Origin of the sequence: Sphingomonas sp. MJ1 (PH-R8), from assembly GCF_048058635.1 — a bacterium.
Classification (GTDB): Bacteria; Pseudomonadota; Alphaproteobacteria; order Sphingomonadales; family Sphingomonadaceae; genus Sphingomonas.
Genome location: NZ_JBBEFX010000005.1, coordinates 1 through 55,010, shown reverse-complemented (window position 1 = coordinate 55,010; position 55,010 = coordinate 1). Strand labels below are relative to the sequence as shown.

Below are 55,010 nucleotides of genomic sequence, written 5' to 3'. Positions count from 1 at the left end.
CGCGTGGCACCAGCCTGGCGCTGCTGGGCGCATCGGGCTCGGGCAAGTCGTCGCTGATGGCGGTGCTTTCCGGACTGGAGCGGGCGACGGGGGGCAGCGTGCACGTGGCTGGCCTCGACTTCGGCGCGCTCGACGAGGATGCGCTGGCAAGGGCGCGGCGGGGACGGATCGGCATCGTGCTCCAGGCATTCCACCTGCTGCCCACCATGACCGCGCTCGAGAATGTCGCCGTGCCGATGGAACTGGCCGGCGACACGGATGCGTTCGCACGCGCCGAGGCGGAACTGCAGGCGGTCGGGCTTGGCCATCGCCTCAACCATTATCCCGCGCAGCTTTCGGGTGGCGAGCAGCAGCGCGTCGCCATCGCCCGCGCGCTCGCCGGACGTCCGGAGATCGTGTTCGCGGACGAGCCGACCGGCAACCTCGACGCCGCGACGGGCGCTGCGATCATGGACCTGTTGTTCGAGCGGCGCGCCGCCACCGGCGCCACGCTGGTCGTCATCACCCATGACCCGGCGCTTGCCGAGCGCTGCGACCGCATCGTCTCCCTGGCAGACGGCCGGATCGTGCGGGACGAGACCAAGTGAACGAGTGGCGGCTGGCCTGGCGGCTCGCACGGCGGGAACTGCACGGGCGGTTCCGCGGCTTGCGGCTGCTGCTGGTGTGCATGTTCCTGGGCGTTGGGGCACTGGCGGCGATCGGCAGCCTGTCGGCGGCGATCGACGGCGAGCTCAAGGCGCGCGGCGCGGCGATCCTGGGCGGCGACGTCGAGTTCGCCACCTCGCAACGTGCTGCGACCGAGGCGGAGCGCGCAGCCTTTGCCCGGCTCGGCAGGGTCTCCGAGACGACGGGCATGCAGGCGATGGCGGTGCGGGAAGGCGGTGCCGAGAGCCCCCAGACGGTGCCGGTCACGCTCAAGGCGGTGGATCGCAGCTACCCGCTCTACGGCAACCTGCGCCTTGCCGACGGCAGCATCGCTCATCCCGCCGATCCGACGCGCGTCTGGATCGCCCCCGGCCTTGCAGAGCGGTTGCGCGTCGGCGTGGGGCAGCAGCTTCGCCTGGGAAGCGCGCGCTTCACCATCACCGGCATCATCGCCGACGAGCCCGACCGGCTGGGGGAGGGGTTCACCCTCGGCCCCGTCGCGATCGTCTCGCTGGAGGGTGTCGCCCGCACCGGCCTGATCCAGCCGGGCAGCCTCTACGAGACCAAGTACCGGATCGCGCTCCCCGCCGATCGCGCGCCGGCCGCGGCGGCAGAGGCGGTCAAGGCAGCCTTCCCCGATGGCGGATGGGAGGCGAAGACCCGCGACCGCGCATCACCGGGCGCCGCGCGCTTCCTGGACCGCATGGGCCAGTTCCTGGTGCTGGTGGGACTTGCCGCGCTGGCCATCGCCGGGATCGGCGTCGGCAATGGCGTGGGCTCCTATCTGGCCACCCGCCGCGGCAGCATCGCCGCGTTGAAGGTGCTGGGCGCGACCTCGGGCGGCATCGCGCGCGTCTACCTGCTTCAGGTCGCGGTGGTCGCCGGCGTCGGCATCCTGCTGGGGCTGGTGGCGGGCATCGCCGCCGTGCCGCTGATCCTGTGGGTGGCGGGCGACGTGCTGCCGGTGGCACCGGAGTTTGCGATCCATCCGGCACCGCTGGCGCTCGCCGCCGGCTATGGCCTGCTGACCGCGCTCGCCTTCACCGCGCCGCCGCTGGTTCGGGCAGGCGCCGTGCCCGCCGCGGGCCTGCTGCGCGGCAGCCTCGATCTGCGGCGCGCGCCCTGGCGGCGGGTGCTGCCGTGGACGGGCGGGGCGGGGCTCCTGGTGGTCGCGATCGCGGTCGCCACTGCCGAGCAGCCGTGGTTCACCGCCAGCTTCCTCGCCACCATCGCCGGCACGCTGCTGCTGCTCGCGGCCTTCGGCTGGGGCGTGCGCTGGCTCGCGGCGCGCTTGCCGCGTCCTCGTGGCCCGCTGCTGCGACTGGCGCTCACCGGGCTCCACCGGCCAGGCGCGCGTACGGTTACGCTGGTGGTGGCGCTTGGGCTCGGCCTCACGCTGTTCGTGCTGCTGGCCGCGATCCGCACCAGCATCGACGCCAACATCCGCGAGACCATCCCGCAAAAGGCGCCGGCGCTGTTCGCGCTCGACGTGCCCCGCGACCAGGTCGATCTGTTCCGCCGCACGGTCACCGGCGTTGCGCCCCAGGCAGAGCTGCGGATGGTCCCGCTGATGCGCGGCACGATCACCGCTTATGCCGGGACGCGCGTCGCCGACCTCGAGACGCTGCCGGAAGGTGCCTGGGCGCTTCGGGGCGAGCGTGGCCTCACCTATTCGGAGACGCTTCCGGAGGGCAACGAACTGGTGGAGGGCAAATGGTGGCCGGCCGGCTATGCCGGCCCGCCGCTGGTGTCGCTCGACGTCGATCTCGCGCGGGCCCTGGACCTCAAGATCGGCGACCCGATCCGCTATTCGGTGCTCGGCGTCGAGCGGGAGGCGCGCGTCGCCTCCTTCCGCCGCATCCACTGGGACAGCCTCGGCTTCAACTTCGTGATGGTGTTCAGCCCCAACGCCATCTCCGACGTGCCGCACAACCTGGCCGCCACGATCGACCTGGCGAAGGGGCAGGAGGGCGCGGTCACTCGCGCACTGCTGCCGCGCTTCCCCTCCGTCTCCGTGGTGGAGGTGCGCGGCGTCGTGGAGCAGGTGCGCACGATCGTCAGCCAGATGGCGACCGCCATCGCCGCCGCTGCCTCCGTCGCGATTCTTGCGGGCATCGCCGTGCTGATCGGCGCGATCGCCGCGGCGCGGGAGGCGCGCACCTATGACGGCGTGATCCTGAAGACGCTGGGCGCCACGCGGGCGCAGGTGCTGGCGGTGCAGGCGCTCGAATATGCGTTGCTGAGTGCTGCCATCGCGGCCCTGGCGCTGGCGCTCGGGCTGATGGGCGCCTGGTACGTCGTGGTGGAGGTGTTCGCGTTCGGATGGCTGCCGGACTATCCGGCGGTATTGGGAACGCTTGCGGTCGGGGCGGGGGTGACGCTGGTCATCGGCATCCTGGGCGCGCTTCCGATCCTGGGCATTCGTCCGGCACGCGCCTTGCGTCAGCTCTAGCCGTGGGCGCTAAGTTGCTTATATGACGGGAATTATGAAAGCCGCGCTTTGCTGTTCCGGACGGGGTCGTCCCCGCGAATTCGATGTCGAGGAAGCCTTGGCCGCCGCGCTGCGGGTGTTCTGGAGCAAGGGCTATGAGGGCGCTTCGCTGTCCGACCTGACGGAGGCGATGGGGATCACGCGCCCGAGCCTCTATGCCGCCTTCGGCAACAAGGAGTCGCTGTTCCGCAAGGCGCTCGACCTCTACGAGCGCGAAAAGCTCAGCTATATCAGCGTCGCGCTGGAAGCGCCGACCGCCCGCGAAGTCGCCGAGCGGCTGTTGCGCGGCGCGGTGGAAAGCCATGCGAGCACCTCCGGGCCGCGCGGCTGCCTGGGCGTGATCAGCTCGGTCGCCTGCGGAGCGGACGCGGAGTCGATCCGCGAGGAGGTCCTGAAGCGACGCGCCTCTTCGCAGGCCGCGCTGGTCGCCCGTTTCGAGCGCGCCAAGGCAGAGGGGGACCTGCCCGCGCACGTCGATCCGCAGGGTCTCACCGCGTACCTAGTGGCCATTCTCCAGGGCATGACGGTGCAGGCGGGCGCGGGTGCCAGCAGCGAGGCGTTGAACGCGTTGGTGGATACCAGCCTGGCGATGTGGCCGAGCGCCTGAACGCTGGGTTTCGCTAAAAACTACCAATGAGTACAAATATCCCGTTGACGGCTCGAATTGTCTTCTGTACCGGTCAGTAGGTATTGAGGGCACGACGACGGCACCGCCGCTGACCTGCCCACCCAAACGGAGGGAAGGCCAATGGCGTATCTGACATTCAGCGAGTTGGGCGGCGCTGCCGCTGCGAAGGCGGCGGCGGCTCCCATCGTGCCGCAGGCCGATCCGGTGCCGGTCCAGGCCGGGCTGTCGCCGCTCGAATGGTCGGTCGTGGCGATCGCCCGCAACGAACGCCTGGGAAGCCTCCGTCAGCCCGGCCCGATCCTGACGGCACTGGGGTCGCTGTTCGGCGCCCGCCCGCGCCTGCCGCTCGCCGATCCCAAGCTGGAGGCGCTGCGCCGCCTGTCGGTGCTTGCCTGGCATCGCGGCGACAACCTGCCCAAGTCCGAGATCGCCCGCTTCTTCTCCGCAGGGTTCAGCACGCATCAGTTCGAGACGCTTTTGACCAGCATCGGCCGCGGCCGGCTGGCGAGCACGCGCACCCGCGCCGCCTGAGACGCGCACGACTTCCGTTCCCTCCCGACCAGTCCCCCTTGGGCGGTCCGTCTTCCGGCGAGCCGCCCGATTTTTATGCAGGCAGAGCGCTCCCACCCGGGGTGGCGGAAGATGAACGATGCGGTCGCGGTTGCGACAATCGGCGACACAAAAGCGGTATTGCTGACACGATCCAGCGACGGCGCGGCCCCAGATTGCTTCTCGACCGAACGAAGGTCGGACTTGAGGAGTGAAGCCATGAAGAAGATCGCACTGCTGATCGCGGGCCTGGGGATCGCCGCGACCGCGCTGCCCACCGCCGCGAGCGCGGCGCCGTGGCAGAACATCAACCAGCGCCAGGCAACCGTCGAGCAGCGCATCGACCAGGGTGTGCGCAGCGGCCGCCTCGATCGCCGCGAGGCTACCCGCCTCCGCGCCGAGTACCGCCAGATCGCGCAGCTCGAGAACCGCTATCGCCGCAGCGGCGGTGGCCTCTCGGTGGGCGAGCGGCGTGACCTCGACCAGCGGCTCGACCGGCTGATGGCACGCACCAAGTATCAGAAGCATGATCGCCAGGGGTATCACGGCCCCCGCCGCTGAGCCCGATGATCACGAACCAGGACGCCTCGCCGGCAACGGCGGGGCGTCGTTCGTTTCAGCGCAACGGCTTGCCCGAGTCCTTCCACCGGTCGAGCACTGTCGATTCCGGCAGCTTGTCGTCGGCCGCGGGTGGCGCCGGGGCGGGCGCGGGGCGCACTTCGGGCGCATCGGTACCCGGTTGCAGCGTCGGGGGCGGAGGTGCGCCCGCAGCGGTTTGCGGAAGCGGGAGCGGGTCGAGCGGCGAGGGCAGGTGCGGCCCCGGCGGGGGCTCGCGCCCGGAATAGCGATCGCTGAACGCATCGGCCGTGCCCCACCACCCCTTCCAGCGGTGAAAGAAATGCGCCCCGAACGCGCCCGTCATCACCAGCGAGCGGTTCCACGCCGGGGTGACCGCATAGGTGTGATAGTGGGTGGCGAGCCCCACCGGCGCGAACACCGCGCCGCTCAGCGCCTGTGCCGCGACGCGCCGCGCGCGTGCCCAGGCGGCGGGGACGCGCTGCCGGGCCATGGCGCCGTCGCAGGCGAAGCTGAACTGGCAGCCGCGCCGCTCCGAACCCTGGTAGACCACGCCGCATACGGTGGCGGGAAAGGCGGGATGGCGCACGCGATTGAGCACCACCTGCGCCACCGCGCGTTGCCCGTCGTCGGGCTCGTTCGCCGCCTCGTAATAGATCGCTGCCGTGAGGCATTCGAGCGCGCGCGCCTGGTCGAGCACGCTGCCGCGCGCGCGAAAGGGCCGGGCGGGCACGATCGACCCATCTCCCTCTAGCGCGGCGAGCGCGGGGATTGGGAGGTCCGGCAGCGGCGCGGTGCCGGTGGTCCCCGCCTGTGGCGCGGCGAGCGCGCCGGAGAAGGGCGGCGCCTCCGCCTGCGCCGTGCTGCGCGGGGGCAGGGCCATGCGGCGGGCGGCGGCGCGCTGCTGCTGGTCGAGCGCGATGCGCCCGGCATGCAGCGAGAAGGCCAGGGCGGCCGCGGCGACCGCGGTCACCGCGACCTGCCGCCTGCCAATCCGTCCCAGGCGCCGCACCGTCACTCCCTGGCCCGTGCCCCGATCAGCGCGTCAGCTTCGGCGTGTCGAGGTCGAGCGCGCTGGCCTGGATGACCTCGGCCTGCGGGTAGCGCGGGCGAAGCGTTTCCGCGAACTGCTTGGCATCACCGACCACGACGATGCTCGCGCCGGCCGGATCGAGCACCTGGGCCGCCACCTGCTGCACCGCCTGCGCATCGACGCCCTCGATCTCGGCGAGCGCCTGATCGATCGCGTTCACCGGCTGGCCCGCCAGTACATAGGCGCCGAGCTTGCCCGCCAGGCCGCCGCGCGTCTCGACATCGCGGCTGAAGCCGCCCGACAGCACCGCCTTGCGCGTCGCGAGTTCGGCGGCAGGCACCGGATCGCGGCCGATGCGGCGCAGCTCCGCGACGATCAGGTCCACCACCTCGGGCGCGGACTCGTTCTTGGTCTGCACGGTCGCGCTGAACGGACCCACGCCACGGTCGCCGGCAAGAGCGCTGCGTGCCCCGTAGGAAAGCCCACGCTTGATTCGGATTTCCTGGTTGAGCCGCGACGAGAAGCCGCCGCCCAGCACCGTGCTCGCAAGCCGCGCGGCCGGGAAGCGCGGATCGCCGCGCGACAGCGCCGCACGCGACACCACCACCGCCGCCTGCCCGCTGCCGGGCAGGTCGACCACGACGACGCGGGGCTTCGCTGGAAGCGCGGGCTCCGTCGGTGCCGCGGCGCTGGCGCCGCTTGCCTGCCAGTCGCCGAACAGCTGCTCGGCCATGGCCTGCGCCTTGGCGGGCGTGATGTCGCCGACCAGGATCAGCGTCGCGCGATCCGGGCGCCAGGCTTCGCCATGGGAGGCGACGATCTGCTCGCGGGTCACGCCGCGATAGCTGGTTTCGGTCCCCACCTTGCCATAGCGGCTGTCGCCGAACACCGCGCGCGCCGCGACCTTGCCGGCGAGCGAACCGGGATCCGACTGCTCGATCTGGAGCGCATCGATCCACTGGGTGCGGACCCGCTCGATCTCCTTGGGATCATACGCGGGATTACGGACCACATCGGCCAGAATGCCCATCGCCGGAGCGAGCCCGTTGGTGCCCACCAGCAGCGAGACGCTCGCGCCGTCGTCCTCTGCGTCCGTGTCGAGCGATGCGCCCAGCGCCTCCACCTCCGCCGCGATCTGCGTGGCGGAGCGGGTGCGGGTGCCTTCGGTCAGCAGCTCGGTCGCGAACCAGCTGGGCTCCGGCCGGCGCGTCGGCGCGGAGAGCTCGCGCGTGTCGACCACCATCGTTGCGGCGACCAGCGGCAGGCCGGGCTTGGGTACGGTCACGAGCCGCAGCCCGTTTGCGAGCCGCGTCTCCGTGCGTGCGGGAAGCGCCGCGGTCGCGACAGGACCGGGCTGGGGCAGCGGCTTGCGCTCGCCATCCGATGCGACCTGATGCACCGCCACGCCCGCGGGGATGGTCAGCGCACGGGTCTCGACGGTCGGGGCGATGCGGATCGAGTCGTCTGGGGCTGCACCCTCGGCCTGCAACAGATATTGCAGAACCGCCACCTGGTTCTCGCCCAGATAGCGGCGGGCGACGCGCTGGACCGCGGCGGCATCGACCTTGGCAATCGCGGCGAGCTGGCGGTCGGCGGCGCGGGGATCGCCGTTGACGATCACGCTGTTGGCGAGCGTGAAGGCGCGGCCTTCGGCGGTTTCGCGCCGGGCGAGTGCGGCGGCCAGGATCTCGTTCTTGGCCTCCGCTAGCTCGGCGGCGGTGATCGGCGCGTCGCGCAGCCGTGCCACTTCCCGCTTCAGCCCGGCTTCGACCGCGCCGATGTCCTTGCCCCCGGCGGCGATCGCATAGGCCGCGAGCACGCCGGTATCCTTCTTGCTGTCCAGATAGGTCTCGGCCGACTGGGCGAGCTGATCGCGATAGACCAGCGCCTGGTACAGCCGCGAGTTGCGCCCGGTCGAAAGCACCGCGTTCAGCACCGCGAGTGCGGCCTGGTCCGGGTGGTTGTCGGGCGGCACCTGGTAGCTCAGCACCACCGCCGGAAGGGGCGTGTTCTCGGCATGGACGACGTGCCGCGTGGCCGCGGTGCGCGGCGGCTCCTTCACCGCCACGCGCGGGATCGGCCGGTTCGGCTTGGCGACGGGCGCGAAATACTGGTCCACCCAGCGGGCGAGCTCGGCGGGGTCGAAGTTGCCCGCCACCACCAGCACCGCATTGTCCGGCCGGTAATAGGTCGCGTGGAACGCGCGGATGTCGTCGATCGTGGCCGCGTCCAGATCCTCGATGCTGCCGATCCCGGGTCGCGCATAGGGATGGCGGGTGTAGGAGATCATCGGCAGGTAAAAGCCGAACAGCTTGCCATAGGGCTGCGCGAACACGCGGCTGCGCAGCTCCTCCTTCACCACGCCGCGTTCGGAGGCGAAGCTGGTCGGCTCCACCACCAGCGTCGCCATGCGATCGGCCTCTGCGAACAGCAGCCGCTCCAGGTGATTGGCCGGAACGACCTCGAAGTAGTTGGTGTAGTCGTCGGCCGTCGAAGCGTTGTTGTAGCCGCCCACGTCCTCGGTCAGCCGGTCGAACGCCTCGGACGGCAGGTTGCGCGTCTGCTTGAACATCAGATGCTCGAACATGTGCGCAAAGCCCGATCGCCCGCGCGGATCGTCCTTCGAGCCGACGTCGTACCAGACCTGCACCGCGACATTGGCGGTGGAGGTGTCGCGGATCGCATAGACCTTCAGCCCGTTCGCCAGCGTCCGCTCGGTATAGGCGAGCGGCGCGACCGGGGCCGGCGCCGGTGGCTTGGCGGTCGATGCGGCGGGCGCGTGCTGCCGTGCGGCGGCGGTTGCGGGAACAAGTGCAGTGGCGAGCAGCAGCGCCGCGCGGAAAGGGTGCATCGATCAGCCTTGTGGTGCGCGGGTCAGCGCTTCGTACGGGAGCGGTTTGCGTAGAGCAGCGCAGCGGTGAGCGCAGCCGAGCCGATGCCGACGCCGATGCTGATCGGAACGGCGGGCCAGCGCTTGGGCCGCTCGATATCGGCGGTTTCGGCCGCGGCTTCGCGCACGCGCTTGGCGTCCTTGCAGGCGGCCTCGACTTCGTTGATCGGGTGCGTGTCGGTCATTGCTCTTCTCCGAGTACGATCATCCGCGACTGGAATAGCGCGTCCGGAAGTCGTTGGCGAACATGGATAAGCTGCCCGCCGCAATTGCCGCGCGCAGATCCGCCATCAGCCGCTGGTAGAACCACAAGTTATGTTCGGTCATCAGCATCGCCCCCAGGATCTCGCCCGCGCGGACCAGATGATGAATGTAGGCGCGGCTCCACCCGGTGCAGCTGGGGCAGGGGCATTCGGGATCGAGCGGCCCGGTGTCCTCGGCAAAGCGCGCGTTGCGGATGTTGATCGGGCCGGTGCGGGTGAACGCCTGGCCGGTGCGACCCGAACGGGTGGGCAGCACGCAGTCGAACATGTCGACCCCGCGCTCGACCGCGCCGACGATGTCGTCGGGCTTGCCGACGCCCATCAGGTAGCGGGGCTTGGCGGGATCGAGCTGTCCGGGGGCGTAGTCGAGCACGCCGAACATCGCCTCCTGGCCCTCGCCGACCGCGAGGCCGCCGATCGCATAGCCGTCGAAGCCGATGTCCTTCAGCGCATCGGCCGACTCGCGGCGCAACTCCTGATCGAGCGCGCCCTGTTGGATGCCGAACAGCGCCGCACCCTCGGCGTGGGCGCCGCCCGAATCGAAGCCGTCGCGGCTGCGCTTCGCCCAGCGCATCGAGCGCTCCATCGCGCGCGCCTGGACGTCGCGGGTGGCGGTGGTCGGCACCAGCTCATCGAACGCCATGACGATGTCGGACCCGAGCAGCCGCTGGATCTCCATCGAGCGTTCGGGGCTGAGCAGGTGGCGCGAGCCGTCGAGGTGGCTCTTGAATTCGACGCCGTCTTCGGAGCGCTTGGTGAGCTCGGACAGGCTCATCACCTGATAGCCGCCGCTGTCGGTCAGGATCGGCCGGTCCCAGCCCATGAAGCCGTGGAGGCCGCCCAGCCGGTGCACGCGCTCGGCGCCCGGGCGCAGCATCAGGTGATAGGTGTTGCCGAGCAGGATGTCGGCGCCCGAGGCGCGCACGTCGGCGGGTTTCACGGCCTTGACGGTGGCGGCGGTGCCGACCGGCATGAAGGCGGGGGTGCGGATGGTGCCGCGGCGCATCGCGATCTCGCCGGTGCGGGCGCGGCCGTCGGTCGCGTGGATGGTGAAGTCGAAACGAGGGGACATGCCCGCCTGATGCCGCCGCGCGCCGCCGCTGTCGAGCCGCGATCACGCTTGGTGCGCCGGGAGCGTCGGCCGTTCCGGTGCGTTTCGACGCGTGAGGAAGAGGAGCATGCCATGGCCGAACAACCCCTGTCGCCCGGTGATGACGCCGCACCCGGTACGCCCGGCACCGGCGAGAACCTCTGCCCGCGCTGCAGCGGCAGCGGGCGGATCGACGGCGCCGAATGCCCGGAGTGCGAGGGCACCGGCAAGGTGATCGAGGGGATCGGCGGCGGGTGAGGGGCCTTTCGGCAGCGCGAATGGATGCCGACCTTAGCTGGCATGAGGAAGAAGGGGCGGCGCGGCTGCGTTCATCACCAACGCCGCTCCCCACCCGTTCGCCTCGAGTAGCCGTCGAGCTTGTCGAGACGGCGTATCGGGAGGTCGGCCGTTGTGGCTCTCTCGATACGGGCTCTCGACAGGCTCGATCCCTACTCGAGACAAACGGGTAGCTGTATGTCGATCCGGTCTGGAGGGTAGCCTCACTCCAGCCCGATGATCGCGATCTGCCGTCCGTAATCGGGCTCGCCGCGATGGGTCGCGCGGCGGTAGCTGAAGAACCGTTCCGGATCGGCATAGGTGTCGAGCCCCAGCGCCTCGATCCGGCGCACGCCGGCGCTTGCGAGCCGGTGGACGACATAGGCCTCCAGGTCGAATTGGGCGTGGCCTTCTCGCGTGTCGGTGAAGAAGCGTTCGTTCTCCGGATCGGCTTCGGCGAAGCGGCGAACGAAGTCGGCATCCACCTCATAGCTGGCGCGCGCGATGCAGGGACCGACTGCAGCAGCGATCCGCTCCCGCCTGGCGCCCAGCTGTTCCATCGCAGCGAGCGTCGAGTCGGTGACACCGCCGATCGCGCCCTTCCAACCCGCATGCGCAGCCCCGACGACGCCCGCTTTACGGTCGGCGAGCAGCACCGGCGCGCAGTCGGCAGTGAGAATGCCGAGGGCGAGGCCCGGCCGGTCCGTCACCAGCGCGTCGGCGTGCGGGCGCAGGGCTTGCTCGAACGGCTGCGTCACCACGACCGCGTCGGCGGAATGGACCTGGAACAGCGTCACCAGCTGCGCTCCCGGCAGCACGGCCTCGGTTGCGCGGCGACGGTTCTCCGCCACCACTTCGGCGGTGTCTTCGGAGCCCAGCCCGACGTTCAGCCCGGCATGGATGCCGCTCGACACGCCACCGCGGCGGCCGAGGAAGCCGTGCGGCACGCCTGCCAGCGTGGCGGCGCGGATCACTTCGGGATTGCTCACAGGTCCAGGCTCCAGATGCGGTCGTCGTCGACCTGCTCGCCGACAACGAATTCATATCGCCCGACCTCGACGAAGCCGTAGCGCGCGTAGAAGCGCTGCGCGCGATGGTTGTCGACATAGACGCTCAGCACCAGCCGGTCGGCACCCTGGGCGCGGGCGGTGGCGAGCGCCCAGTCCATCAGCGCTGGCGCCACGCCTTCCCCCTGCCAGGGACCCAGGACGTAGAGCTGGTGCAGCTCTACGGTCCGCGCTCCCCAGTCGCCCGGGAACACCACCGGGCCGAGCTTGGCGAAGCCGGCGATCGCGCCGCCTTCCGCCTCGGCCAGCCGCACCTTGTAGGCCGGATCGGACAGGTGCGAGGGCAGGCCGTTCTCGCCGAAGGTGCTGTCGAGGAATGCCGCGAGGTCCGACGCGCGGTAGAGCGTGCCGAAGGTGTCGCAGTAGCAGCGCTTCGCCATCTCCGACAGCGCCGGCCCGTCCGCCGGCACGGCGTCGCGCAGGATCATGCGAACCCCGCCGGCGCCGGCCAGTCGGGCGCGGTGACGGCGATCGCCTTGAACAGCTCGCCCATCTTGTCGGGCGCGACCAGCCGCTGGCGATCGTCGGCGATCTGCTGCGCGCGCTCCGGGCTGGCGAGGGCGAGCGTCGCCACCCGCGCGTCGATGCCGAGCGCGGTCAGCCAGAAGCCCTGTTCGAGCGGGCCATAGCCCTTGGCGTCCTCGACCCGTGCGGCCTCCAGCAATGTCCCGAAGTCGACATGGGCGGTGAGGTCCACCTCGCCAGGCGTGTCGAACGGATTGGCGAATTGATGCTCGCGCACCGCCTGCAGCGAGTCGCCGATCGCGGGTCCCGTGTAGCCATAGTCGATCACCAGCGCGGTGCCGCCCTGCGCCACCAGCCGCTTGGCGAGCTGGCGCATCACCGCGACGGCGGCGGGCGCGGTTTCCAGGATCGAGCCCGGGGGTGCGTCGCGCAGCCCTTCCGGCACGATCGGGTCGAAGCCGGTGGTGCCGGCGATCGGCAGGAACAGCGTGTCCTGGCAGGCGACCAGCCGCTCGCGCCAGCCTTCCGCGGTCTTGATGAGTTGCCGGATGGGAAGGGCGTCGAAGAACTCGTTTGCCACCACCAGCAACGCGCCGTCGTCGGGAACCCCGACCAGGTCGACGTGCCATTCGGCGTCGGGCACGCGCTCCTTCTGCGCGGCGCGCAGCGTGGCGCTCGTCTCGATGAAGTGCACCTGCGGCTTGAGCCCTGCGCTCGCCATCGCCCGCAGCGCGTCGGCCGCGAGCGTTCCCCGGCCCGGCCCGAGCTCGACATAGCGGGCCGGCGGCCGCCCGGCGCGGTGCCAGGCGTCGGCAAGCGCCAGCCCCACCAGTTCGCCGAACATCTGGCTGACCTCGGGCGCGGTCGTGAAGTCGCCGCGCGCGCCCAGCGGGTCGCGGCTGTTGTAATAATGGGCGTTGGCCGCGCCCATGAACTGCGACAGCGGGATCGGCCCGCCGAGCGTAATCGCGCGGGCGAGCCGGTCGGGGAGCGACCCCTCGCTCAAGCCACGCTCTCCGACCCCGCGATCGGCTCGATCCGCTGGCGGCGGCGATTGGCCGTCACGATCAGGTAGATGCCGCCCGCGATCATCGGCAGCGTCAGCCACTGGCCCATGTGCAGCCCGGTCTGCCGCGCGAATTCCATCAGCTGCTCGTCGGCCTCGCGGAAGAACTCGACGAAGAAGCGGCTGAGGCCGTAGCCGAGCAGGAACCAGCCGACGAGCTTGCCGGGTTGGTAGCGGGCGTTGGTGCGCCAGAAGAGGAACCAGAGGAGGGCACCGAGGAGGATGCCCTCAAGGCCGGCCTCATAGAGCTGGCTGGGATGGCGCGCCGGATCGAGGCCGCCGGCGACGGTGTTCGGAAACACGATGCCCCAGGGCACGTCGGTCGCCTTGCCCCACAGTTCGCCGTTCACGAAATTGGCGAGCCGGCCGAAGAACAGGCCGAAGGGTGCACAGCACGCGACATAGTCGTGGATGCGCAGCCAGTTGAGCTTGTGCTTGCGCGCCATCAGCAGGATGCCGATCGACGTGCCCACCACGCCGCCGTGGAACGACATGCCGCCGTCCCACAGGCGCAGGATCCGCCAAGGATCGGACCACATGTCCTCGCCATAGAACAGCACATAGCCGATGCGCCCGCCCAGGATGATGCCCAGCGTCGCATAGAAGACCATGTCGTCGGCATGGCGGCGCGCCATCGGGGCGCCCGGCTGCGCGAGCAGCTTCAGCAGGTACCACCAGCCGACCAGGATGCCGGCCAGATAGGCGAGCGAATACCATTTCAACGTGAAGAAGCCGAGGTCGAGCGCCACGGGATCGAGCCCCAGCTGGTCGAACCGGATGTGGCCGCCGGCGGCGGCAAGCGTCGAAAGGATCAAGTCGAAGGCTCCGGAAGTCTTTGCGCTGCTGGTACGCCGCTCGCCCCGAAAACCCAAGCGCGGAAGCGCAGGCCGGCTGGCGCCGGCTGTCGCCGGGCGATAGAGCGGCGGCCATGGCTTTGGATGCAGTGCCGCGCGCGGCCCCTTCGGCAACGGGATTGAGCCGGCGCAGGCTGCTGGTCGGCGGCGCGGCGGGGGTGGGGCTGGTGGTCGGCTGGGCGCTTTGGCCACGCGACCACGCCGTCAACCTGACGGCGGCCGAGGGGGAGACGATCTTCGGCCCCTGGATCAAGATCGGTGCGGACGGCCAGGTGACCGTCGCGGTGCCGCAGGCGGAACTGGGGCAGGGGGTGTTCACCGCGCTGCCGCAGATCGTTGCCGACGAGCTGGGCGCGGACTGGCGCACCGTCGCGGTCGAGCCGGCACCGATCAACCCGCTTTATGCCAACCGGCTCGCGGCATCGGTGCTGTTCGAGGACGCGCTGGGCGACCTGCCCGAACGGGTGCGCAGCCGCCACGCCGAGGCGCAGACGCTGATGCTCACCGCCGCGTCCACGTCCGTCCGCGCGTTCGAGGGCGAATTGCGCAGGGCCGGCGCCGCTGCCCGCATCCTGCTGTGCAAGGCGGCGGCGCGGCGCTGGGACGTGGACTGGCACAGCTGCGCCACGCTCGACGGTTTCGTAATCGCCGGCGGGCAGCGTGGGCGGTTCGGCGCGCTTGCGGCGGATGCGGCCGACGAGCGGCTGCCGAGCGGCGACCTGCCGCTGCGCACCGGCGAGGAGAAGCGGCTGACCGGAGAGTCGCTGCCCCGCCTCGACGCGCCCGCCAAGGTCGACGGCAGCGCCAATTTCGCGGGCGACATTCGTCTGCCCGGCATGGTGTTCGCGGCCATCCGCCAGGGGCCGATCGGCGACAGCCGGCTGGTACGCGTGGACCGTGCGGCCGCCGATCGCGTGCGCGGCGTCTCCGCGGTGGTGGAGAACCCGAACTGGGTCGCCGCCGTCGGAGAGACCTGGTGGGCCGCCAATGCTGCGCTCGATGCGCTCGCCCCCCGATTCGAGACGCGCAGCCGGCTGGTGGACAGCGAGTCGATCGAGGCCGCCCTCGATGCGGCCCTCGATGGGGAGGGCACCCGCATGACCCGCGCCGGCGATCTCGCCGCGACCTTCAAGGACGCACAGGTCGTCACCGCCGACTATCGCGTGGGGGCGGCGCTGCATGCCGCGATCGAGCCGACCACCGCCACCGCGGCCTGGCGGGACGGGCGGCTGACGCTGTGGATGCCCACCCAGGCGCCGGCGCTCGCACGCGCCGCGGCGGCGCGGACGCTCGGCATCGGCGAGGAGCGCGTCGTGCTGCACCCGACGATCGCCGGCGGCAGCTTCGGCGCGAACCTCGAGCATCAGGTCGCCGAGCAGGCGGCGCTGCTGGCCCGGCGCCTGGAAAAGCCCGTGCAGCTGACCTGGTCGCGCAGCGAAACCTGCCTCCACGATCGCTACCGTCCGCCGGCAGCCGCCCGCATGACGGCGCGGCTGGCAAAGGGGGGCGGGGTGGCCGGCTGGCTGTGCAAGATCGCGGCCCCCGCGGTCGGTCACGCGCTTGCCCAGCGCCTGCTTGTCGACGACACCACCGCCCGCGCGGCCATGCTGTTGCCGCAGGGCGGCGACACGCTGGCCGTGGAGGGGGCCGTGCCGGCCTATGCGATCCCCGCGCTCGCCGTGGACCACCACCCGGCCGAGATCGGCGTGCCGGTCGGCTACTGGCGCTCGGGTGCACACAGCTACACCGCCTTCTTCAACGAGTGCTTCATCGACGAGCTCGCCCATGTGGCAGGTATCGAGGCGCATTCCTTCCGCATCGCCATGCTCGGCGGCAACCCGCGACTGGCGCGGTGCCTCTCCACCGTCGCGACGCTCGGCGGATGGCAGGGCGGGATCCCCGGCAGCGGCCAGGGGCTCGCCTGCCACCAGATGCGCGGCTCCTTCATCGCGGTGATGGCGGAGGCGCGGATGGGCGCAGACCAGCGGGTGAAGGTCGATCGGCTGGTCGCGGCGGTGGATTGCGGGCGGCAGATCAACCCGGACCTCGTGCTCCAGCAGATCGAGGGCGGGCTGATGTTCGGAATGGCCGCGGCGCTCGGCGCCGCCACCGGCTTCACCGACAACCTCGCCGATGTGCGCGGTTTCGGAGCGATGAACCTGCCGCGGCTCGTCGACACGCCCGAGGTGTCGGTGGAACTGATCCGCAGCGATGCGGATCCGGGCGGGGTGAGCGAGCTCGCGGTGCCGCCGGTCGCACCCGCCATCGCCAACGCCGTGATGGCCGCAACCGGCGTTCGCCTCCGCCGCCTTCCGCTGCTACCGGAGGAAGAATGACGCCGCCCGCCGATCATCCCGCCATTCCCCAGCCCCGGGTCGGCGTCCTGCTGATCAATCTCGGCACGCCCGACGCGCCCGAGCCGCGGGCGGTCAAACGCTACCTGGGCGAGTTCCTGTCGGACCGGCGGGTGGTGGAACTGCCGGCGATCGCGTGGCAGCCGATCCTGCGCGGCATCATCCTGAACACCCGGCCGAAGAAATCCGCGCACGCCTATAGCCAGGTGTGGACGGAGAAAGGCTCGCCGCTCGCCGCCGTCACCCGCGCGCAGGCGGAGGGACTGAAGGACGCGTTCGGCCCCGAGGTGCTGGTCGACTGGGGCATGCGCTACGGCAATCCGGCGATCGGCGAGCGGCTGCGCGCGATGAAGGCCGCGGGGTGCGAGCGCATCCTGCTCGCGCCCCTCTACCCGCAATATTGCGCAGCAACGACCGCGACGGCCAACGACAAGGCGTTTGCCGCGCTCGCAGGGATGCGCTGGCAGCCGGCGATCCGCACCCTGCCGCCCTATCACGATCATCCCGCCTATATCGACGCGCTCGCACAGACGGTGCGGGAGGATCTGGCGAAGCTTTCCTTCACCCCCGACGCGATCGTCGCCAGCTTCCACGGCATGCCGCAGCGGACGCTGGAACTGGGCGATCCCTATCACTGCCACTGCCAGAAGACCGGCCGGCTCCTCTCGGATGCGCTGGGGACTGAACTGGTGGTCGCGTTCCAGTCGCGCTTCGGCCGGGCCAAGTGGCTGGGGCCGGCGACCGACGACACGCTGGCGGCGCTCGCCCAGGCCGGCAAGCGGCGGGTGGCGATCGTCGCTCCCGGCTTCTCGGCCGATTGCGTGGAGACGCTGGAGGAACTGGCGATCCGCGGACGCGAGACGTTCGAAGAGGCGGGCGGCACCGATTTCGCCTACCTCCCGTGCCTCAACGCCGAGCCTGTCGGCTTGCGGATGCTGCGCAGCATCCTTGCAGCGGAGCTTGCAGGCTGGCTGCCCGCCGCCTAGCCTGACGGGGAAGCGGGCGGCCTCTTTTTGGCGCCCGCAACTCGGATGGAGAGCAAGGTCATGGCACGGGTAGCGATTGTAACCGGTGGCACGCGCGGCATCGGCGAGGCGATCAGCCTGGCGCTCAAGGAAGCGGGCATGACCGTCGCCGCCAACTATGCCGGCAATGAGGAAAAAGCGAAGGCGTTCACCGAGCGTACCGGCATCTCCGCGTTCCGCTGGGACGTGAGCGACTATGACGCCTGCCAGCAGGGCGTCGCCGAGGTCGAGGCGGCGCTGGGGCCGGTCGACGTCGTCATCAACAACGCCGGCATCACCCGCGACGGCACCATCCTGAAGATGACGGCCCAGATGTGGGACGAGGTGATCCGCACCAATTTGGGCGGCTGCTTCAACATGGCGAAGGCGGTGTTCCCCGGCATGCGGGAGCGCAAATGGGGCCGCATCGTCAACATCGGCTCGATCAACGGCCAGGCCGGCCAGTACGGCCAGGTCAACTATGCGGCGGCGAAGTCGGGCATCCACGGCTTCACCAAGGCGCTGGCGCAGGAAGGGGCGCGCTTCGGCGTGACCGTAAACGCGATCGCGCCGGGCTATATCGATACCGAGATGGTGGCGGCGGTTCCGGCGGACGTGCTGGAAAAGATCGTCGCCAAGATCCCGGTCGGGCGCCTCGGCCAGGCGCATGAGATCGCGCGCGCGGTCGCCTTCCTCTGCGCCGAGGACGGCGGCTTCATCACCGGCTCGACGCTGTCGATCAACGGCGGCCAGCACATGTACTGATCCGGGGGCGGGCTTCCTCCCGCCCTTTTACGGCCAGAACGAAAAAGGGCCGGTCCATCGCTGGACCGGCCCCGGCTCCCGATGCGCTACAGGGGAGCGAAATCCGTTAGCGGCAGCGACGCGGGCTGTCCGAACGGTCGATCGCACGACCGGCAACCGCGCCGACTGCACCACCCAGCACCGTGCCGAGCAGGCGGTCTCCGCGACCCGCAACCTGGTTACCCAGCAGGCCGCCTGCGACCGCGCCGATCACCGTGCCGCCGTCGCCATTGTCGCAGCGACGATAGTTGCGGTTGTTGTAGTAGCGGCGGTCATTGCCGCGATAGCTGCGGCGATCGTACCCGCGGTCATAGCGGCGGTCGTAGCCACGGTCATAGCCGCGATCATAATGGCGGTCACCGTAATAGTGGCGGCTCTGCGCGACCGCCGGAGCGGTGGGAACCAGCGCGGTGAAGCCCATGGCGAGGGCGGCGCCTGCGAGAGAAAGCTTCTTGAACATCGGTCGTCTCCCAACTCGAACTTTTCCGTCAGCGGCGGGATTGCCCGTCGTCGATGAAGCCCTTTTGGCCGAGTCGCCTTGAGCCGAGCCTGAATGCGCTCGTTATCGGAGGTTCATGCGCGAAACGGCTGTCGCGATGCCGAATCGCCGCTTAAGGCCGACGCATGCGTATCGCTTCCGTGGTGCTCCTGACGCTGGCGTTGGTGCCGAGTTGGACCGGCACCATTCCCCGCCAGATCCTGGGCAAGCACCCGAACGTGACGGCGCGGCAAGTGCCGCTGCGGGCGGGCGACCCGCAGGATCGCCGGGTGGGGGCGCTCACCTATCTGGGCGGCGTCCAGCTCACCAGCCGCGACCGCGCCTTCGGCGGCTTCTCCGCGCTTCGCATCGAGGGAGATCGGTTCACGCTCCTCAGCGACTTCGGATCGGTCGTTCGCTTTCGCATGGGGGCCGACTGGCAGGTCACGGAGCCCGAGTTCCTGTCGCTTCCCGGCGGTCCCGGCACCGGCTGGGAAAAGCGCGACCGCGACAGCGAATCGCTTGCGGTGGATCCGGCGACGGGACGCCTGTGGGTAGGCTTCGAGCGCGCGAACGCGATCTGGCGCTACTCGGCCGATTTCCGCGCCGCGGAGCGACACGTCCGCCCAAGGGCGATGGCCAAGTGGCCCAACGCCAGCGGGCCGGAAGCGATGGTGCGCCTGCGATCCGGCGCGTTTCTGGTGTTCAGCGAAGGCGCCCGCAACCGGAAACGGCGGGAGATCGGCTTCGACGCGATCCGATTCGCAGGTGACCCGACGGTGCACCCGGACCGGGGCTTTCACTTCCGCTACCTGCCGCCCAAAGGCTATGCGCCCACGGACGTGGTGGAGCTCGCCGACGGACGGCTGCTTATGCTGCATCGTGCGGCGTCGCTGCGGAAGGGGTTCACCGCCATCCTCTCCGTCATCGAACCGGAGGCGATTCGGCCGGGGGCAATAGTGCAGGGGCGGGAGATCGCCCGGCTGGCGGACGACGTGATCCACGACAATTACGAGGCGCTGGCAGTCACGCATGAAAAAGACGCGACCATCCTGTGGCTCGCGTCCGACGACAACCAGATGTGGATCGAGCAGTCGCTGCTCTTGAAGTTCCGGCTGGACCTTCCGCCCGCAGGCGGAAGGTAGCAGGATCAGGCCGCCCGTCCGCCCGAAGGGGACAGGCAGCTAAATCAGGCCGCCGCCTCGGTGGTGGTGGCGATCTTCTTGGCGATCTCGCGCTTCAGGCGACGAACGCGCAGCGACAGGTCGGTGTCGCGGGTCTTGAGCAGCCAGTTGTCCAGGCCGCCGACATGCTCGACCGAGCGCAGGCCGTGCGTCGACACGCGCAGCTTCACGCCGCGCTCCAGCGCGTCCGAAAGAAGCGTCACGTTCTGCAGGTTCGGCAGAAAGGTACGCTTGGTCTTGTTGTTGGCGTGGGAAACGTTGTTACCCACCTGCCGGCCCTTGCCGGTCAGCTCGCAAATGCGCGACATGCGTTGGTTCCTGGTTACGGCAATGGTCGGGGCAACTGCCCCGGGAAAGTCGGCGCTAGTAACGGCAGAGGCGCGCCGCGTCAACCGCGCCACCGCGGACTGACGTTGCGCAGCGTGCAACCGCCCGCCGCCTGCGCGCGTTATTCCGGCAGCGAATCCTTTTGGCAACCGGGGAATCCCTTCATGCGCGCGATCCTCTTCATCCTCGGCCTCGTCGTCCTGCTGCTGATCGGCGCGATGATGCTCGGCCTGGTCAGCATCGACATGGTCCGTCCCGCCGCCGTCCAGGCGCCCAAGTTCGAAGCGGACGTGGGCCGCGTCGATGTCGGAACCGAGAACCGCACCGTGCAGGTGCCGACCCTCGACATTCAGCGCGCCGACAACACCCAGGCGGCGCAGTAACCGCCGAGCCTGTTCCACGCAGCGGCCGGGGCCTCGTGGCCTGGCTGCTGGTGTAAGGCGCCCGGCCGGGCCATGACGCGGCCATGGCCTTTCCGCTTCCCGAACCCATGCGCCTGGCGCTCGACGCGGCGCGCGCCGCTGCGGACGCGGGCGAGGTGCCGGTGGGCGCCGCGCTGCTCCAGAACGGACGCGTGCTGGCGGTCGCCGGCAACGCCCCCCGCACGCTCTGCGACCCGACCGCGCACGCCGAGATGCGGGTGATTCGCGCCGCCGCGGCGGCGCTCGGGCGCGAGCGGCTGGAGGATTGCGACCTGTGGGTGACGCTGGAGCCCTGCGCGATGTGCGCCGGCGCCATCGCGCACGCCCGAATCGCGCGGGTATATTACGCGGCATCCGATCCGAAGGGCGGGGCCGTGGAACACGGTCCGCGCTTCTTCGCGCAACCGACCTGCCACCACCGGCCGGAAATCTATCCGGGCATCGGCGAGCGCGAAGGCGCGGCGCTGCTGCGCGATTTCTTTGCGGACCGGCGCTAGCGACGCGGGGCAGGCCGGGATCCTCGCACTCCGTGTTAACGTCGGGAGAGGCGGCACAGCAAAACGCCCGCCGAACCTCGACGAGCGCTTCGCAATCACTGCGCTCCTGCGAAAGCAGGAGCTGGAACTACCGGGGACGGCCCGCCTTAGCGGACCTCGTCCTGGTTGATCGGCACGATCTTGATCTCGACGCGCCGATTCGCGGCGCGGCCGGCGTCGGTGTCGTTGCTGGCGATCGGCTGGGTCTCGCCGAAGCCGCGGGTGCCGATTCGCGCGCTCTGCACGCCATGGGTCGTCAAATAGCCGGCGACGGCCGAGGCGCGGCGCTCCGACAGCGTCTGGTTGTACGCGTCCGACCCATTCGAATCGGTGTGGCCATACACGTCGATATAGGTCTGGTTATATTGCGCCAGCACATCGGCGACCTGGTCCAGCGTCGGCTGGAACTGCGGCTGCACGGTGGCGCTGTCATAGGCGAAGGTGATGCCGGACGGCATGTTCAGCAGCAGGTCGTCGCCCTGGCGGACCACCTGCACGTCGGTGCCGGCGGTGCGCTGGCGCAGCTCGCGCTCCTGGCGGTCCATGTAGTTGCCGATCGCAGCCCCTGCGATGCCGCCCAGGCCCGCGCCGACGATCTTTTCGGTGCGGTCGTTGTGTCCGCCGACGAGGTCGCCCAGCAGATAGCCGCCGAGCACACCGCCGACACCGCCGATCGCTGCCTTCGAAATCGTGCGCTGGCCGGTTTCCGGGTCCGTCACGCACGCGCTGGTCAGCGTCATCGTGCCCAGCGCGCCTGCCAACATCAGCTTCGACACACTCCGCATCATGCTCCTCCGTCTGCAATTTCGTGATTTGATCTTGTTTCGGTGAACACCGACCCCGACAGGATTGTTCCGCACGCGATTTGAACGCTGGCTGACCGAAAGCCTGAGGATGCGGTTGTCGGGGCCGCACCATTGCGGCTAAGCGTTGGGCAGAACAATGACCCAGTTCACCCCATTTCCGTGGATCGACGTCGCGATCATTCTCGCGCTGGTCCTCCTGAACGGCGTCTTCGCCATGTCCGAACTCGCGATCGTGTCCGCACGGCCCGCCCGGCTGGAGGCGCTGGCCCGCGCCGGCGGCAGGGGAGCGGCCACCGCGATGCGGCTGGCGAGCGATCCGGGCAAGTTCCTGTCCACCGTCCAGATCGGCATCACCCTGATCGGCATCGTCGCCGGTGCCTATTCGGGCGCGAGCCTGGGTGGTCCCGTCGGCGAGCGGCTGAGCGCCTGGCTCGGCCTCGCGCCGGAGACCGGAGAGACGGCGGGCTTCGCGATCGTGATCGGGCTCACCACCTATGCCTCGCTGGTGATCGGCGAACTGGTGCCCAAGCAGTTCGCGCTTCGGTCGCCCGAGCCGATCGCCGCCATCGTCGCATTGCCGATGCACTGGCTGTCGAAGCTGACCGCCCCGCTGGTCTGGCTGCTCGACACGACGACCGGCCTCGTCTTCCGGCTGCTGCGCCTCGATCGCGAGACGGAGAACCGCGTCACCGCCGAGGAACTGCAGCTGCTCGTGGCGGAGGCGACCAAGTCCGGCGTGATCGAGGAGCATGAGCGCTCGATCATTTCCGGCGTGGTGCGGCTGGCAGACCGGCCGGTGCGGGAGATCATGACGCCGCGAACCGACGTCGACTGGCTCGACCTGGACCTGGAGCCGGAGAAGCTGCGCGCCGCCCTTGCCGATACGCCGCACACCCGCTTGCCCGTCGCCGAAGGATCGATCGACAAGGTCGTGGGCGTGGTGCAGGCGCGGGACATCGTTGCGGCGACCATGCGCGGCGAGGCGCTGGACCTGCGCCGCCTGATGCATGTCGCGCCGGTGCTGCCCGACCAGGTCGATGCGATGGACGCGCTCACGGCGCTGCGCGGTGCCGATGTGCCGATGGGCCTGGTCCACGACGAATACGGTCATTTTGAAGGGCTGGTGACGCCTGCCGACCTGCTCAAGGCGATCGCCGGCGAGTTCGCATCCGACGCCGAGCCGGGTGATACGCCCAACGTCATCGCGCGGGAGGACGGCACCCTGCTGGTTTCCGGCCAGCTCTCGGCCGACGCGCTGGCCGAGCGGCTGGGGATCGAGCTGCCCGAGGATCGCGACTATGCGACGGTCGCGGGTCTCGCGCTTGCGATCCTCAAGCACCTGCCCGAGGAGGGCGAGCACTTCCTCGAGCAGGGCTGGCGCTTCGAAATCGTCGACATGGACGGGCGCAAGATCGACAAGCTGCTGGTGTCCGCCGCGGCCTGAACCGCGGCGGCTTCAAGAGTTCAGCCGAGCTTGCCGAACTTCGCTTCATAGCCGGCGCGGTCGCCCGCCGCGAGCAGCTGCGCCTGCTCGACCCAGCGGTCCCGCGCCATCCGGCCCTGGAAGGTGCCGAGCGACGCATCGATCCGGTCGGCCTCGGCCGGGCTGAGCGCGGCCAGGTCGGCGATGCTCGTGATCCCCATCTCGGCGAGCTGCGCGGCCACCTTGGGGCCCAGGCCCTTCAGCGTGGTGAGGTCGCTTGCTGCGTTAGCAGGGATGGGTGCGGGTGCGGGTGCCGGGGCGGGGCTGGCAGGCGGCGCGCTCGGTGCAGCTGCGGCCGGCGGCTCGGCAGGTGCCGGCGGTGCCGCGGACGCGATCGGCTCGGCGGGTGCCGGCGCGGTCGCGGGAGCGGCGTGCTGCGGTTCCTGCACAGGCTGCGGCGCGGGGGCGGGGAGGTCGGTCGGCTCCACCGGCGCTCGGCGCTCGGCTGCGATGGCCGCGCCCGGTGCGTCCGGATCGGCGACCGCCGCCCCAGGTTCCTCGCGGCGACTGTGTCCGATCGCTTCCAGCTCGCGCTCGGCGGCGCGGCGCTTGGCGCGAAGCCGCATTCCCCACAGGATCGCGATGACGATGATCGCCGCAAAGACCGCGATCACCACCAGATGGGTGACGGTGATGGGCATCATCTGGTCCGCCGCCCCTACGACGGTCTGGCGGGATTGTTCGGCTTCTTCCATGCGTACGCCTCCGGCCGGCCAAACCGCGGCCGGAGGCAGAACATAGCGGCGCAGCCGCCATCCTCAAGGCGTTGAGGCGCTTAGCCTTCTTCGCGCGCGATTTCGCGCCAGCCGATGTCGCGCCGGCAGAAGCCGTCGGCAAAGGCGATGCGGTCGACGGCGCGATAGGCCGCAGCCTGTGCCTCGCGGACGCTGGGGCCGGTGGCGGTGACCGTCAGCACGCGGCCGCCCGAGGCGACCAGCGCCTCCCCCTCGCGGCGGGTGCCGGCCTGGAACACGCGCGCGCCATGCGCCTCGGCGGTGTCGATGCCGGTGATGGTGCCGCCGGCCGCCGGCGTGCCCGGATAGCCGCGCGCCGCCACGACGACGGTCAGCGCGGGGTCGTCGGAGAAGCGCACCTTGTGCCCTGCCAGCCGACCCTCGGCCGTCGCCAGCATGATCTCCAGCAGGTCGCTTTCCAGCCGCATCATCAGCACCTGGCATTCGGGATCGCCGAAGCGCGCGTTATACTCGATCAGCTTGGGGCCGAGCGGCGTCAGCATCAGCCCGGCATAGAGGACGCCGCTGTAGGGCATGCCTTCCTCGGCCAGCTTCTCGATGGTGGGGCGCACGATCGTATCGATCGCCAACTGCTCCAGCTCCGGCGTCAGCACCCGTGCGGGGCTATAGGCGCCCATGCCGCCGGTGTTCGGGCCCACGTCGCCGTCGCCGACGCGCTTGTGGTCCTGCGCCGATCCGAAGGGCAGGTAGCTGGTGCCGTCGGTCAGGACGAACAGGCTCGCTTCCTCCCCGGTCAGGAACTCCTCGATCACCGCCTCGGCACCCGGCCCGTCGAACAGCGCGACCAGCGCCGCGTCTGCCTCCTCCGGCGAGCTGGCGATGGTCACGCCCTTGCCGGCAGCCAGGCCATCCGCCTTGATGACGACCGGCAGCCCGAACGTGCCGAGCGCGTTGCGCGCCGCCTCCAGCGAAGTCACCCGGACATAGCCCGCGGTCGGGATGTTCGCGCGCTGGCACAGATCCTTGGTGAAGCCCTTGGAGCCTTCCAGCTGTGCCGCCGCTGCCGAGGGGCCGAACACGGCGATGCCCGCCTCGCGCAGCCGGTCCGAAAGGCCTTCGACCAGCGGCTGCTCGGGCCCGACCACCACGAAGCGCACCTCGTGCTCGCGACAGAAGGCGAGCAGCGCCGCCTGGTCGGTCGCGGCGATCGGCACGCATTCGGCATGCTCGGCAATGCCGGGGTTGCCTGGCGCGGCATAGAGCCTATCGAGGAGCGGAGATTGTGCGAGCCGCCATGCGAGCGCATGTTCGCGCCCCCCCGAGCCCACCAGCAGGACGTTCATGCCCGATCCTTTTTCCGGCTTTTCATCGGGGCGGCTCGTAGCCGAGCCCATCCCCGGCGACAACGCCGCACCCGTCAGCGTCAGCGAACTTGCCGGCCGCCTGAAGCGCATGGTCGAGGGGGAGTTCGGCCATGTCCGCCTGCGCGGCGAGATTTCGGGCTACAAGCGCGCCGCCTCCGGCCACGTCTACCTGTGCCTGAAGGACGAGAGCGCGGTCATCGACGGCGTGATCTGGCGCGGGGCCGCCGCCGCGCTGCCGTTCCAGGCGCAGGACGGCATTGAGGTGGTCGCCACGGGCAAGCTCACCACCTACCCGGGCCGCTCCAAATACCAGATCGTGATCGATCGCATGGAGCTGGCGGGCGAGGGCGCGCTGATGGCGCTGCTCGAGAAGCTGAAGGCCAAGCTCGGCGCCGAGGGGTTGTTCGATGCCGCCCGCAAGAAGCCGCTGCCCTTCCTGCCGCGGGTGATCGGCGTCGTCACCTCGCCTACGGGTGCCGTGATCCGCGACATCCTTCACCGGCTGGAGGATCGTTGCCCGAGCCATGTCATCGTCTGGCCTGTGCAGGTGCAAGGGGAGGGCGCCGCCCAGCAGGTCGCAGGGGCGGTGCGCGGCTTCGACGCGATCGAACCCGGCGGCCCGGTGCCGCGCCCCGATCTCCTCATCGTCGCGCGCGGTGGCGGCTCGATCGAGGATTTGTGGGCGTTCAACGAGGAAGCCGTGGTCCGCGCCGTCGCCGACTGCTCGATCCCGGTGATCTCAGCGGTGGGGCACGAGACCGACACGAGTCTCTGCGACCACGCCGCCGACCTGCGCGCGCCGACCCCGACCGCGGCGGCGGAGCTTGCGGTGCCGGTGCTCGCCGACCTGCGCCACACCGTGCAGAGCCACGCGATGCGGACCGAGCGTTGCGTCCGCCGCTATCACCAGCGCGGGGAGGAGCGGCTGGCAGCACTCGTCCGCGTGCTGCCGCGGCGCGACGCGCTGCTGGGGCCGCAGCGCCAGCGGGTGGACGACCTCGCCCAGCGGCTGGGTCTGGGGCTGGAGCGGCGGCTGGGGCAGGCGCGGCGGACGCTCGATCGCCAGTCGGCGGTGCTGCGGCCCGCGATGCTGGACCGCCAGCTCGATCGCAGCCGCCAGCATCTCGCATCGGTCGGCCGGCTGCTGGAAAGCGTCAATCCCGACAATCTCCTCAAGCGTGGCTATGTCCGCGTCGAGGCGCGGGGCACCGGCAAGACGATCGACTCCGCCGCCGCCGCCCGGGCTGCGGGCGGCCTGAAGCTCCACTTCCGCGATGGCGTGGTGGACGCACGGGTTGAGCGCGCCGGGGGCAAGCCCTATCCTTCGGACAAGCCCGAGCAGCCGAGCTTGCTCTGATGCCTCTATGGATTACCGGATGTTGATGTCGAACAGCTCGCGCCAGGCGCGCCTCCACTATCTTTCGGGCGGGTTCCGCGTCCTGTCGCCGGGCGACCACGTCGTCTGCGCCCGCACCGGCGAGAAGATCCCGCTCGAGGAGCTCCATTACTGGAGCGCCGAGCGGCAGGAAGCCTATGCCACAGCGGAGGCCGCAACCGCGGCGATGCGTCCGGCGTGAGGCTGCGCGCAGGCGCGACACTCGCAGCGGGGCTGATGGCGGCGCTGCCCGGCTGCGCCGTCGTGCCGGAAGCGGCCGGCCGGGCCCAGCCGGTTCAGGCGTCGCCCGCGGCCGTGGCGGTCGCGCCTGCGCCGCGGCCGGCGGCCCCTGCGCCGTTCCGCTATGAAGGCCAGCGTATCCAGGGCGGCATGCTGGTCGGCACCGCGCCGGCAGGGGTGACGTCGCTGACGTTCGACGGCGAGCCGATCGCGCTCGCACCGGACCGCCGCTTCCTGATCGCCTTCGATCGCGACGCGGGCCCCACCGCCCGGCTCGTCGCGCGCTATGCGGACGGTCGCGAGCAGGTGGAGACGCTCAGCGTCGCCCCGCGCGCCTGGCAGATCGAGCGGCTGCCGACGCTTCCCAAGGTCAGCCAGCCCAGCGCCGAGTTCCAGCGCCGCCGCCCGCCCGAGCTGGCCCAGATCGCCGCCGCCCGCAAGCAGGAGACCGGCGCGCAAGGTTGGTCCCAACGCTTCCAATGGCCGGCGACCGGGCGCATCTCCGGCCGCTTCGGGTCTCAGCGCATCTATGCGGGCGAGCCCGGCAGCTACCATTCGGGCGTCGACGTGGCCAAGCCCACCGGCGCTCCGGTGACGGCGCCGGCAGAGGGCGTGGTGATCCTGGCGGCCGATTCGCCCTTTACCCTGGAGGGCAATCTGCTGATGCTCGACCATGGCATGGGGCTCAGCAGCGCATTTCTTCACCTCTCGCGGATCGACGTCCGGCCCGGGCAGCGCGTCCGCCAGGGCGAGGTGATCGGTGCGGTCGGCAGCACGGGCCGCGCGACCGGCCCGCATCTCCACTGGGGCATGGTCTGGAAGGGGCGTCGGCTCGACCCGATGCTGATTGCGGGGCCGATGCCCGGGTGACGCGGAACTGCCACCGGGATCGGCCATTGAACTGGCAACAAACAAGGGGAACGACGATGAAGACGCACTTAGCCCTGCTCGCCGCGACCGGCCTGATGGCTGCCTGCACGCAGACCGCTCCCGTCGATAGCAGCGCAGCGCCCGCCGCCCCGCGCGTCGCGACCGCGATGCTGCGCACCGCGGCCAATGCGCCGGCGGGCACGGCCACCGCGACGGAAGTCCCCGGCGGCGTCCGCATCGCCCTCAGCGTCACCGGGCTGCCCCAGGGGCCGCACGGCGCCCATGTGCACACCACCGGCCGTTGCGATGCGCCGGACTTCACGACGGCGGGCGGCCACTGGAACCCGACCGCCCGGCAGCACGGCACCAAGAACCCGGCCGGGCCGCACGCGGGCGACATGCCCAACCTGCTGGTCGGCACCGACGGCACCGGCTCGATCGAATTCACGCTGCAGGGCGGCACCTTCGACGGCCTGCTCGATGCCGATGGCTCGGCGTTCGTGGTGCATGCGAGCGCGGACGACCTGATGACCGATCCTTCGGGCAACAGCGGCGGCCGAATCGCCTGCGGCGTCTTCAACCCCGCCTGACGGGGGGCGTGGCGGCGTGAGCGGCTGGACGCTCGGCATCATCGGCGGTTCCGGTCTCTACGCGGTCGCAGGGGTGGAAGAGGGACGGTGGGAGACGGTGGAAACGCCGTGGGGCTCGCCGTCCGACGCTTGCTACGTCGGGCGGATGGGGCATGTCCGCGTGGTGTTCCTGCCGCGCCACGGCCGCGGGCATCGCATCCCGCCCTCCGACCTCAACGCCCGCGCCAACATCGATGCGCTCAAGCGCCTGGGCGTGACGGACGTGCTGGCGATTTCCTCGGTGGGATCGCTGGTCGAGGATCGGCCGCCCGGCAGCTTCACCGTGGTCGATCAGTTCATCGATCGGACTCGCGGACGCGTGTCGAGCTTCTTCGGCCCAGGACTGGTGGCGCATGTCTCGATGGCAGATCCGGTGTGCCCGCGCCTGTCGGCGCTCGCCGCCGACGCCGCCCGTGCGGCCGGTGCCGTCGTGTCGCCGACCGGCACCTATCTCGCGATGGAAGGCCCGCAGTTCTCGACCCGTGCCGAGAGCCGGCTCTACCGCAGCTGGGGTTGCGAGGTGATCGGCATGACGGCAATGCCCGAGGCCAAGCTCGCGCGCGAGGCGGAGCTGCCCTACGCGCTGGTCGGCATGGTCACGGACTATGACTGCTGGCGCGAAGGGGAGGCGGTGGACACTGCCGAGATCCTCGCGCAGCTCGACGCCAATGCACGGAAGGCGCGGTCGCTCGTGCAGCATCTGGTCGCGGCTCTGCCGGAGGAGCGACCGGCGTCCCCCATCGATACCTGCCTCGACTCCGCCCTCATGACCGCGCCGTCGATGCGGGATCCTACGCTGGTGGCGCGGCTGGACGCGGTGGCAGGCAGGGCGCTGCGCCGCACCTGAATTCCCTCCGTACCCTGGTGCGAAGGGATCGGGGCTCCTGGAAGCCTAACCCTCCAGCCGCTTGCTGAGAAAGAACCGCCGGCTGCCGCGCGGGTGGTCTTCCAACGTCCCGAACACGCGGAACCCTAGCTTCTCGTAGAAGCCGCGGGCCTGGAAGGCGAAGGTGTCCAGCCACAGGCCGCAACAGCCGCGCGCCCGGGCGATCCGTTCCGCTTCGGCGATCAGTGCGCTCCCGGTCCCTTGGCCGCGCCACGCCTCAGGTATCGCCAGATACTCGACAAACAGCCAGTCATAGCCGCTGCGGCCCCACAGGCCGCCCACGCTCTTGCCGTCTTCATCGTGCAACAGGATCGCCACGGGTTCGGCCTTCGCCGGCCCTGCCATCTGCTCGTTGTAGGCGCGCAGCGGCGCAAGCACCGCCTCGCGATCTTCGGGGCTGGGCTGTTCGGGGATGTGAAGGCGGAACGTCATGGTGCGCTTGTAGCGCGTCCGGGCAGCAGTGTCCCGGCCTGGCGGCAGGCGGTCCGGCCGGCCGTCGAACCAAAAAAGAGGATGCTCGTGGGGGAGAGCAGGCGCTGGTGGCAGCTCGATCCCCCACGCTGCACCCGCCGTCATGCCGGTTTACCGGCGGCTCCGCTCCCAGTGATTATTATCGTTCGGCGGCTGCAGTGCCATGCGCATAGCAGAACGGCGGACAAAAAAAAGGGCCGACCCGAGGGCCGGCCTTGAAAGGTTTAGGAGAGGATGCCTGAAAGGCACGTGCTTTGTGCGCCGCAGCACGGCTTTACGCAATTGCGAAGGTTTATTGGTGCAGTTGCAGTTCTTGCAACGTCGGCGTGCGCGTAAATTCCGCACCTCTGCAGGGGAATTAGGCAGCCGCCCTGCAAGCTGCTCATTTCGCGGGCAAAGGGGCAAAAAGAAGGGGCGCGGGAAGCTTCCTTCCCACGCCCCTCTCGCTCGTCCGGCGGCTGCTTAGGCAGCGAGCTTGCGCAGCACGTAGTGCAGGATGCCGCCGTTCAGGAAATACTCGAGCTCGTTGACGGTATCGATCCGGCAGCGGGCCTGGAACGTCTCGGTGGTGCCGTCGGCACGGACCAGCGTGACCTCCACGTCCTGGCGCGGGCGCAGGCCCGCGACGTTCTGGATGGTGAAGGTCTCGTCCCCGGTCAGGCCCAGGGTCTGGCGCGTGACGCCTTCCGCGAACTGAAGCGGCAGTACGCCCATGCCGACCAGGTTCGAACGATGGATGCGCTCGAAGCTCTCGGCGATGACGGCGCGGACGCCGAGCAGGTTGGTGCCCTTGGCCGCCCAGTCGCGCGACGAGCCGGTGCCATATTCCTTGCCGGCCACGACCACCAGCGGGGTGCCGTCCGCCTTGTGACGCATGGCTGCGTCATAGATCGGCATCACCTCGCCCTCATACTGGGTCATGCCGCCTTCGACGCCCGGCACCATTTCGTTCTTGATGCGGATGTTGGCAAAGGTGCCGCGGACCATGACTTCGTCGTTGCCGCGGCGGGCGCCGTAGCTGTTGAAGTCCTTGCGCGCGACCTGGTGCTCCTGGAGGAAGCTGCCCGCCGGGCTGTCCGCCTTGATCGAGCCGGCCGGGGAGATGTGGTCGGTCGTGATCGAGTCGCCCAGGATCGCCAGCGGCTTCGCCTCGATGATGTCGGCGACGGGCGCCGGCGTCATCGACATGCCTTCGAAATAGGGCGGGTTGTGGATGTAGGTCGAGCTGGTCGGCCAGCTGTAGGTGTCCGAACCCTCGACCGAGATCGCGCTCCAATGCTCGTCACCGGCATAGACGTTGCCGTAGCGCGAGCGGAACATCTCGTCGTCGATGTTCGCCGCCATCAGGTCGGCGACTTCCTGGTTGGTCGGCCAGATGTCCTTGAGGAACACGTCCTGGCCGTCCGAGCCCTGGCCGATCGGGGTTTCGATCAGATCCTGGGTGACGGTGCCCTTCAGCGCATAGGCGACCACCAGCGGCGGCGAGGCGAGGAAGTTGGCGCGCACGTCGGCCGACACGCGGCCTTCGAAGTTGCGGTTGCCCGACAGGACCGAGGCGGCGACGATGTCGTTGCCGTTGATCGCCTGGCTGATCGGTGCCGCGAGCGGGCCCGAGTTGCCGATGCAGGTGGTGCAGCCATAGCCGACGAGATTGAAGCCGATCGCGTCCAGGTCCTCGGTCAGGCCGGCCTTGTTCAGATAGTCGGTCACCACCTGCGAACCCGGCGCCAGCGAGGTCTTGACCCAGGGCTTCGGCTTGAGGCCCAGCGCGCGCGCCTTGCGGGCGACCAGGCCGGCGGCGACCAGCACCGACGGGTTGGACGTGTTGGTGCAGCTGGTGATGGCCGCGATCACGACGTCACCGTCGCCGATGTCGTGGTCCTTGCCCTCGACCGCGACGCGCTCCGGCTGCTCCTTCTTGTAGAGCTTGGTGAGGTCGCCGTTGAACACCTCGTCCACCTTGTTCAGGCTGACGCGGTCCTGCGGGCGCTTCGGGCCGGCGAGGCTGGGGACGACGCTGCCCATGTCGAGTTCGAGCGTGTCGGTGAAGATCGGGTCCTCGCGGCCGGCCTCGTGCCAGAAGCCGTTCGCCTTGGCATAGGCCTCGGTCAGCGCGATCACTTCCTCCGGACGCGCGGTCAGGCGCATATAGTCGATCGTCTTCTCGTCGATCGGGAAGAAGCCGCAGGTGGCGCCATACTCCGGCGCCATGTTGGCGATGGTCGCGCGGTCGGCGAGCGTCATCGACGACAGGCCCGGGCCGTAGAACTCGACGAAGCGGCCGACGACGCCCTTGGCGCGCAGCATCTGGGTGACGGTCAGCACCAGGTCGGTGGCGGTGATGCCTTCCTTGAGCGCGCCGGTCAGCTTGAAGCCGACGACTTCCGGGATCAGCATCGACACCGGCTGGCCGAGCATGGCGGCTTCCGCCTCGATGCCGCCCACGCCCCAGCCGAGTACGCCCAGGCCGTTCACCATGGTGGTGTGGCTGTCGGTGCCGACCAGCGTGTCGGGATAGGCGATGGCGCTGCCGTCGGTCGCCTGCGACGACCAGACCGACTGCGCGATATATTCCAGGTTCACCTGGTGGCAGATGCCGGTGCCCGGCGGCACGACCTGGAAGTTGTTGAGCGCCTTGGAGCCCCACTTGAGGAACTCATAGCGCTCCATGTTGCGCTGGTACTCCAGCTCGACGTTCTGCTCGAACGCCTTGGGCGTGCCGAACTCGTCGACCATGACCGAGTGGTCGATGACGAGATGGACGGGAACCTGCGGGTTGATCTTGGCCGGATCGCCGCCGAGCTTGGTGATCGCGTCGCGCATCGCGGCCAGGTCGACCACGCAAGGGACGCCGGTGAAGTCCTGCATCAGCACGCGCGCCGGGCGGTACTGGATCTCGCGGTCGGAGCGCGCATCCTTCTGCCAGTCGACGATCGCCTGCGCATCGGCCGGGGTGACGGTGGTGCCGTCCTCGAAGCGGAGCATGTTCTCCAGCAGCACCTTCATCGAGAAGGGCAGGCGGCTGATGTCGCCGAGCTTCGCCGAAGCCTTGGCGAGGCTGTAGTAGCTGTAGCTCTTGCTGCCGACCGTGAGCGTATCACGGGTGCCGAGCGTGTCCTGGCCGATGGCGGTCATAGGTGGACTTGTCCTTCCAGTCTGCGCGGCGCGGACGGAGGGGCGGGAGGGGGTCCCGCTCGGGCGCGCCGCCATCAAAAGCGAATGCGAGATTCGGGCGGGCTGTAGCAAGGGGGTGCGGCTGTGGGAAGTGCGGGTTCTTACCTGCGAAAGGGTCGCAAAAAGAGGGAGTTCTGGAACTCCCTCCGGGGTTCGCCGCTTCCTTCCTGCGAAGATGCCGCAGGAGCCACCGTCCATGCCGACCGCCCATCCCCCCGCCTGGCCCGAACGCCTCTGGATCGTGCGGCACGGGGAAAGCGCGGGCAATGTGGCGCGCGACGCGGCCCACGCGGCGGGCGCCCCGCGGATCGCCGTGGGCACCCGCGACGTGGACGTGCCGCTCTCCCCGCGCGGCGAGGAGCAGGCGCGCGCGCTCGGCCGCTGGTTTGCGCGGGGCGAGGCGCACGGCCGGCCGGAGGTGCTGCTCGCCTCCCCCTATGCCCGGGCGATGGAGACGGCGCGGCTGTTCCGCGAGCAGGGCGGCACCGCCATTCCCGAAGAGCCGATCTGCCCGGACGAGCGACTCCGCGAAAAGGAGTTCGGTATCCTCGATGGCCTGACCACCAGCGGCATCGTCACGCTCCAGCCCGAACAGGCGGAGTTTCGCCGCTTGCTCGGGAAATTCTACCATCGGCCGCCGGGTGGCGAGAGTTGGTGCGACGTCATCTTCCGCCTGCGCTCGCTGATGGACACGGTGGGGCTGCACTATGGTGGCCGCCGGGTGATGATCGTCGCGCACCAGGTCGTGGTGCTCTGCCTGCGCTACGTCATCGAGCGGATGAGCGAGGCGGAGATCCTGGGCATCGATCGGGAGGGAGACGTGGCGAACTGCTCCGTCACCGAATACCGCTATGATCCGGACAAGGGCCGCTACGGCGGCCTGGCGCTCGTCCGCTACAACGAGACGGCGCCGGTCGAGGAAAGTGCGGTCGCGGTCACCGCCGAACCGGACCGCAGCGCCGGAGTGCGCGGATGAGCGAGCCGACGGCAATCGACAGCGCCTGGCTGGCCGCGAACCCGCTGCCCGTCCATGGCGAGGGCACCGACAAGAACAGCCGGGGACGCGTGCTGGCGGTCGGTGGCTCGCGGCGGGTGCCGGGCGGGCTGCTCCTGACCGGTGAGGCTGCGCTCCGAGTCGGCGCCGGCAAGCTGATGCTCGCGACCATCGCTTCGGCAGCGCCGATGCTGGGCGTTGCCATGCCCGAAGCCGGAGTGACCGCGCTCCAGGAGGACGCGGAGGGCGAGATCGCGGGCGAGGCCGGCGCGCTGGCGCAAGAGTCGCGGCGCTGCGACACCATCGTGCTCGGGCCCGCCATCTCGGATCGCACGGCGGCGATCCGGCTGGTCGAGCAACTCGCGGACGATCCTCCGGAGGATGCGGCACTGGTGCTGGACGCCGCCGCGGTCGCCTGTGCCGGGCCGCTCGTCGAGCGGCTGGCCTCCGCCTTCGGGGGCAGGCTGGTTCTCACGCCGCACCTCGGCGAAATGGCGGCGCTGTGCGACTGCGAGCCCGAAGAGATCGCCAGGGACCGCGAGGGTGTGACCCTGCGGACGGCAGAGCGGTTTCAGGCCGTGGTCCTGCTCAAGGACAGCAGCACGCTGGTCGCGGCACCCGACGGACGGACGCTGCTGCGCTATGCGGGCGGCGGCGTCGGGCTCGCCACGGGCGGCTCGGGCGATGTGCTCGCGGGCGCCATCGCGGGGTTGATCGCGCGCGGGGCCGATCCGCTGGTCGCCGCCGGCTGGGGCGTGTGGCTGCATGGCGAGGCGGGGGCGGCGCTGGCGATGGCGAACGGGCCCATCGGCTTCCTCGGTCGCGAACTGCTGCCCCAGCTTTCGCGACTCTTGCCGCGCTGACCGTCGCACAGACAATTCCGTTCGGCGCAGAGTTGGAGTATCGCGCCGGCCCATGAACCGGCCTGCGCTCTCGATCGTGATCCCCTGCTACAATGAAGAAGCGTGTCTCGACGCGCTCCACGCGCGCGTCTCCGCCGCGGCCCATGCCGCGGTGGGGGGCAGCCACGAGATCGTGCTGGTCAACGACGGCTCGCGCGACGGCAGCTGGCCGGTCATGCAGCGCATCGCCGCTTCTGACCCGTGCGTCGTCGCCATCAATCTCTCGCGCAACCACGGCCACCAGCTGGCGCTCACCGCCGGGCTGGACCTGTGCGCGGGCGAGCAGATCCTGATCCTCGACGCCGATCTTCAGGACCCGCCCGAACTGCTGTCCGACATGCGCGAGACGATGGTCCGCGAGGGCGCCGACGTAGTCTACGCCGTGCGCCGCAAGCGCGAGGGCGAGTCGCTGTTCAAGAAGCTGACGGCGGCGATCTTCTACCGCGTGCTTGATCGCGTCACGGACACGCCGATCCCGCTCGACACCGGCGACTTCCGGCTGATGAGCCGGCGTGCGCTCGACGCCTTCCTGTCGCTTCCCGAACAGGCGCGCTTCATCCGCGGCATGGTCGCCTGGGTCGGCTTCCGCCAGGTGCCGTTCCTCTACGATCGTGCCGAGCGCCACGCTGGCGAAACCAAATATCCGCTGGCCAAGATGATGCGCTTCGCGTTCGACGCGATGACGGGCTTTTCCACCGCGCCGCTGCGGCTCGCCAGCCACATGGGGCTGGTGCTCACCGGCGCCTCGGTTTTGCTGATGCTCTACATCGCGATCGGCTGGGCGATGGGGAATGCGGTCCAGGGCTGGACCTCCACCATGCTGGTGGTGGTGTTCCTGGGCGCGGTGCAGATGTTCGTGCTCGGCATGATCGGCGAGTATCTCGGCCGGCTCTACGTCGAATCGAAGCGCCGGCCGCTCTACCTCGTCGCCGATGTGGCGGGCCCGGTGCAGGGCCGTGCCTCGCTCGGCTATCGCGCCGGCGAGCCGGGCGAAGTCATCTACGCACCCCGCGGACCCGGCGCGGCGGAGTAGGCGTGAGGACGCGGAGTATACCCGTTCGTCCTGAGTAGCCATTGAGCGAAGTCGAAATGGCGTATCGAAGGACCGCCACCGGTGCTTCGATACGGGGCTGCGACAAGCTCAGCCCCTACTCAGCACGAACGATTCTGATTTAGGCGGGGGCAGACGTGCGGGAGGTCAGCCCGCCCGCGACAGCAGCGTGATCAGCGACAGCCCAGGCGGCAGGGGCATGCGACCCACCAGGTGCCGCTCCAGCGCAAAGATCTTCTCGAACGCAAGGTTCAGCGGCTTCGCCGGCGGCGAATCGTCGCTGTCGTCCTTGCCGGTCAGCTTGCCGACGGCACGGGCCGCAAGCGCGGCCGGGAACAGCAGCGAGTTGAAATAGCGCAGGCCGTTGTGGGCAAGGCCCGCGTCGGTGATCGCCTTTGCCAGCGTCGCCTTGGAATAGCGGCGGTGGTGGTGGTTCACCACGTCGTGCGCGCTCCACATCCACTGGTGTGCCGGCACGGTGACCAGGATCTTGCCGCCCGGCTTCAGCCGGCGCGCCATGCCCGCGAGTGCCGCGACATCGTCCTCAATATGCTCGACGACGTCGAGCACCGCGATCAGGTCGTAATGGCCTTCCGGAACCCCGGTGAGCTCGGGAAGCGGCGCCTCGCCCACGGGCTTGCCGAGGCGCGCGCTGGCGATGTCGCGCGCGGCCGCGTCGATCTCGATCGCATCCACGTCGCCGAACGCGGCGAGCATCGGCAGGTTGTGGCCGGTACCGCAGCCGATCTCCAGGATGCGCGCGTCCTTCGGCAGCCCCGCATAACGCCCGATATAGTCGGCAAGGATGTCGCGACGGGCCCGATACCACCAGTGGGTGGAGTCATGCGCTGCCATGCGATCGTAGATGACGCGGTCCATATCAGCCAAACACCAGCCAGCGGTTGAGGATGAAGGTGAAGATCGTGGCGAGCGCCACGGCCGGAAGCAGCGGCGCCCAGGCAGGAAGCCCGAACAGGGCCGTCCCCACCCAGGTGATCGCCGCGTTCAGCGCCATGCCCGATCCCTGCACCGCCACGAACTGCAGCTGCTGGCGGACGCCCGGATGGCGGGTGCCATGGCCTTTGAAGCTCCAGCGGCTGTGCAGGAAGAAGCCGGCGGTCACCGCCACGGCGAAGGCGAACGGCACTGCGTAGACCGCGTGCTCCCGCGGAAACATCCAGGTGGTGAGCGGCAGGTACACCGCGGCATAGATCAGCGTCGAGATGCCACCCGCGATGCCGAATCGGATCAGCTGGCCGAGCATGCCGCTCGTCCGCATCGTCTCGACCCGTCTCAAGATGGTGTCCACGCCCGTCTCGCCCTTGCCCTTTGCGCGCCCGCCACTAGAGCCGGCGCCGAGCGCGCGGGCAGTATCGTGCCCGCCGGGGTGAGGAAAGCGGTTTTGAACGAGAGGTCGGGCAAGCTCAGTCTCGCACAGATGCTGGAGCGCCGTTGGGTGCGCCGGGCGCTCCTGGTTTGGGTGGTGATCGCCACCGTCTATCTGATCCAGCGCTGGCCGCAGATCCACTGGCTGGTGCTCAACGACACCGACGACAACATGCGGCTGATGCAGGTCCGCGGGCTGCTCGGCGGCCAGGGGTGGTACGACCTGCGCCAGTACCGTCTCGATCCTCCGGCCGGGATCGACATCCATTGGTCGCGGCTCGTCGACCTGCCGATCGCCGGGCTGTTCCTGCTGTTCAAGCCGTTCACCGGCGCCGCCCTTGCCGAGCGGCTGGCGTGCGGCATCGCGCCGCTGCTGCCGCTGGGCATCGTGCTGGTCGCGATCGCCGCCACCGTCCGCCGGCTGGTGGCGCCCCAGGCATGGGCACTCGCCATCCTGTTCCTGTTCGGCTGTTCCGCGACGCTGCCGATGTTCATGCCGATGCGCATCGACCATCACGGCTGGCAGCTGGCCTGCCTCAGCCTCACGGTCGCGGGACTCGCGGATCCGCGCAAGGGCAGGGGCGGGGCGCTGGTCGGCATCTCGAGCGCGGTGTCGCTCACCATCGGCCTCGAACTGCTGCCCTATTGCGCGATGGCAGGCGGCCTGGTCGCGCTGCGCTGGGTCTGGGACCCGGCGGAGGCGCGGCGGCTCGCCGTCTATGGCGCGACGCTTGCCGGCGGCAGCGCTCTCGGCTTCGCCGCCTTTGCCTCCAACGCCAACTACGCGATGCGCTGCGATGCGCTAACCCCGGTGTGGCTGTCGGTGACGGTCGCGGGCGGCGCGGCGCTGTTCGCGCTCTCGCGCCTGCCGCTCAAATCGCGCATCGCGCGGCTCGCGGCCGGTGCGGCCGTGGGCGCGGTGATCGCGGGCGGCTTCGCCGTGCTGTTCCCCAAGTGCCTGTCGCGGCCGGAGGGCGTGTCGGACGAACTCGCCAACCTCTGGCTCAACAACGTCCGGGAAGCCAAGCCGATCTACAAGCACCCGCTGCGCATTGCCGTGCCGATCGCGGTCGTGCCGACGCTGGGCCTCTTGGGCGCATGCCTCGCCTGCTGGCGCGCCCGGCGCAATCCGGAGCAGCTGGCGGGCTGGGCCGCGATCGCGCTGTTCACCGCCTTCGCCGGGGCAATGCTGCTGTGGCAGATCCGCGCCGGCCCCGCCGCACAGCTGCTGGCGATCGCGGGCGAAGTGGCGCTCGCCTGGATGATCCTCACCTGGTTCGTCAGCCGCCGTTCGACCGCCATCAAGGTCGCAGGCGCGGTGCTTGCGGTCGTGTTGCTGCTCGCCGGGCTGTTCTCCGCGACCCTGATCCAGCGCCTGCGCCTCGACCCGCCGGACCGGCGGACGCTGATGGTGAACCGCGCCAGTGCGCGCTGCATGAGCATCTCGGCACTGGCCGAGCTGGACCGCATTCCCGCCGCCACCATGTTCACCCATGTCGATCTGGGGCCGCGGCTGATCGTGGGCACGCATCACAACGGCATCACGGGCCCGTATCATCGCAACGAGCAGCCGATCCTGGACGTGCACCACGCCTTCCAGGGCAGTGCCGATGCGTTCCGCCGGATCGCGTGGCGCCACGGCGCGACCTATCTGCTGGTCTGCCCGAACCTTGCGGAAACCACGCTCTACCGCGCGCGCGCGCCGGAGGGCTTCTATGCGCATCTCGCCAAGGGCGAGGTGCCGGCATGGCTGGAGCCGGTGCCGCTGTCGAAGCGGGCACCGTTCAAGCTGTGGCGGATCCGCTATGCGGACGCAGCCGCGCCCGCAGCGCCAGCCCGCTGATCGGGATCAGTCCGGAAGGAAGCGGCTGACGACGTCGCGCGCCAGCCGCGAGGGGCGGCGCGTGTCCGAATCGAGCGAGCACCAGGTGCTCTGCACCTCGGCCAGCACTTCCTCGCCGCGCTTGATCAGCGTGGAGAAGAAGGCGCGCGCACCCTGGACGCGCTCGGCAACCACGGTCGCGATGATCGCATCGTCCAGAAAGGCAGGGCGCCGATAGGTGATCTCGTGCTTGAGCGCGACCCACAGGTGCTGGCCGACCGCCTCGGCAGGAGCGACCTTCTCCCAATAGGCGACGACGGCTTCCTGGACCCAGGACAGGTACACCGCATTGTTCACATGACCCATGTGATCGATGTCGGCAGGTGCCACGGCGAGCGGGTGGAGGTGCATGGGAAACGCCTGCGCGCCACTGACAATCCTGTCAATTGCTTTGGGTGGAACCGTCGATGCGCTGCGCTGCATTCACCACATCGGCCGCCCGGAGTGCTGCCAGCAGGCGCATCAGGTGGGTCGCGTCCCGCACCTCCAGGTCGATGGTGTTGGTGTGGAAGGTGGTGTCGCGGTTGTCGAGCCGCAGTCCCAGGATGTTCGCCTTGTGCGCGCCGATGATGGTCGCGATCGCGCCCAGCGCGCCCGGCTCGTTCTTCAGCGTCACCGCGATGCGCGCAGTGCCGCCCTCCGCGCCGTCGCCCCAGGCGACGTCGATCCAATCGGCGTCGTAGCGGTCGGCGAGCGAGGGGCAGCTGATCGCATGCACCTCGATGCCGCCACCGGGCTTCCGCAGCGCGACGATGCGATCGCCCGGAACCGGGCGGCAGTCCTCGGCCAGGTCGAAGGCGACTCCCGGTGTCAGCCCCTCGATCACGATCGGGGCGCGCTGCCCGAGCAGCTGCTTGGCACGGGCACCCGCGGCGGTGCCGGGCATCAGCGCCTCGATCACGGCCTCGTCGTCCAGCTTGCCGTTGGCGATCGCGTCGCGCAGCGCGTTCTCGTCCGACAGCCCCAGCCGCTTGAGGGCGTCCTCCACCGCCGCCGCGCTCAGCGTCACCGGCAGCCGCGCAACGATGTCGTCATAGAGCTTGGCGCCGAGCGCCAGCGTCTCCTCGCGCTCCTTGTGCCGCAGGTGGCGGCGGATCGCCGCCTGCGCCTTGCCGGTCACGGCGAAGTTCAGCCAGTTGCTCTGCGGCTCCTGCGCCTTGGAGCGCAGGATCTGCACCTGGTCCCCGTTGCGCAGTTCGGTGCGCAGCGGCACCACGCGCCCGTTGACCTTGGCGCCCACCGCCTGGCTGCCGAGATCGGTGTGCACCGCATAGGCGAAGTCGATCGGCGTCGCCCCCTTGGGCAGCTGGTGCAGCTCGCCCTTGGGCGTGAACGCGAAGATGCGATCCTGGTACATCGCCATGCGCGTGTGCTCGAGCAGCTCTTCCGGGCTCTCGGCCGTGTCCAGGATTTCAACCAGGTCGCGGATCCAGCTGACCTGGGTGTCGGGTCGCACCGCGTCCTGCTTATAGGCCCAGTGCGCGGCCATGCCGAACTCCGCCTGGGCATGCATGGCGCGCGTGCGGATCTGGATCTCCACGCGCATGTTCTCGGAATGGATGACGCTGGTGTGCAGCGAGCGATAGCCGTTGCGCTTGGGCGTCGAGATATAGTCCTTGAACCGGCCCGGCACCATCGGCCAGCGCCGATGGATGATGCCCAGCGCCCGGTAGCATTCCTCCTCGGTCTCCACGATCGCGCGGAACGCCATGATGTCGGTCAGCTGCTCCATGCTGACGTGGCGCTCCGACATTTTGCGCCAAATGGAATAGGGGTGCTTCTCGCGACCGGAGACCTCGGCCTCGATGCCGCTGCGCTCCAGCAGCTGTTTCAGGCCGCCCGCAATGCTCTCGATGCGCTCGCGGCCGCCGGTCTGCAGCTGCTCCAGGCGGCGCGTGATCGACTCATACGCCTCCGGCTCGATCTGCTGGAAGGCGAGCGTCTGCATCTCGTTCATGAATTCGTACATGCCGATCCGCTCGGCGAGCGGGGCATAGATTTCCATGGTTTCGCGCGCGATCCGCCGCCGCTTCTCGGGCTTGGCGATGTGATGCAGCGTGCGCATGTTGTGCAGCCGGTCGGCCAGCTTCACCAGCAGCACGCGGATGTCGTCGGACATCGCCAGCAGGAACTTGCGCAGGTTTTCCGCCGCGCGCTGGTTCTCGGTCTGCGCCTCGATCTTCGACAGCTTGGTCACGCCGTCGACCATGCGCGCCACCGACGGCCCGAACTTCGCCTCGATCTCCTCGGGCGTCGCGACCGTGTCCTCGATCGTGTCGTGGAGGATCGCGGTGGCGATCGTCTCGTCGTCCAGATGCAGGTCGGTCAGGATGCCCGCCACCTCGATCGGGTGGCTGAAATAGGGATCGCCCGACGCCCGTTTCTGGCTGCCATGGGCATGCATCGAAAAGACATAGGCGCGGTTCAGCAACGCCTCGTCGGCCTCCGGGTCATAGCCTTTGACCCGCTCCACCAGTTCATATTGTCGCAGCACGGGAACTAGATGGGGTGGCTCGCTGCTGCTTTGCAACGAAATTCTCCCGCTTCAGGGGGAGATTTGCTTCGTCGGCTCTCGGCGATGCGGCGCAGCATCGCCGGGATGGCGGCGGAGCGAAGACCGGCCTCGCTCCGCCTCAGGATCAGCCGGCTGCCTGGCCGGGCGTGTTGACGCCCATCGACTGGAGGTAGCGCTTCACGTTGCGCGCCGCCTGGCGCAGCCGCTGCTCGTTCTCGACCATGGCGATGCGGACATAGCCCTCACCGTTCTCGCCATAGCCGACGCCCGGCGCGACCGCGACCTTGGCATGGGTGAGCAACTGCTTGGAGAACTCCAGCGAGCCGAGATGTGCCAGCGCCGGCGGCAGCGGCGCCCAGGCGAACATCGAGGCAGGCGGGGAGGGGATGTCCCAGCCGGCGCGCGCGAAGCTCTCCACCATCACGTCGCGTCGCTTGTGGTAGAGCTGGCGATTGCGCTCCACGATGTCCTGCGGGCCGTTGAGCGCCGCGCAGGCCGCCGCCTGGATCGGGGTGAACGCTCCGTAATCGAGGTAGGACTTCACCCGCGTCATCGCCGCGATCAGCTGCTTATTGCCGACGGCAAAACCGATCCGCCAGCCGGCCATCGAATAGGTCTTCGACAGCGAGGTGAACTCGATCGCGACATCCTTCGCGCCTTTCACCTGCAGGATCGAGGGCGTCGGCTTGCCGTCAAAATAGAGCTCCGAATAGGCGAGATCGGACAGGATCCAGACCTTGTTCTCCTTCGCCCAGGCGACCAGCCGCTCGTAGAAGGCGAGGTCCACTGCCTCCGCCGTCGGGTTTGACGGATAGTTCACGACCAGGATGCTCGGCCGCGGAACGGTGAAGTTCATCGCCCGCTCGAGGCTCTCGAAATAGGCGTCGTCCGGCGTCGTCGGCACCGCGCGGATGGTCGCGCCCGCGATGATGAAGCCGAAGGTGTGGATCGGGTAGCTGGGATTGGGCGCCAGCACGACGTCGCCCGGCGCCGTGATCGCAGTGGCGAGGCTGGCGAGCCCCTCCTTCGACCCCATGGTCACGACGACTTCGGTCTCGGGATCGATGTCGACGCCGAAGCGGCGGCCGTAATAGTTGGCCTGCGCGCGCCGCAGCCCGGGGATGCCCTTGGACGCCGAATAGCCATGGGCGTCGGGCTTGCGCGCTACTTCGCACAGCTTGTCGATCACATGCGGCGGCGGCGGCAGGTCCGGGTTGCCCATGCCGAGGTCGATGATGTCCTCCCCGCCCGCGCGCGCCGCCGCTCGCATCGCGTTCACTTCGGCGATGACATAGGGCGGCAGGCGCTTGATGCGGTAGAATTCCTCGGACATCGGTCCCTCGTTGCTTGATGGAGCGTTCTTCTACGCCATTCGCCGGCCTGCGGGAAACAAAGTTGGCGTCCCGCACGCATCGGCCGCAAGGAAAACACGTCCGCCCGATCGGTCCTGACGCAACCGCTGGCTTGCGCTACACCAGCCGGACGGCACCAGATCGAGAGGAATGTCATGGCAGACGATGCCGCACCCACGCCGCCGGAACAGCCGGCGATCCCCTCGCTCGCCGATCTCCAGCATTGGACGGCGGTGTTCGGCCGCGCGCAGCAGATGTTGCTGGAGCATGGCTTCGCCTTCCCGGCGGACAAGGACGCCAAACCGGCCCCGGCCGGTGACGCTGCTCCCGCCGCACTGCCCGCCTGGGCCGATCCGTTCGCGCTGGCCCAGGCCAGTGCCGACTATTGGGCGGACACGCTGAAGCTATGGCAGCGCTTCGTCGATCCCGCCCACGCCGAACCCTATGTCGAGCCGGAGGCGCAGGCCCGTGATCGCCGGTTCAAGGCGCCGCAATGGCATGAGCAGCCGGTGTTCGACTTCATCCGGCAAAGCTATTTCCTGGCCTCCGAGCATCTGATGAAGGGGGTCGATGCGCTCGAGGGCGTCGAACCGCGCCAGAAGGAGCGGCTCCGCTTCCTCGCCCGCGGCTTCGTCGACGCGATGAGCCCGACCAACTTCCCCGTCACCAACCCGCTGGTGCTGGAGCGCATCGTCGAGACGCGCGGCGAGAATTTGCTCAAGGGCCTGCAGAACCTCTTGTCCGACATGGCGCGCGGGCAGCTGACCCACAGCGACGCCACGGCGTTCGAAGTCGGGCGCAACATCGCGACCACCCCGGGCAAGGTCATCAAGCGCACTGAGCTCTACGAACTGATCCACTATGCCCCCACCACCGAGAAGGTGCTGGCAACCCCGCTGCTGATCTTCCCGCCGTGGATCAACCGCTTCTACATCCTCGACCTGACCGCCGAGAAGAGCTTCATCCGCTGGGCGGTGGAGCAGGGGCTGTCGGTGTTCGTCGTCTCCTGGCGCTCGGCCGATGCCAGCATGAAGGACGTGCGCTGGGACGATTACGTGCTGCGCGGCCAGATCGATGCGGTCGACACCGTGCGCGCGCTGCTGGACGTACCGGCGGTGCACACGGTCGGCTATTGCGTGGCCGGGACCACGCTTGCCGCGACGCTCGCGCTGCTGGCGGCGCGCGGGGAGGCGGACAAGGTCGCCAGCGCGACCTTCTTTACCGCGCAGGTCGACTTCTCCCAGGCGGGTGAGTTGTCGCTGTTCGTCGACGACGATCAGCTGGAACTCATCCGCACCCTCTCGGCAGAGGGGTTCCTGGACGGCCGGGTGATGGCCGCCACGTTCAACCTGCTGCGCGGGCGCGAGCTGATCTGGAACTATGTCACCGCCAACTATCTGCTTGGCGAGGACGCCCCGCCGTTCGACCTTCTCCACTGGAATGCGGACGTCACCAACCTGCCGGCGACCTGGCACCTGAGCTACCTGACCGATCTCTACCGCGACAACCGGCTGGTGCAGCCCGGGTCGATCGCGATCGACGGGACGCCGCTGGACCTCACCACCGTCCGCACCCCCAGCTACATCCAGGCGGGGCGCGAGGATCATATCGCGCCGGCGGAAAGCGTGTGGCGGATCACCCACCACTTCGAAGGGCCGCTCCGCTTCGTCTTGGCGGGCTCCGGCCACATCGCCGGCGTCGTGAATCCGCCGTCCGCCGGCAAGTACCAGTATTGGCTCAACGATTCGCCCGGAGTGGCGACGCTCGCCGACTTCCTAGCCGGCGCGCGCGAGGTGAAGGGCAGCTGGTGGCCCGACTGGATCGAGTGGCTGCGCGGGATCGATGCTGCGGAGGTTGCGGCGTCGGGCGCACGCGTTCCGGGCGAGGGTGCGCTCCCGGCACTGGGGCTGGCCCCTGGCGAGTATGTTCTGAAAAGATAAGGGATCGCGGGCATTTAGCGGTTTTGTGAGCAGTGATGCTGCGCCGCACAATCCCGATTGCAATGGGCAGCAACAAGGCGTATTTGTTGCAGCGCAGCAGCGTTACGCAGGAGGCCGTTCGCATGGCAGGCAAGGAACCCAAGGCAAAGGCGCCCGCGCCATTGGCTCGCAAGGCTCCGCCGCTTCGTGCCAAGCCGGCCGTGTCCCCGCCGCCTGTTGCCGCCGCCGCCGAAAAGAAGCCTGTCGAAGTCCCGTTCGTGGCACCCGCCGCGCCGGAGCCGATCGAACAGCTCGTGGCTCCGGTGACCGCGCAGTTGGAAACCATCGCCGACAAGCCTGCCGACACCGCTGCCGCCGCGATAGCCGCAGCCGATGTGCAGGCGCATGCCGGGGAAACCAGCCCGGACGCCGCCCAGCCGGCCGCGCCCGCGCCAGAGGAACGCACCATGATCCACACCAACGAAGCTGCCGAAGCCACCACCGACAAGGCGCAGGCCCTGTTCTCCGACTTCAACGCCCGCACCAAGGCGGCGATGGAAAAGAGCGCCAAGAGCGTCGAGGAAATGACCGACTTCGCCAAGGGCAACGTCGAAGCGCTGGTCGAGGCCAGCCGCATCGCTGCCAAGGGCTTTGAGTCGATCGGCCACGACGCCGCCGACTTTGGTCGCCGCAACTTCGAGAACGCGACCGCGACCATGAAGACCCTAGCTTCGGTCAAGTCGCCGACCGAGTTCTTCAAGCTCCAGTCCGACTTCTTCCGCGGCGCGTTCGACTCGTTCGTGGCCGAGACGTCGAAGAACACCGAGGCGATGCTGAAGCTGGCCGGCGACGCCGCGCAGCCGCTGTCGAACCGCGTCGCGCTCGCGACCGACAAGTTCAAGGTCGTCGGCGCCTGACCCCATCCACGCGTCGCATCCGACGCGGGAAGAAAAGGGGCGTTCGCGCAAGCGGGCGCCCTTTTTTCATGTCCGCGTCCCTCGCGTGACGGCGGTCCGGCTGCGCGGGGCGACTGCGGCCAAATCCACCGGTCGCCGCGCGCGCGGCCTTGCCCTTGCGACTTGCGATGCCATATTTGCCGTTCGTGATGATCGATGCCTCCACCCTGCGCCCCCGCCTTGCAGAAGGCGGCGAGAACGACGACGATTCGGGCTCCGTCTCGGGTGTCGCCACGCGCACCCGCACGCGGACCAAGAAGCCGACGCCCTATCGCGTGCTGATGCTCAACGATGACTACACGCCGATGGAGTTCGTCGTCCTCGTCCTCCAGCGCTTCTTCCGCATGAACATGGAAGAGGCGACTCGCGTCATGCTCCACGTCCATCAGAAGGGCGTCGGCGTCTGCGGCGTCTTCAGCTACGAGGTGGCGGAAACCAAGGTCGGGCAGGTGATGGACTTCGCGCGCCAAAACCAGCATCCGCTCCAGTGCACGCTCGAAAAGGCCTAATCGCCAGGCGCTGACCCGCAGGCCCTTCCGTGCTCCTGCGAAGGCAGGAGCCAAGGTTCCAGATGCCGTAAATTGTTGTTCTGCTCTGCCGCTTGCGCGCCGCCCGCAACTGAGTAAAGCCGCGCCATGGACCGTATCCTCATCCGCGGCGGCAACCGTCTGAAGGGCCGCATCGCCATCTCGGGCGCGAAGAATGCTGCCCTCACGCTGCTCCCTTGCGCGCTCCTCACCGAAGAGCCGCTGACGCTGCGCAACCTGCCGCGCCTGGCCGACGTCGACAGCTTCGGCCACCTGCTCAACCAGTTCGGCGTCTCGACCATGATCGAGGGCGCGCACCCCAGCGACTTCGGCCGCGTGATGACGATGCGCGGGCAGCGCCTGACCTCCACGGTCGCGCCCTATGACATCGTCCGCAAGATGCGCGCCTCCATCCTGGTGCTCGGACCGCTGGTCGCGCGTGCCGGCGAGGCGACCGTGTCGTTGCCCGGCGGCTGCGCGATCGGCAACCGCCCGATCGACCTTCACCTGAAGGCACTGGAGGCATTGGGCGCGGAGATCGAGCTCGCCGCCGGCTATGTAAAGGCGACGGCGCCGAACGGCCGTCTGCCGGGTGGCCGCGTGACCTTCCCGATCGTCTCCGTGGGCGCGACCGAGAACGCGCTGATGGCCGCCGTGCTCGCCTCCGGTTCCTCGGTGATCGACAATGCCGCGCGCGAGCCCGAGATTGTCGATCTCTGCCGCTGCCTCGTCGCCATGGGGGCGCGCATCGACGGCATCGGCACCGAGCGGCTGGAGATCGAAGGCGTCGATCGCCTGCACGGCGCCACCTATGCCGTCATGCCGGACCGGATCGAGGCGGGCAGCTATGCCTGCGCGGCCGCGATCACCGGCGGTGCGGTCGAACTGGCTGGCATCGCCGCCGAGGACATGCGCGCGACCATCGACGCGCTGGTCGAGGCGGGCGTCACGGTCGAGGAGCGCCGCAACGCGCTGTTCGTCGAGGCCACCGGCCCGATCGGCCCGCTCACCCTCTCGACCGCGCCGTTCCCGGGCTTTGCCACGGACATGCAGGCGCAGTTCATGGCGATGCTGACCAAGGCCAATGGTGCCAGCGTGCTCACGGAGACGATTTTCGAGAACCGCTACATGCACGTGCCGGAACTGGCGCGCATGGGCGCCGACATCCAGGTGCGCGGCCGCGTCGCCGTGGTGCGCGGTGTCGACAAGCTGGTCGGCGCGCCCGTCATGGCGACGGATCTCCGTGCGTCGATGAGCCTGATCATCGCCGGCCTCGCTGCCGAGGGCGAGACCTCGGTCAGCCGCATCTATCACCTCGACCGCGGCTATGAGCGGCTCGAGGAAAAGCTGCAGGCAGTCGGCGCCGACATCCAGCGCGTCGGCGGGGAATAAGGGGAGGGGGCGCACGGCCCCTCCTTCGCCCTGCTAGCGGGGGCGAGCAGCCGCGATCAGACCGTCCGCTCGCCCATGCCGCAATCCGCCGCTTCGGACAGCTCGATCTGCAGCGTCGCATGGCCGATGCCGAAGTCGTGGGACAGCCGGTGCTGCGTGCTCGCCAGGAACGCGTCGCCCGGGTGCCCGCCCTGCATCACCAGGTGCGCCGTCAGCGCCGTCTCTGTCGTGCTCATCGGCCAGATGTGCAGGTCGTGCAGCCGCGCGACCCCGGGCAGCCCCTCCAGCATTGCCGCCACCTTGTCGGGGTCGATCCCCGGGGGCACCGCCTGCAGCGCGAGCACGGTGGATTCCTTGAGCAGCCCCCAGGTGCTCCACAGGATCACCGCCACGACGAGCAGGCTGACCGCCGGATCGATCCACGCCGCCCCGCTCCACAGGTAGAGTGCGCCGGCGATCACCACGCCTGCCGAAACCGCGGCGTCCGCGGCCATGTGCAGGAACGCGCCGCGGATGTTCACGTCGCCCTTGCGCCCACTCGCGAACAGCATCGCCGTGCCCAGGTTCACCAGAATGCCGATGGCGGCGACGATCATCACCGGCCCCGCCTCGATCGGCTGCGGGTCGGACAGGCGTCGGAACGCCTCCAGCGCGATGGCGCCCACCGCCACCAGCAGCACCAGCGCGTTCGCCAGCGCCGCCAGGATCGAGGAGCCGCGCAGCCCATAGGTGAACCGCTTGGACGTGGGCCGCTTGGCAAGCTCCGCGCCGCCCCAGGCGATCAGTAGGCCCAGCACGTCCGACAGATTGTGCCCCGCGTCCGCCAGCAGCGCCACCGAGTTGGTGAGGAACCCCGCACCGCCCTCGATGCCCACGAACAAAAGGTTGAGCGCGGTGCCGATCGCAAAGGCGCGGCCGAAGTCAGCGGGCGCATGGCTATGCCCGTGGCCACCGTGCGCATGGCCGTGGCTATGCCCGTGATTCGCGTGGTCGTGTCCCATCCCCGCCTGGGTAGCGGTCGCAGGGGAGGTGATGCTAGCACCTGCGGGTCGTGAGGGCGTTTGTGCCCGGTGCCGACCTCCCGGACCCGTTCGTACCGAGTAGAGACCGAGTAGCTGCGTGAGCAGCGTAGCGAGGGCTCGTATCGAGGTACTGCGCCAAGCGACCCTCCCTCGATACGCCGTCTCGATACGCTCCTTGCGGAGCTACTCGACGGCTACTCGGGATGAACGGGAAGGGGGAATGCAGCGGGAGGACGGGGCCGGGCCGCGCCTCAGGCGCTGCCCTTGCGGCCCATCTGCTCCACCCGCGCCGCGACGTCCTCGCGCACGGCCGGGTTCACGAACTTGCTGATGTCCCCGCCATACAGCGCGATTTCCTTCACCAGCCGGCTGGCGATCGGCTGGAGCGAGACGTCGGCCATCAGGAACACCGTCTCGACCCGCGGATTGATCTGCTGGTTCATGCCGGCCATCTGATATTCGTATTCGAAGTCCGCGACGGCGCGCAGGCCGCGCACGATCACGGTGGCGTGCTCGCGCTCGGCGAAGTCCATCAGCAGCGAGTCGAAGCTCACCACGCGGATGTCGCCGCCGATGTCGGCGACTTCGCGCTCCACCATCGACAGGCGCTCGGCCAGCGAGAACATCGGCGACTTGGACGGGTTGGTCGTGACGCCGATCACCAGCCGGTCGACCAGCTTGGCGCCGCGGCGGATGATGTCCATGTGGCCGCGCGTGATCGGGTCGAAGGTGCCGGGATAGACCCCGATGCGCACGCTCACCGATCGCGCTCCAGCACATAGCGGGCGATGTCGCGCAAGAGGTCCGCCTCCGGCCCGAAGCCGTGGAGATGCGCCACCGCCTGGTCGATCAGCATGCGCGCCTGTTCGCGCGCGCGCTCCTGGCCCAGCAGCGAGACGAACGTCTCCTTGCCGGCGTCGCCATCCTTGCGCAGCGCCTTGCCGACCGCCGCCTCATCGCCCTCGACGTCGAGCAGGTCGTCGGCGATCTGGAAGGCGAGGCCCAGGTCGTGCGCATAGCCGCGCAGCCCCGTGCGGCCCTCTGCCGGCAACCGGCCGAGGATCGCGCCGGCTTCGACCGAACAGGCGATCAGCGCGCCGGTCTTGAGTGCCTGCAGCCGGGTCACGGTGGCAAGGTCGAAGCGGGTGCCCTCCGCCTCCAGGTCCATCGCCTGGCCGCCCGCCATACCAGCCGGCCCGGCCGAGCGCGCGAGATCGGCGATCAGCTCGACCCGTACGCGCGGATCGGCATGGGTTTCCTCGTCCGCCAGCAGCTCGAACGCGAGCGCGTGCAGCGAATCGCCGGCCAGGATCGCCGTCGCCTCGTCGAACGCCTTGTGCACCGTCGGCTTGCCGCGGCGCAGGTCGTCGTCGTCCATCGCCGGCAGATCGTCATGGATCAGGCTGTAGACGTGGATGCACTCGATCGCCGTCGCCGCCCGCGCCAGGCAGGTGCGGTCCACCGTGAACAGCTGGCCGGTGGCGAACACCAGCAGCGGCCGCAGCCGCTTGCCGCCGCCGATCGCGGCATGGCGCATCGCCTCGTACAGCGGCGCGCGCGCATCCTCGGGCACCGGCAGCAGCAGGTCGAACTGCCGGTCGATCTCCGCGCCGACCTCGCGCAGCGCGGTGTCCAGCGACGACAGGGTTTCGGCGGTCGCCACGTCAGCCTGCGGCAAAGGGCGTGGTGCCGGTCGGGCGGCCGTCGGCGCCCAGGCGGATCGCCTCGATCCGCTCCTGCGCGGCATCCAGGCGGGCGGCGCAATGCTGGCGCAGCTTGTCGCCCCGCTCATAGAGCTGGATCGCCTTGTCGAGCTCCTCGTCGCCCGTTTCCAGCCGGCCGACGATCTGCTCCAATTCCTTGAGCGCCTGCTCGAAGCTGAGCCCCGCGACGTCCTGTTCTTCTGTCATGCGCGAGCTATGCGGCAGGTCCGCTAAAGGCGCAACCGCCGGACCGATCGGCGTGCTGCCGCGTTACTGCGGCAACCCCGAAACCGTCGAGAAAGTCCCCATGTTCACCAGCATCAATCCCGCCACGGGCGAGACCGTCGCCACCTATGCCGAGCTGACGGACGCCGAAGTGGAGAAGAAGGTCGCGGCCGCCCACGCGGCGTTTGCGCGGTGGCGCACGACCGATCTCGCCACCCGGACGGCGCTGCTCTCCGCGATCGCCGACCAGTTCGAGGCGAACAAGCAGCGCCTGGGCGAGATTGCGACGCGCGAGATGGGCAAGACGCTCAAGTCCGCGATCGCCGAGGTCGAGAAATGCGTCAGCGGCTTTCGCTACTACGCCGAGCACGGGCCGAAGCTGCTGGAGCCGGTCGAGGTGCCGCTGGCCAAGGGAACCGGCAGCGCGCGCTGGCTGCCGATCGGCGTGGTGCTCGCGATCATGCCGTGGAACTTCCCCTATTGGCAGGTGGTGCGCTTCCTCGCCCCCTGCATCCTGGCAGGCAACGTCGGCCTCCTGAAGCATGCCTCGCTCACCCAGGGCTGTGCGCAGGCGATCGAGGAGATGGTGACGGCGGCCGGCGCGCCGGAGGGGCTGTTCGCAAACCTCGGAATCCCGTCGCGCCGGGTCGCGCCGCTGATCGAGGACGACCGCATCGTCGCCGTGACCCTCACCGGCAGCGAGGGCGCAGGCATCAAGGTCGCCGAGGCCGCAGGCCGCGCGCTCAAGAAGGTGGTGCTCGAACTCGGCGGTTCGGACCCGTTCATCGTCATGCCCTCCGCCGATCTCGACGCGGCGGCAAAGGCGGCGGTGACCGGCCGCATCCAGAATGCCGGACAGTCGTGCGTCTGCGCCAAGCGGATGATCGTCCACGCCGACATCTACGACTCCTTCCTCGACAAGTTCGCGCAGGGCATGCGCGACGCCAAGGTCGACGATCCCATGGCCGAGGACACGACCATGGGCCCGCTCTCCAGCGTGGAGCAGCGCGACACCGTCCTCGAACAGGTCGCGACCGCGCAGGAGAAGGGCGCGCGGCTGCTGATGGGCGCCGAAAAGATCGACCGCCCTGGCGCCTGGATGACGCCTGGCGTCCTGGTCGACGTGCCGCTTGACGATCCGGTCGCGCAGGAGGAATTGTTCGGCCCCGTCGCGATGGTGTTCCGCGCCCCCGACATCGACGAGGCGATCCGCATCGCCAACGACGTCCCCTTCGGCCTCGGCTCCAGCGTCTGGACCACCGACCCTTCCGAGCAGGAGCGCTTCGTGCGCGACATCGAGGCCGGCATGACCGCGATCAACCAGATCCTCGCCTCGGTGCCGGAGGCGCCGTTCGGCGGCATCAAGCGCTCCGGCCACGGCCGCGAGCTCGGCCCCTGGGGCCTGCACGAGTTCATGAACCTGAAGGCGGTGCTGCATGCGCCCGAGACGGCGCCCAAGGACGCCGGCAGCGCCGCCAGCGAATAGCGAAATAGCGGTTTGGGCGTGCCCCGGCGGAGGCCGGACCCCAGCTGGGGTGGCCGTGCGAGGTTCGCTGCCCTGTCAGCCGGCATCACAACTGGACCCCGGCCTTCGCCGGGGACCGGAACGAACGGCCGACGGACCGTGCCCCGCGCGCGAGCACGCCCCGGCGGAACTACGGCGTCGGCGTGCCCGCCCAGCCGCCGCCCATCGACTGGTACACGGCTACCAAGGCGGTCAGCTGGTCGGCGCGCGCCTGGGCAAGCGCCAGCTGCGCATTGAACAGGCTGCGTTGCGCATCGAGCTGCTCCAGATAGGGGCTGTAGCCGGCGCGATAGCGATTGGTGGCATGCCGCAGGGTTTCTGCAAGCGCCACGCGCTGCGCCTCCAGCCGCCGCTGCTGCTCGCCCAGCCGGTCGACGGCGGCCAGCGCATCCTCCACCTCGCGGAACGCGGTCAGCACCGTCCGCTGATAGCCGAACGCCGCCTGGTCCCGCCGGGCGGCCGAAGCCTCGACGCCGCCGCGCAGCCGTCCGCCCTGGAAGATCGGCGCGAGCACGCTTGCCCCCAGCGACCAGATGCCGACCGGGCTGCCCAGCGAGCTGGAGAACAGCTCACCGGTCGATGCCGCCAGGTTGAGCGAGGGAAGGAACGCCGCGCGCGAGGCGGCGAGCGTCGCATCCGACGCCGCCAGGGTCAGCTCGGCCTGCGCGATGTCCGGCCGCCGGCGCAACAGCTCGGAAGGAAGAGTGGCCGGGATTGCCGGCGCCTGCAGCGTCGCGAGCGTGGCTCCGCGTTCGATGGCTCGGGGCGACTCGCCGATCAGCACCGCCAGGGCATCCTCCTGCCGCCGTGCGGCGAGCTCGAGCGTCGGCAGCGTCTGCGCGACGTTCTGATACTCGGCCTCGGCCTGGCGGAGCTCCAGTTCGGAGGTGTAGCCGACTTCGGCGCGGTTGCGGGCGATGCGCAGTGCCTCGCCGCGGGACGCGATCGTATCGCGCGCGATGGCGATGCGAGCATCCAGTCCGCGCAGGGTGATGTAGCCGGAAGCGGTCGCCGCAGCGACGCTCAGCCGCGCTGCATCCGCGGCGGTCGCTGCTGCCTCGGCGGACAGCCGCGCCGCCTCGACCTGGTTGCCGATCCGCCCGAACAGATCGACCTCGTAGGCGGCCTGGAACACCGGCTGGGCCGAGGTGCCGACCCCCGGCTGGCCGAGCGCGTTGACGCTGCGCGATTCGGTCAGGCTGGTGCCGGCGCTGAGGGTCGGCAGCCGGGCGGCGCGCGCGATCGTCTCCTGGGCGCGCGCCTCCCGCACCCGCGCGACCGCGATCCCGATGTCGCTGTTGCGGGCGAGCGCCGCCTCTACCAGCCGGGTCAGCACCGGATCGCCGAAGCGCTGCCACCACTGCGCATCCACCGTCGCGCCGGCCGGCAACTGCGTGCGCCATGCCGCCGGAGGCGTGACAGAGGCACCCGCGGGCGCGGGCGTCTCGGGTGGGGTGCAGCCGGCAGCCAAGGCGACCGTCGCAAGCGCGCAGAGGCTGCGCCTCATCGGGCGGTCGGGGCGGGGGTGCCCCGCGTGTCCACGCGTGCGTCGACCGACATGCCGGGCCGCAGCCGGTCGAACAGCGGGTCGTTGCGATCGATCGCGATCCGCACCGGGATACGCTGCGCCACCTTCACGAAGTTGCCGGTGGCATTGTCGGCCCGGATCACGGTGAACTCGTTGGCGGCGGCCGGCGCGATGCGCTCGACCCGCCCGTGCAGTTCGGCGTGGGCGAGCGCATCGACGCGGATGGTGGCCGGCTGGCCGGGCGCCATGCGCGCGGTCTGCGCTTCCATGAAATTGGCCATGACCCAAACGGTCGGCGGCACCAGGAACACCAGCTGCGTGCCCGCGGTGACATATTGCCCCAGCCGCACGCCCACTTCGCCCAGCCGTCCGTCCTGGGGTGCGCGGATCACGGTGTTGGCAAGGTCGATCTCGGCGAGGCGCAGCGCCGCGCGCGCACCTTCGACGGCCGCCTCCAGCCCCCCGCGGCCGACCGTCACCGATCGGACCTGTTCCTGCGCGACGCTGCGCTGCGCCTCCGCCTGGTGCACGGCCGCTTCCGCCTGGCGCAACGCCGCGAGCGTCTGGTCGCGCTCGCGCAGCGACACCGATCCCTCGTCCACCAGTTCTGCGACGCGCCGCATGTCCGCCTGCGCACGGGCAAGCTGGGCGCGTGCATTCTCGACCGCCGCGGCCTGGCCGCCCAGCGTCGCCTGGCTCGACCGCTGGCTCTGGGCGGAGTTGCTGAGCGTGGCCACCTGGGTGGCGAGCTGCGCGCGCGCCTGCTCCACCCGCTGGCGATAGATGCGGTCGTCGATCCGAGCGAGCACCTGCCCCTTCTTCACCACCTCGAAGTCGCGGACGGCCACCTCGGTGATATAGCCGTTGACCTGGGGCGCGATCACCGTCGTCTGCCCGCGGACATAGGCGTTGTCCGTTTCCTGGAACGCCGTGGTGAAGGGCGGGAGGCCCCAGGCATAGAGTGCCAGCAGCACGCCTGCGACCAGCATCGCGATGAAGCCGATGGTCGCGCGCAGGCTGCCGCGTGGCGGTGCCCAGCCGCGCGAGGGGGCCGGTGCGGGAGCGGCAGCCGCGTCGGCCTGCGGCGGGACCTCGATCGGATCCTTGAGCCGCTCGTACGGCTCCGGGGCTGGGGG

At 69.7% G+C, this 55,010-nt stretch carries 53 protein-coding genes (1 of these 53 running past the window's edge); 27 read left to right on the top strand and 26 right to left on the bottom strand.

Annotation, left to right across the window (positions count from 1 at the left end; translation table 11 throughout):
• The 5 genes from VPH46_RS06190 to VPH46_RS06170 form a co-directional block, all read left to right on the top strand.
• Positions 1–587: the 3' portion of an ABC transporter ATP-binding protein gene (locus tag VPH46_RS06190; RefSeq protein WP_416609725.1), read on the top strand. The gene continues 112 nt to the left of window position 1, outside the view; only the last 587 of its 699 coding nucleotides appear in the window; its start codon lies off the left edge, out of view; its stop codon occupies positions 585–587.
• Positions 584–3,097, top strand: a complete 2,514-nt coding sequence (locus VPH46_RS06185) for an ABC transporter permease (protein ID WP_416609723.1) — start codon at positions 584–586, stop codon at positions 3,095–3,097. The genes VPH46_RS06190 and VPH46_RS06185 overlap by 4 nt, the downstream gene beginning before the upstream one ends.
• Positions 3,098–3,119: 22 nt before the next feature.
• The gene (locus VPH46_RS06180) at positions 3,120–3,743 is read left to right on the top strand and encodes a TetR/AcrR family transcriptional regulator (RefSeq protein WP_125961985.1); all 624 of its coding nucleotides are present in this window, start codon (positions 3,120–3,122) and stop codon (positions 3,741–3,743) included.
• Between the two features lie 141 nt (positions 3,744–3,884).
• Positions 3,885–4,295 (top strand): hypothetical protein, encoded by a 411-nt coding sequence (locus VPH46_RS06175; RefSeq protein WP_125961986.1) that lies wholly within the window; start codon positions 3,885–3,887, stop codon positions 4,293–4,295.
• A 237-nt stretch (positions 4,296–4,532) separates the two neighbouring features.
• Entirely contained in the window at positions 4,533–4,874 is a 342-nt protein-coding gene (locus VPH46_RS06170) for a hypothetical protein (RefSeq protein WP_416609720.1), read from the top strand.
• Between the two features lie 55 nt (positions 4,875–4,929).
• Here VPH46_RS06170 and VPH46_RS06165 read toward each other — a convergent pair whose 3' ends face one another.
• Genes VPH46_RS06165 through tgt form a run of 4 tightly spaced genes read right to left on the bottom strand, consistent with a single transcriptional unit; the run spans position 4,930 to position 10,147 of the window.
• Complete coding sequence (locus VPH46_RS06165) at positions 4,930–5,901, bottom strand: cell wall hydrolase (RefSeq protein ID WP_416609718.1); 972 nt, start codon at positions 5,899–5,901, stop codon at positions 4,930–4,932.
• Between the two features lie 25 nt (positions 5,902–5,926).
• A complete protein-coding gene (locus VPH46_RS06160) occupies positions 5,927–8,773 on the bottom strand; it encodes a M16 family metallopeptidase (RefSeq protein ID WP_416609716.1) in 2,847 nt (948 codons plus the stop codon).
• Positions 8,774–8,796: 23 nt separating this feature from the next.
• Positions 8,797–8,997: a hypothetical protein gene (locus tag VPH46_RS06155; RefSeq protein WP_125961989.1), complete on the bottom strand. Its 201-nt coding sequence runs from the start codon at positions 8,995–8,997 to the stop codon at positions 8,797–8,799.
• Positions 8,998–9,016: 19 nt separating this feature from the next.
• The gene (gene tgt, locus VPH46_RS06150) at positions 9,017–10,147 is read right to left on the bottom strand and encodes a tRNA guanosine(34) transglycosylase Tgt (RefSeq protein ID WP_416609714.1); all 1,131 of its coding nucleotides are present in this window, start codon (positions 10,145–10,147) and stop codon (positions 9,017–9,019) included.
• A 111-nt stretch (positions 10,148–10,258) separates the two neighbouring features.
• Here tgt and VPH46_RS06145 point away from each other — a divergent pair, with 111 nt between their 5' ends.
• Positions 10,259–10,423, top strand: coding sequence for a hypothetical protein (locus tag VPH46_RS06145; protein ID WP_317894195.1), 165 nt, complete (start codon positions 10,259–10,261; stop codon positions 10,421–10,423).
• Between the two features lie 242 nt (positions 10,424–10,665).
• Here VPH46_RS06145 and pgeF read toward each other — a convergent pair whose 3' ends face one another.
• The 4 genes from pgeF to lgt are packed head-to-tail and all read right to left on the bottom strand — an operon-like array spanning position 10,666 to position 13,854.
• Complete coding sequence (pgeF, locus tag VPH46_RS06140; RefSeq protein WP_416609712.1) at positions 10,666–11,430, bottom strand: peptidoglycan editing factor PgeF; 765 nt, start codon at positions 11,428–11,430, stop codon at positions 10,666–10,668.
• Entirely contained in the window at positions 11,427–11,936 is a 510-nt protein-coding gene (locus VPH46_RS06135; protein WP_416609710.1) for a GNAT family N-acetyltransferase, read from the bottom strand. Before VPH46_RS06135 ends, pgeF begins: the two co-directional genes overlap by 4 nt.
• Positions 11,933–12,979 carry a class I SAM-dependent methyltransferase gene (locus VPH46_RS06130; RefSeq protein ID WP_416609708.1) on the bottom strand — a complete coding sequence of 349 codons (1,047 nt, stop codon included), beginning with the start codon at positions 12,977–12,979 and terminating at the stop codon, positions 11,933–11,935. The genes VPH46_RS06135 and VPH46_RS06130 overlap by 4 nt, the downstream gene beginning before the upstream one ends.
• Positions 12,976–13,854, bottom strand: a complete 879-nt coding sequence (gene lgt / locus VPH46_RS06125; RefSeq protein WP_132883187.1) for a prolipoprotein diacylglyceryl transferase — start codon at positions 13,852–13,854, stop codon at positions 12,976–12,978. The genes VPH46_RS06130 and lgt overlap by 4 nt, the downstream gene beginning before the upstream one ends.
• 113 nt (positions 13,855–13,967) lie before the next feature.
• On the opposite strand from lgt, the gene VPH46_RS06120 reads away from it, so the two are divergent.
• Genes VPH46_RS06120 through phbB form a run of 3 tightly spaced genes read left to right on the top strand, consistent with a single transcriptional unit; the run spans position 13,968 to position 18,016 of the window.
• The gene (locus VPH46_RS06120) at positions 13,968–16,229 is read left to right on the top strand and encodes a molybdopterin cofactor-binding domain-containing protein (RefSeq protein ID WP_416609705.1); all 2,262 of its coding nucleotides are present in this window, start codon (positions 13,968–13,970) and stop codon (positions 16,227–16,229) included.
• Positions 16,226–17,233, top strand: a complete 1,008-nt coding sequence (hemH, locus tag VPH46_RS06115) for a ferrochelatase (protein ID WP_416609703.1) — start codon at positions 16,226–16,228, stop codon at positions 17,231–17,233. Before VPH46_RS06120 ends, hemH begins: the two co-directional genes overlap by 4 nt.
• A 60-nt stretch (positions 17,234–17,293) precedes the next feature.
• On the top strand, positions 17,294–18,016 hold the full coding sequence (gene phbB, locus VPH46_RS06110; protein ID WP_416610021.1) for an acetoacetyl-CoA reductase: 723 nt from the start codon (positions 17,294–17,296) through the stop codon (positions 18,014–18,016).
• A gap of 106 nt (positions 18,017–18,122) precedes the next feature.
• On the opposite strand, the gene VPH46_RS06105 is transcribed toward phbB, so the two are convergent.
• Entirely contained in the window at positions 18,123–18,515 is a 393-nt protein-coding gene (locus VPH46_RS06105) for a glycine zipper 2TM domain-containing protein (RefSeq protein WP_125961997.1), read from the bottom strand.
• A 164-nt stretch (positions 18,516–18,679) separates the two neighbouring features.
• Here VPH46_RS06105 and VPH46_RS06100 point away from each other — a divergent pair, with 164 nt between their 5' ends.
• Positions 18,680–19,678, top strand: coding sequence for an esterase-like activity of phytase family protein (locus VPH46_RS06100; RefSeq protein WP_416609701.1), 999 nt, complete (start codon positions 18,680–18,682; stop codon positions 19,676–19,678).
• Positions 19,679–19,722: 44 nt separating this feature from the next.
• On the opposite strand, the gene rpmB is transcribed toward VPH46_RS06100, so the two are convergent.
• Entirely contained in the window at positions 19,723–20,025 is a 303-nt protein-coding gene (rpmB, locus tag VPH46_RS06095; RefSeq protein ID WP_125961999.1) for a 50S ribosomal protein L28, read from the bottom strand.
• Between the two features lie 183 nt (positions 20,026–20,208).
• Between rpmB and VPH46_RS06090 the strand changes: the two genes are divergently transcribed.
• Entirely contained in the window at positions 20,209–20,427 is a 219-nt protein-coding gene (locus VPH46_RS06090; RefSeq protein ID WP_125962000.1) for a hypothetical protein, read from the top strand.
• 107 nt (positions 20,428–20,534) lie between these two features.
• On the top strand, positions 20,535–20,963 hold the full coding sequence (locus tag VPH46_RS06085) for a nucleoside deaminase (protein ID WP_317894207.1): 429 nt from the start codon (positions 20,535–20,537) through the stop codon (positions 20,961–20,963).
• A gap of 146 nt (positions 20,964–21,109) precedes the next feature.
• Here the strand turns inward: VPH46_RS06085 and VPH46_RS06080 are convergent, their stop codons facing one another.
• Complete coding sequence (locus VPH46_RS06080; protein ID WP_239434988.1) at positions 21,110–21,787, bottom strand: OmpA family protein; 678 nt, start codon at positions 21,785–21,787, stop codon at positions 21,110–21,112.
• A 157-nt stretch (positions 21,788–21,944) separates the two neighbouring features.
• Between VPH46_RS06080 and VPH46_RS06075 the strand changes: the two genes are divergently transcribed.
• Positions 21,945–23,252, top strand: a complete 1,308-nt coding sequence (locus VPH46_RS06075; protein ID WP_416609698.1) for a hemolysin family protein — start codon at positions 21,945–21,947, stop codon at positions 23,250–23,252.
• 20 nt (positions 23,253–23,272) lie between these two features.
• On the opposite strand, the gene VPH46_RS06070 is transcribed toward VPH46_RS06075, so the two are convergent.
• Together VPH46_RS06070 and purD are read right to left on the bottom strand one after the other, a co-directional pair.
• Entirely contained in the window at positions 23,273–23,986 is a 714-nt protein-coding gene (locus VPH46_RS06070) for a hypothetical protein (RefSeq protein ID WP_416609696.1), read from the bottom strand.
• 80 nt (positions 23,987–24,066) lie between these two features.
• Positions 24,067–25,329: a phosphoribosylamine--glycine ligase gene (gene purD, locus VPH46_RS06065; protein ID WP_416609694.1), complete on the bottom strand. Its 1,263-nt coding sequence runs from the start codon at positions 25,327–25,329 to the stop codon at positions 24,067–24,069.
• Between purD and xseA the strand changes: the two genes are divergently transcribed.
• From xseA to mtnP, 5 genes are read left to right on the top strand one after another with little or no spacing between them, the layout of a single operon-like run.
• Positions 25,328–26,707 carry an exodeoxyribonuclease VII large subunit gene (xseA, locus tag VPH46_RS06060; protein ID WP_416609692.1) on the top strand — a complete coding sequence of 460 codons (1,380 nt, stop codon included), beginning with the start codon at positions 25,328–25,330 and terminating at the stop codon, positions 26,705–26,707. The two genes, purD and xseA, sit on opposite strands and share 2 nt — an antisense overlap.
• 19 nt (positions 26,708–26,726) lie before the next feature.
• Positions 26,727–26,927, top strand: a complete 201-nt coding sequence (locus VPH46_RS06055) for a DUF2093 domain-containing protein (RefSeq protein ID WP_125962004.1) — start codon at positions 26,727–26,729, stop codon at positions 26,925–26,927.
• Between the two features lie 35 nt (positions 26,928–26,962).
• Entirely contained in the window at positions 26,963–27,835 is an 873-nt protein-coding gene (locus VPH46_RS06050; RefSeq protein ID WP_416610018.1) for a M23 family metallopeptidase, read from the top strand.
• Positions 27,836–27,891: 56 nt separating this feature from the next.
• A complete protein-coding gene (locus tag VPH46_RS06045) occupies positions 27,892–28,425 on the top strand; it encodes a superoxide dismutase family protein (RefSeq protein WP_416609690.1) in 534 nt (177 codons plus the stop codon).
• 16 nt (positions 28,426–28,441) lie between these two features.
• A complete protein-coding gene (gene mtnP, locus VPH46_RS06040; protein ID WP_416609688.1) occupies positions 28,442–29,311 on the top strand; it encodes an S-methyl-5'-thioadenosine phosphorylase in 870 nt (289 codons plus the stop codon).
• Between the two features lie 45 nt (positions 29,312–29,356).
• Here mtnP and VPH46_RS06035 read toward each other — a convergent pair whose 3' ends face one another.
• Together VPH46_RS06035 and acnA are read right to left on the bottom strand one after the other, a co-directional pair.
• Positions 29,357–29,782, bottom strand: coding sequence for a GNAT family N-acetyltransferase (locus VPH46_RS06035; RefSeq protein ID WP_416609686.1), 426 nt, complete (start codon positions 29,780–29,782; stop codon positions 29,357–29,359).
• 501 nt (positions 29,783–30,283) lie between these two features.
• Positions 30,284–32,956: an aconitate hydratase AcnA gene (gene acnA / locus VPH46_RS06030; RefSeq protein WP_416609684.1), complete on the bottom strand. Its 2,673-nt coding sequence runs from the start codon at positions 32,954–32,956 to the stop codon at positions 30,284–30,286.
• 235 nt (positions 32,957–33,191) lie between these two features.
• On the opposite strand from acnA, the gene VPH46_RS06025 reads away from it, so the two are divergent.
• Genes VPH46_RS06025 through VPH46_RS06015 form a run of 3 tightly spaced genes read left to right on the top strand, consistent with a single transcriptional unit; the run spans position 33,192 to position 35,924 of the window.
• Complete coding sequence (locus VPH46_RS06025; protein WP_416609682.1) at positions 33,192–33,971, top strand: histidine phosphatase family protein; 780 nt, start codon at positions 33,192–33,194, stop codon at positions 33,969–33,971.
• Positions 33,968–34,852, top strand: a complete 885-nt coding sequence (locus VPH46_RS06020) for an NAD(P)H-hydrate dehydratase (RefSeq protein WP_416609680.1) — start codon at positions 33,968–33,970, stop codon at positions 34,850–34,852. Before VPH46_RS06025 ends, VPH46_RS06020 begins: the two co-directional genes overlap by 4 nt.
• Positions 34,853–34,904: 52 nt before the next feature.
• Entirely contained in the window at positions 34,905–35,924 is a 1,020-nt protein-coding gene (locus tag VPH46_RS06015) for a glycosyltransferase family 2 protein (protein ID WP_416609678.1), read from the top strand.
• 165 nt (positions 35,925–36,089) lie between these two features.
• Here the strand turns inward: VPH46_RS06015 and VPH46_RS06010 are convergent, their stop codons facing one another.
• Both VPH46_RS06010 and VPH46_RS06005 read right to left on the bottom strand, forming a co-directional pair.
• A complete protein-coding gene (locus tag VPH46_RS06010; protein WP_416609676.1) occupies positions 36,090–36,821 on the bottom strand; it encodes a class I SAM-dependent methyltransferase in 732 nt (243 codons plus the stop codon).
• A gap of 1 nt (position 36,822) precedes the next feature.
• Positions 36,823–37,206: a GtrA family protein gene (locus VPH46_RS06005; RefSeq protein ID WP_416610016.1), complete on the bottom strand. Its 384-nt coding sequence runs from the start codon at positions 37,204–37,206 to the stop codon at positions 36,823–36,825.
• A 174-nt stretch (positions 37,207–37,380) separates the two neighbouring features.
• On the opposite strand from VPH46_RS06005, the gene VPH46_RS06000 reads away from it, so the two are divergent.
• Entirely contained in the window at positions 37,381–39,171 is a 1,791-nt protein-coding gene (locus VPH46_RS06000; protein ID WP_416609674.1) for an AcrB/AcrD/AcrF family protein, read from the top strand.
• A 6-nt stretch (positions 39,172–39,177) separates the two neighbouring features.
• Here the strand turns inward: VPH46_RS06000 and VPH46_RS05995 are convergent, their stop codons facing one another.
• The 3 genes from VPH46_RS05995 to VPH46_RS05985 form a co-directional block, all read right to left on the bottom strand.
• The gene (locus tag VPH46_RS05995) at positions 39,178–39,561 is read right to left on the bottom strand and encodes an acyl-CoA thioesterase (RefSeq protein ID WP_204991328.1); all 384 of its coding nucleotides are present in this window, start codon (positions 39,559–39,561) and stop codon (positions 39,178–39,180) included.
• 31 nt (positions 39,562–39,592) lie between these two features.
• Complete coding sequence (locus tag VPH46_RS05990; protein WP_416609672.1) at positions 39,593–41,704, bottom strand: RelA/SpoT family protein; 2,112 nt, start codon at positions 41,702–41,704, stop codon at positions 39,593–39,595.
• Between the two features lie 145 nt (positions 41,705–41,849).
• Complete coding sequence (locus tag VPH46_RS05985; protein ID WP_125962013.1) at positions 41,850–43,058, bottom strand: LL-diaminopimelate aminotransferase; 1,209 nt, start codon at positions 43,056–43,058, stop codon at positions 41,850–41,852.
• A 174-nt stretch (positions 43,059–43,232) separates the two neighbouring features.
• Here VPH46_RS05985 and VPH46_RS05980 point away from each other — a divergent pair, with 174 nt between their 5' ends.
• From VPH46_RS05980 to murA, 4 genes are all read left to right on the top strand, one after another.
• The gene (locus VPH46_RS05980; protein ID WP_416609669.1) at positions 43,233–45,017 is read left to right on the top strand and encodes a PHA/PHB synthase family protein; all 1,785 of its coding nucleotides are present in this window, start codon (positions 43,233–43,235) and stop codon (positions 45,015–45,017) included.
• 122 nt (positions 45,018–45,139) lie between these two features.
• A complete protein-coding gene (gene phaP, locus VPH46_RS05975; RefSeq protein WP_416609667.1) occupies positions 45,140–45,913 on the top strand; it encodes a TIGR01841 family phasin in 774 nt (257 codons plus the stop codon).
• 167 nt (positions 45,914–46,080) lie between these two features.
• A complete protein-coding gene (gene clpS / locus VPH46_RS05970; RefSeq protein ID WP_375781651.1) occupies positions 46,081–46,461 on the top strand; it encodes an ATP-dependent Clp protease adapter ClpS in 381 nt (126 codons plus the stop codon).
• Positions 46,462–46,587: 126 nt separating this feature from the next.
• Positions 46,588–47,871: a UDP-N-acetylglucosamine 1-carboxyvinyltransferase gene (gene murA, locus VPH46_RS05965; protein WP_132883209.1), complete on the top strand. Its 1,284-nt coding sequence runs from the start codon at positions 46,588–46,590 to the stop codon at positions 47,869–47,871.
• A 56-nt stretch (positions 47,872–47,927) separates the two neighbouring features.
• On the opposite strand, the gene VPH46_RS05960 is transcribed toward murA, so the two are convergent.
• The 4 genes from VPH46_RS05960 to VPH46_RS05945 form a co-directional block, all read right to left on the bottom strand.
• Positions 47,928–48,872, bottom strand: a complete 945-nt coding sequence (locus tag VPH46_RS05960; protein ID WP_416609664.1) for a cation diffusion facilitator family transporter — start codon at positions 48,870–48,872, stop codon at positions 47,928–47,930.
• A gap of 272 nt (positions 48,873–49,144) precedes the next feature.
• Positions 49,145–49,654: a pantetheine-phosphate adenylyltransferase gene (coaD, locus tag VPH46_RS05955; protein ID WP_416609662.1), complete on the bottom strand. Its 510-nt coding sequence runs from the start codon at positions 49,652–49,654 to the stop codon at positions 49,145–49,147.
• Positions 49,651–50,556, bottom strand: a complete 906-nt coding sequence (locus VPH46_RS05950) for a polyprenyl synthetase family protein (protein ID WP_416609660.1) — start codon at positions 50,554–50,556, stop codon at positions 49,651–49,653. The genes coaD and VPH46_RS05950 overlap by 4 nt, the downstream gene beginning before the upstream one ends.
• Position 50,557: 1 nt before the next feature.
• The gene (locus VPH46_RS05945) at positions 50,558–50,803 is read right to left on the bottom strand and encodes an exodeoxyribonuclease VII small subunit (protein WP_125962020.1); all 246 of its coding nucleotides are present in this window, start codon (positions 50,801–50,803) and stop codon (positions 50,558–50,560) included.
• A gap of 100 nt (positions 50,804–50,903) precedes the next feature.
• On the opposite strand from VPH46_RS05945, the gene VPH46_RS05940 reads away from it, so the two are divergent.
• On the top strand, positions 50,904–52,307 hold the full coding sequence (locus VPH46_RS05940; RefSeq protein ID WP_416609658.1) for an NAD-dependent succinate-semialdehyde dehydrogenase: 1,404 nt from the start codon (positions 50,904–50,906) through the stop codon (positions 52,305–52,307).
• Between the two features lie 169 nt (positions 52,308–52,476).
• Here VPH46_RS05940 and VPH46_RS05935 read toward each other — a convergent pair whose 3' ends face one another.
• Both VPH46_RS05935 and VPH46_RS05930 read right to left on the bottom strand, forming a co-directional pair.
• Positions 52,477–53,853 (bottom strand): efflux transporter outer membrane subunit, encoded by a 1,377-nt coding sequence (locus VPH46_RS05935; RefSeq protein ID WP_416609656.1) that lies wholly within the window; start codon positions 53,851–53,853, stop codon positions 52,477–52,479.
• On the bottom strand, positions 53,850–54,971 hold the full coding sequence (locus VPH46_RS05930) for an HlyD family secretion protein (protein WP_416610014.1): 1,122 nt from the start codon (positions 54,969–54,971) through the stop codon (positions 53,850–53,852). The genes VPH46_RS05935 and VPH46_RS05930 overlap by 4 nt, the downstream gene beginning before the upstream one ends.
• Positions 54,972–55,010 lie beyond the last annotated feature (39 nt).

Excerpts from the sequence above, each read along its gene's own strand:
- VPH46_RS06180 (WP_125961985.1), top strand. The coding sequence starts at position 3,120 with ATGACGGGAATTATGAAAGCCGCGCTTTGCTGTTCCGGACGGGGTCGT.
- VPH46_RS06175 (WP_125961986.1), top strand. The coding sequence starts at position 3,885 with ATGGCGTATCTGACATTCAGCGAGTTGGGCGGCGCTGCCGCTGCGAAG.
- VPH46_RS06170 (WP_416609720.1), top strand. The coding sequence starts at position 4,533 with ATGAAGAAGATCGCACTGCTGATCGCGGGCCTGGGGATCGCCGCGACC.
- VPH46_RS06160 (WP_416609716.1), bottom strand. The coding sequence starts at position 8,773 with ATGCACCCTTTCCGCGCGGCGCTGCTGCTCGCCACTGCACTTGTTCCC.
- VPH46_RS06155 (WP_125961989.1), bottom strand. The coding sequence starts at position 8,997 with ATGACCGACACGCACCCGATCAACGAAGTCGAGGCCGCCTGCAAGGAC.
- tgt (WP_416609714.1), bottom strand. The coding sequence starts at position 10,147 with ATGTCCCCTCGTTTCGACTTCACCATCCACGCGACCGACGGCCGCGCC.
- VPH46_RS06145 (WP_317894195.1), top strand. The coding sequence starts at position 10,259 with ATGGCCGAACAACCCCTGTCGCCCGGTGATGACGCCGCACCCGGTACG.
- VPH46_RS06135 (WP_416609710.1), bottom strand. The coding sequence starts at position 11,936 with ATGATCCTGCGCGACGCCGTGCCGGCGGACGGGCCGGCGCTGTCGGAG.
- VPH46_RS06120 (WP_416609705.1), top strand. The coding sequence starts at position 13,968 with ATGGCTTTGGATGCAGTGCCGCGCGCGGCCCCTTCGGCAACGGGATTG.
- hemH (WP_416609703.1), top strand. The coding sequence starts at position 16,226 with ATGACGCCGCCCGCCGATCATCCCGCCATTCCCCAGCCCCGGGTCGGC.
- phbB (WP_416610021.1), top strand. The coding sequence starts at position 17,294 with ATGGCACGGGTAGCGATTGTAACCGGTGGCACGCGCGGCATCGGCGAG.
- VPH46_RS06105 (WP_125961997.1), bottom strand. The coding sequence starts at position 18,515 with ATGTTCAAGAAGCTTTCTCTCGCAGGCGCCGCCCTCGCCATGGGCTTC.
- VPH46_RS06100 (WP_416609701.1), top strand. The coding sequence starts at position 18,680 with ATGCGTATCGCTTCCGTGGTGCTCCTGACGCTGGCGTTGGTGCCGAGT.
- rpmB (WP_125961999.1), bottom strand. The coding sequence starts at position 20,025 with ATGTCGCGCATTTGCGAGCTGACCGGCAAGGGCCGGCAGGTGGGTAAC.
- VPH46_RS06090 (WP_125962000.1), top strand. The coding sequence starts at position 20,209 with ATGCGCGCGATCCTCTTCATCCTCGGCCTCGTCGTCCTGCTGCTGATC.
- VPH46_RS06085 (WP_317894207.1), top strand. The coding sequence starts at position 20,535 with ATGCGCCTGGCGCTCGACGCGGCGCGCGCCGCTGCGGACGCGGGCGAG.
- VPH46_RS06080 (WP_239434988.1), bottom strand. The coding sequence starts at position 21,787 with ATGCGGAGTGTGTCGAAGCTGATGTTGGCAGGCGCGCTGGGCACGATG.
- VPH46_RS06075 (WP_416609698.1), top strand. The coding sequence starts at position 21,945 with ATGACCCAGTTCACCCCATTTCCGTGGATCGACGTCGCGATCATTCTC.
- VPH46_RS06070 (WP_416609696.1), bottom strand. The coding sequence starts at position 23,986 with ATGGAAGAAGCCGAACAATCCCGCCAGACCGTCGTAGGGGCGGCGGAC.
- xseA (WP_416609692.1), top strand. The coding sequence starts at position 25,328 with ATGCCCGATCCTTTTTCCGGCTTTTCATCGGGGCGGCTCGTAGCCGAG.
- purD (WP_416609694.1), bottom strand. The coding sequence starts at position 25,329 with ATGAACGTCCTGCTGGTGGGCTCGGGGGGGCGCGAACATGCGCTCGCA.
- VPH46_RS06055 (WP_125962004.1), top strand. The coding sequence starts at position 26,727 with ATGTTGATGTCGAACAGCTCGCGCCAGGCGCGCCTCCACTATCTTTCG.
- VPH46_RS06050 (WP_416610018.1), top strand. The coding sequence starts at position 26,963 with ATGGCGGCGCTGCCCGGCTGCGCCGTCGTGCCGGAAGCGGCCGGCCGG.
- VPH46_RS06045 (WP_416609690.1), top strand. The coding sequence starts at position 27,892 with ATGAAGACGCACTTAGCCCTGCTCGCCGCGACCGGCCTGATGGCTGCC.
- VPH46_RS06035 (WP_416609686.1), bottom strand. The coding sequence starts at position 29,782 with ATGACGTTCCGCCTTCACATCCCCGAACAGCCCAGCCCCGAAGATCGC.
- acnA (WP_416609684.1), bottom strand. The coding sequence starts at position 32,956 with ATGACCGCCATCGGCCAGGACACGCTCGGCACCCGTGATACGCTCACG.
- VPH46_RS06025 (WP_416609682.1), top strand. The coding sequence starts at position 33,192 with ATGCCGACCGCCCATCCCCCCGCCTGGCCCGAACGCCTCTGGATCGTG.
- VPH46_RS06020 (WP_416609680.1), top strand. The coding sequence starts at position 33,968 with ATGAGCGAGCCGACGGCAATCGACAGCGCCTGGCTGGCCGCGAACCCG.
- VPH46_RS06015 (WP_416609678.1), top strand. The coding sequence starts at position 34,905 with ATGAACCGGCCTGCGCTCTCGATCGTGATCCCCTGCTACAATGAAGAA.
- VPH46_RS06010 (WP_416609676.1), bottom strand. The coding sequence starts at position 36,821 with ATGGACCGCGTCATCTACGATCGCATGGCAGCGCATGACTCCACCCAC.
- VPH46_RS06005 (WP_416610016.1), bottom strand. The coding sequence starts at position 37,206 with ATGCTCGGCCAGCTGATCCGATTCGGCATCGCGGGTGGCATCTCGACG.
- VPH46_RS06000 (WP_416609674.1), top strand. The coding sequence starts at position 37,381 with ATGCTGGAGCGCCGTTGGGTGCGCCGGGCGCTCCTGGTTTGGGTGGTG.
- VPH46_RS05995 (WP_204991328.1), bottom strand. The coding sequence starts at position 39,561 with ATGCACCTCCACCCGCTCGCCGTGGCACCTGCCGACATCGATCACATG.
- VPH46_RS05985 (WP_125962013.1), bottom strand. The coding sequence starts at position 43,058 with ATGTCCGAGGAATTCTACCGCATCAAGCGCCTGCCGCCCTATGTCATC.
- VPH46_RS05980 (WP_416609669.1), top strand. The coding sequence starts at position 43,233 with ATGGCAGACGATGCCGCACCCACGCCGCCGGAACAGCCGGCGATCCCC.
- phaP (WP_416609667.1), top strand. The coding sequence starts at position 45,140 with ATGGCAGGCAAGGAACCCAAGGCAAAGGCGCCCGCGCCATTGGCTCGC.
- clpS (WP_375781651.1), top strand. The coding sequence starts at position 46,081 with ATGCCATATTTGCCGTTCGTGATGATCGATGCCTCCACCCTGCGCCCC.
- murA (WP_132883209.1), top strand. The coding sequence starts at position 46,588 with ATGGACCGTATCCTCATCCGCGGCGGCAACCGTCTGAAGGGCCGCATC.
- VPH46_RS05960 (WP_416609664.1), bottom strand. The coding sequence starts at position 48,872 with ATGGGACACGACCACGCGAATCACGGGCATAGCCACGGCCATGCGCAC.
- VPH46_RS05945 (WP_125962020.1), bottom strand. The coding sequence starts at position 50,803 with ATGACAGAAGAACAGGACGTCGCGGGGCTCAGCTTCGAGCAGGCGCTC.
- VPH46_RS05940 (WP_416609658.1), top strand. The coding sequence starts at position 50,904 with ATGTTCACCAGCATCAATCCCGCCACGGGCGAGACCGTCGCCACCTAT.
- VPH46_RS05935 (WP_416609656.1), bottom strand. The coding sequence starts at position 53,853 with ATGAGGCGCAGCCTCTGCGCGCTTGCGACGGTCGCCTTGGCTGCCGGC.